The organism is Labrenzia sp. THAF35 (genome assembly GCF_009363595.1).
Taxonomy (GTDB): Bacteria; Pseudomonadota; Alphaproteobacteria; order Rhizobiales; family Stappiaceae; genus Roseibium; species Roseibium algicola.
The window spans coordinates 344,455-402,125 of sequence record NZ_CP045381.1 but is presented as its reverse complement, the minus strand read 5'-3'; the positions used below and the strand labels follow the sequence as shown (position 1 = coordinate 402,125).

The following is a 57,671-nucleotide window of genomic DNA, read 5'->3' as shown; positions in this document are numbered from 1 at the left end:
CCCTGATGCCCAGAGCCGCCGCGATGGTCATGCAGACCGAGCGGGCACGGCAGGACCTGCCGGCGCGAGTACAACCCTGTGCCCAGGTGATCCCGAACCCCTGTGCGCCGATCGACGGTGTGGCCCCTTCACCTGGCGGAAAGAGGCTCGTTGCCGTTGGACGACTGGATCACCAGAAAGGCTTTGATCTGCTCATCGACGCCATGTCTCTGCTGCGCGAAAAACAGCCGGATGCAAGACTGACGATCTATGGAGAAGGCGCCGCCCGTGCTTCCCTGGAAGCGCAGCGTGACCGTCTTGGTCTTCAGGATATTGTTTCCCTGCCGGGCAAGAGCGCAAGGCACGGAGAATGGATCCGGACTTCCGACATTCTGGTTCTATCGTCCCGTTTCGAAGGGTTTCCGAACGTTGTCGCCGAAGCTGTCGTCAGCGGGCTTCCCGTCGTGGCGTTCGACTGCGCCTACGGCCCAAGGGAACTGGTCTTCGATGGCGTGAACGGACTTCTGGTTCAGGACGGCAATGTCGGGGCACTGGCCGACGCGATTGGTCGCCTGATGTCCAACCCGACCCTGAGGGCCGCAATGGCGGATGCGAATGTCCGCCTGCAGCAAAAACTGGCACCTGAGACCATTCTAGCCCTCTGGGACCGGACGATTTCCGACGCGACCCGGAAGGAAGCATTCAACCGCGGCAAACCGGCAGGGGAGGGCTATTCACATGCGAATGCGTGAGCCTTTCAGCTCTGCAAGTGCCGCGATGTCCGTGGCAACGGACCTGGCGCGAACCGATATCGGAGCGCCCGGCAAAATCGACTTCAATACCAGGACAATCCGGCGGAATTCGTCGGCATTTGGGGGATCTTCATGAGCAGTATTGTTGACTCGCAGCAGGAGCAATATGCATTCGCTGAACGTCCGATACAGTTCGGTTTCTTTGCCATTTTCAAGGTGTTGCGAAGGAACTGGATCTGGCTGACCTTGGCCATGTTGCTGGGTCTGGGGGCCGCCTATCTTGCCCTTCAGGTCATTCAGCCAAAATATGCCGCACGGTCGACCATCATTCTGGCGAAGGTCGAAACGAGAATTAATCCGACAGAGACGACAATCGAGAATTCCGACACGTCGCTTATCCACATCGAGACCGAGATCGATTTTCTTCGCTCAGTCGAATTCGCCCGCAAGGTCGCCAGCGAACTGAACCTGATCTCAGACACCTATTTCAATCCGTACCTTTCGGCGACCGAAACACCGGTTCCCACCGATGAACAGCAATTCGAAGCGGTCCTGGTACGCATGCTCAACAGCTACACGGTTGAACGGCGAGGCGAGAGCCTGGCGCTCGATATTCGTGTGCGGCATCCAGATGCCGTCATGGCTGCGCAACTGGCCAATACACTCTCAAGCACCTACATCGATGACTCTCTTCGGGACAAGAAGAAAGCCGTACAGTATTCAATCTCAGAATTGTGGGACCGGATAACGTTACTCGGCGGTCGCCTGAGCGAGATGGAAGCGCGTCTTGCGGAACTCATTCGCGAAAACGAACTGGACGACACCAGCCTCGGCGACGAGTTGAGGGCAGAGCTGAACAGATTGACGTCTATCCTCAATCTGGCGCGCGACCAGAATGCGTCTTCCATCCGGATCAATGAAAGCAAACAGCGTCTTGCCGAGGTGGAAACGAAGCTTGAGGAGCGAACGCGCGCCGAACTGACACAGTCCAAGCTGCAGAGGTCGCTGGATGCGGATCTTGCCAGGTACCAGGCACTTGTAGACCGACGTAACGCACTGGAAACACAGATCGACTTTCTTCAGCCCGATGCCCGGCAGGTGACCGTGGCTTCCGCTCCGCTGAAACCGGCGACACCCAACCGTCCCGTCATTTTTGCGCTTGGGATTGCCGGCGGCCTGATTGTCGGTCTGGCCTTGGTGCTGTTGCGCGAATTGTTCGACCGCCGGGTCTGGACCGGTACCCAGACGATGCAGTACCTGGGCCTGCGAACCATCGGCTACGTTCCGCGGATCCGGTACTGGCGGAAGAGGGACAAGCAGGAACTCTTTCTGAGCAGAACCTCCAGGCAGGAGAATTCACCGTACCAGCTGGCGTTGCGGAGCCTGCTCACACTGCTTTCCAACCAGATCCGGAAAAAGGACAGCATGGTCATGGCCGTAACGTCGGCACTTGCCAACGAAGGCAAGACGACCCTGACGTTCTCACTCGCAGTTTCCGCCGCCCAGGAAGGACACCGGGTGCTGTTGATCGACCTCGACATCCACCGGCATGGCCTGACACGCATGTCAGGTTGCGAAATCCCAAAGGAAACGCCTCAGGAAATCTGGGAGGATCAGAACGTCTTCGACGCGCAGATAGTGCCTTGCACCCGTTTCGGACAGATCAATCTCCTGTCGTTCGCTCAGGATTCCATCATTCCGAGGCGCGTGTTCAATACGCCTCGTGGCAAGGCGATTTTGAGAAAATTGCGCGCGTCCTATGACGTCATCCTGATTGATACGGCCCCCGTTTTGGCAGCCGACGAAGCAAACCGCCTGGCGTCGCTTGCGGACTTCGTGATCCTCATCGCCCGCTGGGGACGCACGTCGGAAGATGCTCTTGGAACGGCGGCAGAAGCCTTGCGGTTCAATCAGATCCCACTCGCTGGCGTGGTGTTGAACGACATCGACATGCGGCGATATTCGCTTCGCGACTACGGAGCTCACCGGGCAGGAGGATACTACGCCTATAACAACGGCTACATCTACAAACCGCCAAGTTGAAACAGCTTCCGTCGCGTTGGCGCGACCCTTTCAGTCGACACGTTTCACCGAAAAAAGCCGTGTCTGACATGCTGTTTTATCTGGAGTTTTTCGACATTTCGCTGCGCACCAGTGTTTCACGCGCAGCTTATTGAAAATTGCATCAAGTGCCGCGGCGCCGCTCAAGTTCTGATCTGGTGTTCCGCAATTTCAAGCGATCGCATGGTTCGGCGCACACGCGCGATACAATGAAGGAGACGATCCCTGTTTTTGATCAACACCAGCTCTCAAACCGCCGGCAAGGTGGCTGATCAGGTGTCAAAACGTGATCGCCATGCCGAAGGTGCTGCCGAGTTCAGACCAGAGAATATTCAGATTCTGACGCTGATCTTCAGAAATGCGGTTCTGATCGTCCTGTGCATATTGGCCTCGGGTGCCCTGATGTGGTTTCGGCTCACCACCGTTGTGCCGACTTACAGTGCGCAGGCCACGCTGGTGCTTGATGACGCGGTCCTGCGTCTCGATCCATTCGGTGCCCGGTTGCGGGCCAGAACCTTGTCGATGCTTCAACTGGCCACCGAAATCGAAGTCATGAAGTCACGGGAATTCGCAGCAAGAGTAGCGGAGGAGGTCGTACCTGATGAGATTTCCGGGACGGGTCAGAACGTCTTGTCCGGAAGGGAAAGCACGGTCGATCGCATTCTGGAGAGCTATCAGATCATCTGGCATCCCACGACCTTCGCCCTGGACATCCTCGCCACGGACGCCAGCCCTCAATTGGCAGCAGACATCGCGAATGCTGTCGCCCGGAACTATGTCGACTACACGCTTGAGATACAGCGCGCCGATGTCGAACGAACCAAGATGTCGATCTTGTCGCGCCAATCCGCGCTGCAAGAGACGTTGAAAGATGCGGAAGCCAATCTTCTGGAATTCACCAGAACCAACAATCTCGACGATCTGACCGAGACGGAAACCCTGACCAACAATCTTCGCCGCCTGCAGGCGCAATTGGCGCTGGCGGAAGAACGCGGAGTACCCTTGCAAGAGTCTGCAGAGCTCAAGGCCGACCTGGATGCGACGCTGGCAAAACTCGACGCACGTTCGGCGGCCGAAGTTGAGAAAACCGGCTTCGAACGGAGACTGGAATCGATGCGAAGACAGGATGATCTTCTGTTCGATCAGCTTGAAGCACTCGCATTGCAGGAAGCGCTACTGACCCCGGTCGCGCGGCAAGTGTCGATCGCTATCCCAACGACCAGACCTGTTTCGCCTTCTCCCAAAACCGAAATGGTGGGCGCGCTGATCAGCGGGCTCACTTTCGGTTTCCTTCTGGCGCTCTTGCGGGAAAACCTTCGCGGACGTCTGCGGTGGCCACAGCAGATAACCGCGTTCCGCGCACCGGTTCTGGGGCAATTGCCTCCCCTATCACGGAAATTCGTAAACCGTATGGCATGGACGACCAGGAGCGGGAACTTGCGGCGGGCGCTGCACAAGATCGCACCCCTGCACACCGCCGTACGAACAAACACCAGGGCGGACAACAGGACCGAGAATGGGACCGGTGCAATGGTTCTGATCACGTCACCGGGGAGCCGCGAGGGCCGGAGTACACTCAGTTTCGCACTTGCCGCATATGCGGCCGCGGGGCGTGAAGATGTTCTGCTGGTCGATCTTGATCCTTCGCCGAGGGACTTGATCTCGACCCTCTCGCGCAAACGCACTGCGAACGGATTTCTCGATCTTCTGAGCAACCCTCTGCGGATCGATGCAGCCGCGTGGCATCTGCCCGGCCATCCGCATCTGTCGATAGTCGCCCCTGCATCGGGGCCCGTACCAGTGCGGTTCAACAACATGTCCAGTGTCGAAGCGTCACTCAGCGTTCTGCGCCGCAAGTACTCGTTAATTGTGGTCGATTGCCCACCGGTACTGAGCGACGACGCGACATGCCGCCTCGGCAGTGTCGCGCAGGCAGTGCTGCTGGTCGCGCGCATGAAGAAGACACGCTTCGAAGACCTTTCGAAAGCCGCTCAGCAACTCGAACTGAACAACGCCTCAAACGTCGGGATCGTGGTGAATGATGGCTAGGAACAGAACACAGGCTGCAGTCCTTATCGTCTTCGGCCTCTTGATGTCGCAAACGCTGGCGGCCGAGGCCGCGCCTCGAGCCTTTCCGGGGGCGGTCGGGTTCGGAGCATCTGCAACCGGCTGGACCGGAGGGGAGGTCATCCCCGTCACAACGCTGGCAGATGCTGGCGCCGGCTCTCTGCGAGCCTGTGTGGAAAAGGGCGAAATGCCTCGGATCTGCGTCTTTCAGGTGAGCGGAACGATCACGCTCGACACCCCCCTCTTTTTTCGCTCAAACCTCTACGTCGCAGGTCAGACTGCACCTGGGCAGGGAATCCAGATCAGACTGGGCAAGTCCCGCGCCACGCCCGTCATCATCAAGAATGCCAACGATGTCGTCGTCAGGTTTCTCAAGGTACGCCCGGGACCGAGCGAACAACCTTCGTCGTCGGTCGATGCGGTGACGCTTGAAAACGCGACGCGCGTTTATCTTGATCATCTGTCCCTGATGTTTTCGACCGACGAGAACCTCGGTATTCACGTTTCCCGCGAACGGTCCAGCGACATTACGGTCGCCAACAGCATTTCCGCCTGGGCTCTGGATCATGCCAACCACCCGAAAGGGCGCCACTCCAAGGGGGCCTTGATCTGCTCTGGAGACGGCCGGGATTTCGATTGCGGACGCGTGAGCCTCTGGCGAAATCTGTTCGCTCACAATCGGGACCGAAATCCCGATATATACGGCCATGATGACGGGCCGGTCGAGGTCGTGAACAGCGTATTCTACAATCCGATCAGTCAATTCGGAGAGTTTCGAAACTACTACGGCAACGCGTTTATCGTCTATGCCGGCAATGTTGCGCTGACCGGCCCGAGCACCGTCGACAGACGGCCCGCAGCAGTTGAAGCAATCATGGCAAGCGACCAGTACAGACTTGAAGTTCAGGTCGATGACATTCTCGCAATCGACCGTGGACGCTGCGACCAAGACCGCCCCTTTCGGCAAGTCGATGCCGATCCCGGAGCGGAGATAATCGAGGGTGTGACCGGCACACTGTCCGTCCCGCGCGTGAAGGCAAGCGAAGTGCTCGACCTTGTGCTTGAAGGGGTCGGCGACCGCCTGCCATCGGGCGAACATCGGGACTCGCTCGACCAGCAACTTGTCGAAACCGTTCGCGATTGCAAAGGCAAGGTGATCGATTCCCCATCCGAAGTCGGCGGTTGGCCAGACCTCCAACCGGAAGAACGGGTCGTGGACAGTGACGGCGACGGGTTTCCTGACGCTTGGGAGCAGTCAACAACGGGGCTTGATGCCGGCCAGCCGGACGATCCCTGGCAGATCGTTGCAGGAACGGACCAGTCCTACATTCAGCTTTGGCTGGCAGAGCTTGCCGGCGACCGGGAGCTGGATGACTGATGGCCCGCCTGATCAACCTCTCTGCTGAAGACAGCCAGACCGCCGGTCGGCTCATGCGCAATTTTTCATGGGTCTTTTCGTCCCAGGCGGTCAGCGGGGTGATCAGCATCGGGACCCTCGCCATCATGGCCCAGTCGCTTGGTCCGGCAGGCCTCGGCCTGTTTGCGATCTTCCAGGCTTATGTTCGCATTGTCGACCGGCTGCTGAGGCTGGAGCCCTGGCAAGCCGTGATCAAATACGGTGTCGACGCTCTGTCAGATGATGACGGCGACAGGTTCATGCGGTTGCTGAAGGGTTCGGTTTACGTGAACCTGGCGGGCAGCACGCTGGCTGCCGGGGTTTCGATCCTTGCCGCTCAGGTGACCGCCCGAATGATGGGCTGGCCGGAGGACAGTGCGGCCTATCTGGCTTTGTTTTCGCTGGCGCTTCTCTTGAACCTCAAGCCGACCGCGGTCGCGGTCCTGAGGATTTTCGACCGGTTTGATGTTCTTGCCAAGGTCGACGTCGGTATCGCCCTGATGCGTCTGGTGCTGTCGGCCGGCGTGTGGTTGATGGGCTACGGCCTTTGGGGGTTTGTCCTCGTTGCGGTGATCGAAGGCCTGGCGAACAGTCTGCTGCCGTTCGTCTATTCGCTCCGATATGTCCATCAGCGTGGCTACGGCAAGTTCATGCGATTGCCGATCAGGGGCATACGCGAAGAGAACCCCGGAATTCTGCGGTTTCTCTGGAATTCGAACTTCAATGTCATCATCCGCCAGACAGTCCAGCGTCTTGACGTAATCCTGCTGTCGGTTCTCGTTGACGAGAAATTCGTCGGATTTTTCCATATTGCCCGCAGGGTTGCCGACAGCGCGCTCAAGCTGGGGCGCCCGCTGAACCAGGCGATCTTTCCGGAACTGGCCCGCAAATGGAGTTCCGGCGAGGAACGCGGGTTTTACAAGCTCGTCAATGGCGTGCTGCTGGCAATCGCTGGCCTTTGCGTGGTCGTGCTGGTTCCTGCCGCTTTCCTGATGCCATACGTCTTGTCGGTCATGTTCGGCGCGGGCTTCAACGAAGCCGCCAACATGGTCAACGTCCAGTTGCTAGCGGTCATACTTCTCCTGGCAACCATGGTGCTCAACCCGGCCATGTTGAGCATGGGGCGCGACCGCGAGCTTCTGTGGGTGACCTTGCTCGGAAGCGTCATGTTCCTGGCCTGTTTCGCTCCACTGGTCGGGATGCTGGGGCCGGTCGGGGCTTCGGTCGCTCATGTTCTGTTTAACGGCACGCTTGTGGCAGGCACCTTGTTTGTCCTTTACTGGTCGCGCCGACAGCCCACCGTGAGGAGGCCGGCTTGACCCCAAGCGCGATACCGATCTCTTCCCACAGCGGTTCCCCTGTCCGGAGCACGACGAGCCAGGAAATCGAACGCCTGCTTGTCATCGCCGCGGTGTTCCTGTCACCAATGACATATCTTCGAACCGACATCGTGTTCTTCACGCTGTCCGATCTCGTCGCCAGCGCCGCTTTCGTCGTGATGATTGCAAACAGGCGCGTGCCGCTTCGCCCGTTCGCGGACATGACGTCTTTCTGGCTGTTCGCGGTATTGCTTCTTTGCAGTGGCCTGATTGCCGGATCGTTGTTGAACGGCGATCCGCTTACGGGTGCGGTTGGCGTCATCCAGTACGTCTTTTCGTTTGTATGCATACCGCTGCTGCTTCTGGGGCGTCCTGCGCGGGAGACGATGTTCCTTTGCAAGGTGATGGCGTTTTCCCTTGTGTTCGTGATGTTGCACGGAGTGCTCTATTCGGTGTTCAGCCCGGACGATGCGCGTTTCTTTTCCAGAAACGGCCGACTGACCGGACTGATCGAACGGGAAAACGGGGTCGGTCTCCTGGCTGGAGTAGGGATCGTCTACGTGATGTGGCTTTACTTCATCTCCCAGATATCCGGCATCGTGTTCCTGGCACTGGTGGCACCCGTTGCCTACGGCCTGTTGTTGTCCGCATCGAATTCAGGGTTCATCGTCGCGGTTGTCGGGATATTTGGAATCTCTTTTTTCCACGGCTCCGCCAAACATATCCTGGCTTTCATCGGGATTGGAGCGCTTGCACTGGCGGCCCTGTTCCTGTTCGGACAGTATTTCCTGCCCGAGGTGTTTCAGGAGCGGGTCTACGGCGCATTGACGACCGGCGATTCCAGTGAGGCGGGAACCTTCGATGGGCGACTGCTTCTCATCCAGGAGGCAATTTACCTGATCGATCGGTCGATCTGGTTAGGGGTCGGAGTGGATCAGCACCGGTTGATCAGCCAGTACGGAGCGCCGGTTCACAATACCTATCTGTTGCTGTTTTCCGAAGGCGGCCTCGTTTCGCTGCTCGGCTTCGTCTGCTTGCTGCTTACACTGGCATTCGTCGGCTGGCGGTCGTTCAGCAATCCCGACACGCGCTGGTCCGGGGTTCTGATGTTCACGATACTGCTCATGTTCGCGGTTGCCCTCAACGGAGTGACCCACGTTTACGGCAGGTTCCTGTCCGTTCCCCTCTTGCTTCCGGCGGCGATCTGTCTGTCGGGTTACCGGGTCCGCCGGCACCGGAAACGGGAGCACAGATGACCCATGAAAAATGTCCTTACCAACGTTCGTCGAGACCATCGAATAAACCGGATGCAACTAAAGCATCCCGAAAGAATCATGAACGCTATTTCGGGAAAAATTTCTTTTTCGTTGTTTTCCGACTTTCGTGATAATCTTGGATATATTGATAATAATTTTGTTTCTTTAAGTTAAAAGATGGGAGATCGCGCATTGAGTATTCGGTTTATAATTGCCGTACTTTCATTATCGACTTTTCTTGTGTCGGGTCTCTCGGCCGAACAGTACAGGCTGTCCGGCGGTGAGACACTGGAGCTGCGTGCTGGCGCCTGGGATGCCAGAAACAAGACCTTTGCCAACTGGGATGGTGTGGCCGGTTCCTACAAGATGGCACCGGACGGCAAAATTCATGTCCCGATTGCGGGAGCCGTGGAAGTTGTCGGCAAGACCCTGGACGAGGTCGCGGATACTATTGCCAGCCGCATGCAGCGCATCGTCGGCTTGACGGAATTACCCGCGGTCTCCGTCGAAGTATCCCGGTATGCCCCGGTGTTCGTGGGCGGAGCGGTTACGGCTCCCGGACAATTCGACTTCATCCCCGGCATGACGGTCGAGAAGGCCCTGGCAATTGCCGGTGGCTATTATCGCCTGCCGAACGAAGAGGGGACACAACAGACCTCGCTCACCCGAGTAACGGGGGAGATCAATCAGCTTCGCGGAACCGCATCCAAACTGTTGCAGCAGGAGACAAGGCTCGAGCAGGAAGTGCAGCTCTTTTCGGCGGAGACATTGCCAGACGCCGTGGAGTCGCAATCATCCGACCCTGTGCAGTCGAAGATCCTTTCCGCCAACATCAAGGTGATCAAGGCCGAGCTCCAGAGCCTCAAGGATCTTCGTGTCCTGCTGAACGAGAAAATCTCTCAACTGTCCGAAGAAATCGTCCTGCGTGACAACCAGATCGAACTGGCCCGCAAGGATCTCGCATCGATGGAGCATCTGAAGGACAAGGGGCTGGCCGTGACGACCCGCGTGTCCTCTGCCAATACGGCGCTCAACGATCTGGAGGCAAAACGTCTGCAGCTCGAAGTCGCCCGTCTCGACGCGCAGCAGCGTCTCAATCTTGCATCGAGAGACGCCGCGACCCTGTTCGACAGGACCCGCGGGGAAAAGCTCTCCGAACTCACGGAGGTGAAATCAAAGCGTTTCGAGGTCGAATCCCGTCTTGAGCTGGCCCGAAAGGTCTACGCCGAGACGCTGTCCGCGAACTCGGTTGATACCACCGCCCAGGACAGCATTGTCACACCTTCCTACAGGATATCGCGGCTCGAGAACGGCGAGATGCAGAGCCTGGACGTCGACCTGAATGCCTTCATGCGTCCGGGCGACAGTCTGACGATCAACCTGACGATTTCTGAACCAGCGTCCAAGTAGGTCCGGAGCAGTGATGAGACGCATTCGAGTATTATTTCCGTTCGTAGGCGGACCTGTCCTGGGCGGCAGCCACATTTCGGCGCTCAGCCTTGCCGCCGCCCTGGATCCGAACCGTTTCGAGGCGCGTGTCCTCGTCCATTTCGAACCAGGCGCCATTGGCCAAAAGGCGCGGGAGCTGGGGCTCGATTACGATGTGCTGGAGGACACGCCACTGATGTCGTCGCCCGGCCTGCCTCTGCCCGGCCGCGTAGGCGGGCTCGGCTATCTGACGCGAACACTGCCGGCCTTGCGACGAACGCTGAAAAAGATCGATCCCGATATCGTGCATACGAACGAAGGACGCATGCACGCCAACTGGATCATCCCGAGCAAACTGTCTGGTTGTCGCCACCTCTGGCATCATCGCCAGGACCCGGCTGCGAAAGGGGCGAACACGCTCGCCCCCTTGCTTGCCGACCATATCGTGAGCGTTTCACATTACGCCATGCCATCACGTCCGATCCGGCCGATTGGCGACCGTGCAAGCGTGATCCGAAGTCCTTTCGATTTTCCAGCCATACGGCCTGATCGCGCAAATTCCCATGACAAGCTTTGCGACGAACTCGGCCTGCCGAGGGACGCGGTGCTGCTCGGGTATTTCGGCTCGATCATCAAACGCAAACGTCCCGACGGCTTTGTTCGGGTGATCGATGCGGTTCGCCGCGCCTTGCCGGGGCGTCAGGTGCACGGACTGCTGTTCGGCGATACCGTCGACGCAACCCGGGGGCTGGACGAAACCTGCAAGGCGCTGGTCAGTAACCTGGGACTGAACGACAATTTTCATTTCATGGGCTTCCGCTCACCGGTTTTCGAGGCAATGAGCGGTGTCGATGTCATGCTTGTTCCGGCTGTCAACGAGCCATTCGGCCGGACCCTGATCGAAAGCATGTATCTGGGGACGCCTGTCGTTGCGACACGGCACGGTGGCAACATCGAAGCCATCTCGGACGGTCTGACGGGGTTCCTTGTTGAGCCGGACGATCCGGAGAGCTTTGTCGAACCTATTTGCAAACTGCTCAGTGACCCTTTGCTGCAAACCCGGATTGCCGACGCGGCGCAGGCAGATGCCGCGGCCAAGTATGGCGCCGAACGCCATGTTTCCGAAATTTCCCGCCTTTACGAACAGCTCGTCGAAGGCACCCAGGTAGCAGGTACCGCATATGCTTGACTCAAACATACGATTTCTGATTTTCGGCGCGGCCAAGTCCGCAACGACCTGGCTGCAAAGATCTCTGGAGCGCAGTCCGACGATATCGATGCCCAGCCCGGAGCTGCATTACTTTTCCGATGAGTATCACCGTGGAGCGGACTGGTACCTGTCTCAATTCGACTTCAGTAAACCGGACGCAATCGTCGGAGAGAAGTCGAATACCTATCTCACGCAACCCGAGGCGGCAGAGCGCATCCGGCGGGACCTTCCCGATGTCCGGCTGATCGTTCAGATGCGGGAACCGTCGGCGCGTGCCTACTCCGATTATTGCATGCTCTTGCGACGCGGGGAGGTGTCTCGAAACATCGAGGATCATCTCGACCCGGCGAAGGCCGCGGGCCAGCGTTTCATCAACGACGGCCGTTATGCCCTGCATCTTCGCCGGTTCTACGATCTGTTCCCGCCGGAGCAGATTCTGCTGCTGCTGTTCGAGGATATCCGGCGCCAGCCTGAAAATCAGCTCGCCCGCCTTGCCACGCATATCGGTCACGAGGCACCGCTGGCTCCTCCGGTGGACAGCAAGGTGAAAGACAAGAACGCCGCCATCGTTCCACTGCCCCTGCGCAAGGTCCTGAAGCCGTTTCGCCCCGTCCTGGACGGCGTTCGGCACACCAGGCCAATGAGGGTGCTTCGCGATGCCGTCGCCCGGCCACAGGAATACCCGCCGTTGAGCCCCGATCTGGAAAAAAGGCTGCAGGACTTTTTCGCTCCGGAAGTCAGCGAACTTGAACAGCGGATCGGCAGACCGCTCGACGTCTGGCAGGGTGCACGAAAGGCGTGACCTGATGGACTACGTTGGCAGCGAAGGTGCTGGACTGGAGGTTGGAACGGACACTGCCGCGCCGGTCATGCATGTGATTACGAATTTCGCCGCCAGCGGCGGAGCGGAAACGATGCTGGCAAGGCTCCTGGCAGCGACATCCGAACCGACAATCGTGGTCCCTTTGATCGGCGTTTCAGAGCGCAACCTGAGTTTGGCCGGACGGCCGGACGTGGAATATCATCCGCTCAACGCACGCGGGGCGGTGCACATGCCGGGTGCAATCATGAAACTGACAGGGCTGATGCGGGAGAAGCGCCCGCGAGCGGTGCTGTGCTGGATGTATCATGCAATGGTTGTCGGCACCTTGTCGGCGCGCCTGGCTGGGGCGCCGCCCGTCTTCTGGACGGTGCGCCAGGCACTTGACGATCCGCGCAGCCTGACGCGAAGCACGCGCCTCGCCGTTGCAGGGGCACGCATGCTATCGTCTCGCGCTGCCGGCATCGTTTACAATTCGGCACGGGCAAGAGAGCAGCACGAACAGTATGGCTATGCCGCGCGGTTCGGAAAGGTTATCCCGAACGGCGTCGTGGTTCCCGAGCAGGCGGACCCCACGCCGCGCAAGGCCCGTGTGTTCGGTATAGCCGCGCGCTTTCATCCTCAAAAGGACCACTTGAACTTCTTCCGGGCCGCAGCGCAGATCGCCGCACAATTTCCCGATGCTCGCTTTGTTGCCGCAGGTTTCGGTCTTGATGACCGCAACAGCGAAGTTATGGCCATGATTGAAGACGCAGGGCTTGATCCGGCACGTCTGAAATTGCTTGGGGAGCTGCGTGACATGGGGGATTTCTATTCGCAGATAGATGTTCTCGTCCTGTCGTCCAGAACGGAAGGGTTCCCGAATGTTGTCGCCGAAGCCATGAGCCATGCCCGTCCGGTGGTCACCACCAATGTCGGCGACGCGGCACTTGTTGTCGCTGATACCGGCAAGGTTGTTTCACCGGGCGATCCGGATGCGCTGTGCGAAGCGATGGCCGAATTTGCCCGAATGCCCCCCGAGCAGGTTGCCGATCTCGGCAAAAGGGCTCGGCAGCGCATCGTGGCGAACTACCAGGTGAAGCACATTCTCGGTGAATACCAGGAGATTCTGTCGCAGCGTGGTCCAGCCTGAAGGCACACTTGCGGCCCACAGTTAGCTATTTCATCGAAACCGTCTGGACCGTCAACGCGCCGTCGAGTTCATCCAGCGACGTTATTTCGACATGGGCCGCGTGTGCATCATCTTTCGCGTGCGGCGGATGCACGGCGCCCGCCCGCCGGATCTGAACGGTGATCCAGCCGCGCGCTTTTGGCGTCACGAAGTCCTTGGCGGGATTGTCGGCGACGTAGACCATCGGCCCGCCGCCTGCCGCAAGTCCTTCCATTTCCTCGTAAGCGCGGGGATGTGGTTTGCCATATCCTTGAGGCCAGTCTCCGGTCTTGCGGATATTCTCAATCCAGCGGTCAAGACCAAGGGCAACGATCTTGGCGTTTTGAGTTTCCGCCGGACCGTCCGTAATCAGACCGAACGGACCGCGGTGACGCTCGAGAAAACGCGCCGCGTCCGGAGCCAGCGAAATCTGCGGCGGGTGGCCACGGTAAGCCGCAACAAGATCAGCGATCAAATGGCTGTCGCCGCAGTGTCCGAGCCTTTCAAGCGCGCGGTTGAAGATCTGACGCCGCTCGCCTTCCTCGAACAACACCCTGCAGGCGTTGCCAAAGCCTTCCAGGCCTTCGCGTTCTTTCACCCAACCGTCGAGAAAACGATAGCCGCTGAACGCAAATTCCCGCTCCAGATAGAGCGTATCGTCCAGATCAAAAACAATCATCGCAATCCGCCAGTTAACGAATGTGGGGTCGACCGGACAACGCTACCGGCCAGGGCTTCTACTGCCAGGACAGAGCCGAGGTGCGGGTCCTGACAAAAGACCATTGCGGCTCCGGCAATCCTGCGACGATCAGCCGTCGTAGATCGCGCTGTCGTATCGGAGCATTTTGACATTTTCTCGCCAGTCGTCGTTTGCGCTGCACGGGAGGCCCGACACTTCCTCAAGAAGCCATTGTGCAAAACGCGCGCCGGCATGGTCGGCCAAGGGATACCCGCCCCCAAATCTTGCATTGATTTCAATGACACGCGGTCCCAGCTCCGGGTCGTCGATCACCTGGAAACAGGCCACGCCGGTCAGGCTTGGCAAGGCCCGGTGCACGCCTTCGGCGATTTGCCGGAAGTCATCCCGTCGCACCGTTCTTCCCTTCTCGACTTCACCCGCGCGGATCTGGATGCGCAGATGAGGAACCACCGTTCGCAGGCTGCCGCCTGAATCGACGAACATGTTGATCGTGTATTCCGGGCCACGCAGAAACTGCTGGAAGACCATTGGTTCCTCAAAACGGCCGGGCAGCTCTTCGATAGCCTGAAAGACCTGCAGTCCCCGGCTGGCGCTACCGCCGCTCGGCTTGGCAAACACCGGCCAGCCGAGTGCATCCGGATCGGACAGCAACGCTTCATGTCCCAGCGATTTCGGCACCGGCACGCCTGCCGCCTCGAGCATCTCCGACGTCAGCCGCTTGTCCCTCACAATTTCGATGACTTCAGTCGAAGCCACATGCACCCGCGCTCCCAGCCGGGTGAACGCGTCGGATACGCAGGCAAGTGCCATCAACTCCGTGTCAATCGTCGGAACCACCAGATCGACCCGGTTGTCACGCACAATGTCGAGAATGGCGTCGGCATAACTCGGGTCGTCGCAACGCGGCACGGCAAACGCCCGATCCGCAGCTGCACATGCTGCACTTAAATCCGGAGCAAGGTCACAGGCGAGGATTTCCAGCTGGATTCCCAGATGGTCGGCAGCAGATCGGAAACATTGAAGCAAACCAACGCGGCGTCCCGCAGAACAAAGCAGCAATCGTAATTTTTTGACCGGCACAACAAATTCTCCGGAAATGTGAGAGGCAATTCAAATGGAATATCAATTCAGTATACGCGGCAATTTCGACCGCAGAGAGAATATAACCAGCCTTGGCTAGTTTGTGAATTCAGTTTCACGAACGTAATGAAGTCAGCGTGATCTTTTTGATTGTTGAAATTCACCTGCGTAACAAATTTGCCAGCATGCTCATCTTGGTGTCGTCACGTTGTTGGAAGCGCTTCAGCCTTTCCACGTTTCTCAACGTCCCCCTGCGGTTCCTTGATCGAGACAAGGCCGGTGAGAAGCAGTGCGATGAGGTCTGCCTGACGATTGGTTCCGGTCTTTTCGAAGAGATTGCGCAAATGAAAAGCGACTGTCGTCGGTGCGATTGAAAGCTCCTGCGCGATGTCTTCCTTTCGCCGCCCCTGCGCCAACGCGCGGGCGACCTCCGATTCAGTCGGCGTCAGATCGAACAGGCCTGCCAGGATCTCGTCCGGCATCCTTGGCCGATGCGCGAGATCCGAAATGAATATCACCGCCTTCGCGTCATCGTTCGGCAATCCCGTACTGTCCGGGAGCGAACAGACCGTAAGCAGAAAATCACGCCGTCCGGACGGTCTTTGCACCGTCAGGCTGGCAAGGTGGTCCTGGCCCTTGCAGGCAGCCTCACAGGCATTCGCCAGCAGTTTCCTGATATCGTTGGCGAGCTGCGATGAACCGGTATGGAGCGTCCGGTCGATCACCAGCCCGTCCCTGGCCATATGTATTTCCCGAGCTGCTTTATTTGCGAAGACAACACCGGACAACGACACCAGCACGATACCGAAGGAAAGCACGTTGAGAACGCTCTCCATGCCGTTCATTCCAAGCGATCGGTCCGATCCGCTGCCTGCCAGGGCCTGCCGAAGCGTTTCCAGTTCGTTTTTTTGCCTGTCATCGATCCGGCTGACCTGGCGCAAGCGGGCCTCGATCGTCGCCAGCAACAGGTCATAGTCTATCGGTTTGACCAGATAATCGTCCGCACCCGCGCGCTTGCCATGAATGATCTCGTCGCGCTGGTTTAGAGCCGTCAGGAAAACGAAAGGAACATCTGCGAGATGCGTGTGCCTGCCTCTGACGGTTTCGAGCAAGCCGTAACCGTCGAGCCGGGGCATGGAGATATCGCACAAGATGAGATGCGGGCGGATCGTTTCCAGCACGTCCAGCGCTTCACGGCCATCAGCTGCACCGACCGCGTCATAGCCTGCAGCGGAAAGTTCATCGATGATGTCCTGGCGAAGATGGCACTGGTCCTCAACACAGAGAACCGTCAGTTTCTGACCGGATTTGGGCATCGATTGCATTAACTGCTCTTTGAACCAGACCACGTTGAAATCTGACCGTGATGAGCCCGATAGTCGGTTCCATGGATGGCGGCGTCAATGGGCGGTCTTTCTTGACGCGATTTCATTCACCTGTCCCCGTTCAAACGCAGGGGGACAGCACTCACGTTCGACAATATTCTCCCGCCATATTGCAACAGAGCGTTCAAGGAGACGCCAAATATGTGGGATTTTTCTATTGGCCGTGCATTAGGCCTGATGTTTCAGACACTGCCTTTCATCATCTTGCGCATGGCGGTCTATTTCGGAGCTGCCGTTGCCTACATTCTTGCAACGGGTGTCGGGGCCGGCGTCGGCTGGGGCATCGGCGGGTTCGGCGATGCCGATTTCCAGGCAACGACCACGACCTGGGGCGGCGTCATCGGGTTCGGTGCAGTCGCTGTCGTGATGTATCTGCTGAGAGAATACGTTCTCTATGTCGTCAAGGCCGGGCACATTGCCGTTCTGGTCAAGCTGCTCGACGGCAAGGAGATGCCGGGCGGGCGGTCTCAGATTTCCTACGCCCGCGAAGAAGTCTCTCAAAGGTTTATGCAGGCCAGTGTGCTTTTCGGCGTCGACCAGCTGATAAAGGGTGTGCTGCGCGCAATCACGGGCTTGGTGCGGGGCGTCTTCACGCTTCTGCCGATCCCCGGTGCCCGGCAACTGATCTCGATTGCCGAGGCCTTCCTGCGCATTGCCGTCGGTTTCATCGACGAAGTCATCCTCGCCTATACGATCCGGACAAATTCGGACAACGTGTGGGCTTCGTCCCGGAGCGGGCTGGTGCTTTACGCCCAGAATTATAAACCGATGCTCAAGAATGCCGCCTGGCTCACTCTTATCGTCTACGGCCTGTCGTTTCTTGTCTTCCTCGTCATGTTGGCTCCGGCCGCCCTGGTCGCATATCTCGTTCCAGGCAGCTGGTCTGCGGGCGGCATCGTGTTTGCAATTTTGTTCGCGTGGTCCGTCAAGTCCGCTTTGCTGGAGCCTTTTGCAGTCACCTGCATCATGGAGGTCTACTTCCGGACAATCGAAGGGCAACAGCCTGATCCGGCCTGGGAAGCCAAGCTCGAACAGCTTTCGACGAAATTTTCCAGTCTAAAGGAAAAGGCGGCGTCCTATCAGCCTCCCCGGATCAACGATCCCGTCAAGGCGGCTGGCTGATCATCACGCACGCAGTCAGGACTGCCTTGTCCTGTCTGCACCGGCATCCGGCATCCGGCGTCCGGCAATTCAGCGCCCTGTTTCTTGTTGTTCGCGTCGCGGGAACTCGGGACAGGGCGAAATACGCAATTTTCGGCGTGCGCAACATCGGAGGTCTGGCATCGGTTGAATGTTTGCAACATCAACAACCGGTGGCATAATGATTTTTTTGACCTTTGCGGGCCCGATCATTGATTGAAGCATTTGAAAAACAAGCGTTACCGGCAACGAGACGAAAAGACATGGCAGCGGCGTTGTGCCGGTGTTGCAGTCACTTTCGCGGCTCCTTCAGGTTCACCAATCTGCTTTTTTCCCTCAAACCGTCAAAGGCATTTGCAGGGACAATGCTCATGCTGATCGGTGTCGGTTTATCCGTTCCGACAGCTCGATCGGAAAACGTGTCATTGACCGCCCCAGCAGGCGAAGTCCGGCTGACAGTGACCGGCAATATCCGCAAGACAAACTCAGCGGGCGCCGCGCATCTTGACGATGCGTTGCTGGAAGCACTGCCCCGTCACACCCTCGAGACCTCAACTGTCGTCACGGACGGCGTAAAACGCTTTGACGGCTTCCTGATGCGCGACCTGCTTGAATTCGTCGGCGCCGACGGCACAACGGTTACCGCCAGTGCGCTCAACGATTATACCATCGACATCCCGATGGAAGACTTCGTGCGGTACGATGTTCTTGTCGCAACCCATATGGATGGCGAACGGCTACAACCCTCGGACAAGGGCCCTTTCTGGATCGTTTATCCCCGGGACGGCCATTCCGACCTTCAGGACATCCGTTACGACTATCGCTGGGTGTGGCAGTTGATCCAACTGAAGATCAAATGACGCGCAGAAGCGATCTTGTCGCCTATATCGTTGCAGGCACTGCGTCTGTTGCCTTCGTCTTGCTGCTCGTTTTTTCCCTCGCACGGCTTCTCGATACCGAAGCGGAATTGCGGCGCAACGAGGGGGACAACATGCTGTGGGCGATCTCACGAACGCAATCCGCGGCGCTCCTGCTGGATGCCGAGGTTTCCCGTCATGTCGGCAGCATCTCCCGCAAGGCGGCTGAACTGGACAAACGATACAACGTGATGCTTAGCCGCCTGAACCTGTTATCGGAGGGGCCTCAACGACGCTACATGCGAGAGCTTGGCCTGGACGGAAAGCTGGAAAAGGTGGCTGGGGCGCTACGAGCGCTTGAGGCAAAAATCCTGGACATGTCATATGGCGACGTCCAGACGGCTTCTGCCGTTCACGACCTTCTCCAGCCCTTGATTGAGGATCTCGGCCGCGCCGGAAACCAGTCCATGGTCCGGCAATGGGAAGCAACGGGTGCGCGGCTCGACAATCAACGTGCCGCAATCGTGCAGGTCATCATTTCCATCGTGGCGATCATTGTTCTCGGCGCCTTTCTGTCCTTCACGATGTTGCGGGCGATGGCCGAACAGCAACGCATCCGGCTGTCGCTCTTGCGTGAACGCGAAACCGCCGAGATCTATCGCAGTTTCGTTGCCCTGGTTTCTCACCAGTTTCGAACCCCGCTCGCCGTCATCGATTCCGCCATGCAGCGCGTCTTGCGGAGCGGGAACCAGATGCCAACCGACGAAATCAGGCAACGGGCAAGCCAGGTGCGCTCCGAGGTCCGGGGTTTGACAAGCCTGCTGGAAGCGACGCTGGATGTCGTTCGGCTCGAAGAAAGACAGGTGACGGCCAGACCCGGAAACTGCCATGTCGAGGATCTCATTCAACGGGTCGTCGCCCGTCAGAGTGAAGAGACACCGGAGCGGGCTTTTTCCCTGGAAATTGGCAACAAGGTTCCCCAAACGATCGAGACGGACCGGTTGCTTGCGGAACAGATCCTCAACAATCTTCTATCGAATGCGGTGAAATATTCGCCGGTTACCGAGCCGGTTTCAGTGAGTGTCCGGGCGCAGAACAGGTCCATTTTCATCTCCGTGCACGATCGAGGCGTTGGTATTCCGCCGGAGGAACAGGAGCGCGTGTTCAGCCGCTTCTTTCGCGGTCATGGCACTGCGGGAATTCCCGGCACAGGTATCGGGCTCAACATCTCTTCCCAGGTTGCCAGGTTGCTCGGGGGAGAGTTGTCTTTTGAAAGTCAGGCGGGAATAGGATCGGCCTTTACTTTGAAACTGCCGGAGAAATGGCCGGGTATTCAATAGATGGCGTTCTTGGCGCCAAAACTGCTATGAGACTGGATTCACGGCTTTTGTTCGCATGTGAAGTGCGAACATTGATCTGAGCACAGACCTGCTTGCGCAGATTTTGCGAAATCAGGTTCTGAGCTCTGGATCCATCAGTTTCCAGGGGAGGGGAAATGAAGCGCAAAAAACCACTTGTAACCCTGCGCGATGTGGCAGAGGCAACCGGTGTCAACGTGTCGACAGTTTCGCGCGTGCTTCAGAACAAGGGACGTGTTTCCCAAAAGACCAGAACCCATATTCTGGAAACGGCCGAACGTCTCGGCTATCACGGCAACCCGGTTGCGAGAGCCCTGAAAACCGCAAAATCCTCGACACTTTTGATGGTTGTCCCGCAGATCGAAAACCCGATCTTTGCTTCGGCGATTGTGGGAGCCGAAATCGAGGCACGCGAGAAAGGTTTTGCCCTTCTGGTCTCCTATGACAAGGGCGATGGGCGCGAGATCATCACGGACATTTCTCGATCAAGCATCATCGAGGGTGTCATCATCGCGAGTTTCGATGAGGATGACCGGTTGCGACAGATGCTGAACAGCACGGGATTGCCGCATGTGATCCTCAACCGACATCTGGCCGGTGACCGGAATTGCGTTGCGATCGATACCCGCGAGGCAGCCCGCATCGGGGTTGAGCACCTCATCGCCATGGGGCATCGCCGGATCGGGCATCTGGCCGGGCGGCTCGGCCGGTTCAATGGCGACATGCGGCGTCAGGGATGGCAACAGGCTCTGGAAGCCGCCGGCCTCGACCACGGCGAGGAATTCGTTGCCCAGGCAGGCTACGATCCTGCAGCCGTACCTGCGGCCGTCGACAAACTGCTGGCCTGCGGCGTGACCGCTATTCACGCCGCGACGCTGCTGACCGCAGCTGCGGCCATTGCCAGATTGCACGAACTCAAGCTCCGTGTGCCGGAAGATGTTTCCGTCGTCACGATGCATGACGACCTGCTTGCCCGGGTCGTTTATCCCCAGGTGACCACAGTGGCTTTACCCTCCCAGGAAATGGGACGCGCGGCAGCCAGCCGGCTCATCGACCTGATCCAGGGAACTGCGCCCGACGAAGGCTCAGCGCTCGAAAGTCTCCTTCTTCCTCCAGGCGATCTCATCGTGCGCGCATCGGTCGCCTCCATCTGAAATTCAGCAAACCGGGCTTGACATCCAGACCAAAGTGCAATTGTTTGTGCTTGAGCAAACGTTTGCCCAACGCGATTTCTACTAATCCGATTGGGCATGGAGGAGGAAAAATCTTTGAGTAATCGTGATCTCGTTTCCGAGCTTTCGGAGCTGGTCGGTGCGGAAAACGTCCTGGTGGACGAAGGTTCGCGCGCCGGCTATGCACACGACCGTCTGCCCTATGCGAACTTCCGTGCAAGGGAAGGCGCCCTGGTCGGTACGCTGCCAGGCCTCGTCGTGCGCCCCGCCACAACGGAGCAGGTCTCGGCAATTGTCGGGAAGGCAAGCAAGGCAGATCACCCCCTCATTCCCTATGGCAGCGGCTCCGGTGTTCTCGGCGGGATCATTCCCCTGGGCGGCGAAGTCATGCTCGACATGCAGCGCATGAACCGCATCCTGAAGATCGACCGGGACAACCATCTGGTAACGGTCGAAGCCGGCATGAACGGCGAAGTGTTCGAAGACGCGCTTAACGCAGAAGGTTTTACATCCGGTCATCTGCCGCAATCGCTGACCATCTCGACGGTCGGCGGGTGGGCCGCCTGCCGCGGCGGTGGTCAGGAATCGAGCCGCTTCGGCAAAATCGAGAACATTGTCGTTGGCCTCAAGGCGGTCATGCCGGATGGGCGCGTGCTGGAAATCAGACCGCTTCCCAAGCGGGCCTCCGGACCATCGGTTCTCGATATCATCGTCGGCAGTGAAGGCACGCTTGCCGTCATAACGGAACTGACCCTGCGCATCTGGACGCTGCCGCCCGCCGAAGAGGCGATCGTGCTGGCACTTCCCGATCGCACAGCTGCCCTCTCGCTTGCCAAGCGCATCATGCAGGCGGGGCTGCATCCGCGCATCGTTCGTCTCTATGACGAAAAGGAAACCGCCTCGCGCACCGAAGGCATCAGTGCTTTTGAAACGCGCCCGGTGATGGCCAACATCGTGGTTTGCGGCGAAGAAGCCATTGTGGCTGCAGAAGCGGCACTGGTACGCGAGTTTGCAAAGAGCGTGGATGCCGTGGAAACGGAAACACGTCCCTTCGACGAATGGCGGGCAAAGCGCTACGTCTCCATTACGAAACAGTGGCTTGATAAAGGCTACTACAACGACACGCTCGAAGTCTCGGTGAACTGGAGCAAGGCTTCTTCGCTTTACGACACGATCGCAGCCCGGATTGCTGCGGAAGTCTCCAAGGACGCCCATTTCAGTGCCCACTGGTCGCATGTCTATCCGGAAGGCGTGTGCCAATACATGACCTTGCGCCTTCCTCCCATGGATCAGTCTGCAGCCTTGCCGCTGCATGAAAATATGTGGGACATCGTCAACGGTGAAACGCTCGCGCATGGCGGCTCGATCGCTCACCACCATGGAAGCGGCCTTTTCCGCGGACCCTGGATGGACGGAGAGCACGGCGTCGGCATGGATATTCTGCGCTGTATCAAGGCCTCCGTTGATCCGCAAAACCTCTTCAATCCCGGCAAACTCGGCTTTCCACCGCGCGCCGGCTCCATCGATCCGTACCGGGACAGGGGTGCAAATGTCTGACGCCCTTTTGCTTGGGATCGACCTCGGAGCAGGATCGCTCAAGTCGACGGTCATCACCACGGACGGGAAGGTCGTGGCTTCGGCCTCCTGTCCGGTCGAAACACTCACACCGAAACCCGGATTCAGCGAACAGGATCCGGAAGGCTGGTGGTCGGCACTCGTCACATCCTTGCAGAAGATCTGGCAGGGCGGCCTGGAGCCGCATCGCATCGTTGCGGTTTCCGTGACAGCCGGAGCGCACACCCACGTGCTCGAAGACGAGTCAGGCAGCACATTGCGGCCCGCGATCATGTGGAATGACCAGCGTTCCGGTTCTCAGGTTGTGCGGGAAAGAGCAGCGCGCGGGGCTCAGATCATTGACCTTTCGGGCAATCGCATCAGCCCCACCTGGACGCTGCCGCAATTGATCTGGTTGCAGGAAGAAGAGCCGGAAACGCACAGCCGCATCCGCCGGCTTCGCCCGGCCAAGGATTGGCTGCGCCGTCGTCTCGACGGCAGCGATGCAACCGACATCACGGATGCCTGGGGGCTCATGCTTGCCGATGCACGTTCAGGGGGCTGGTCGTCTGAACTCTGCGCGATGGGAGGGCTTGAAACCGATGTTCTTCCGGAAATAGTTGCATCGACGGCGACGACGGGGACCGTGACATCAGGGGCCGCTCAGGAAACCGGTTTGCAGGAAGGCACACCGGTCATTTGCGGAACCTCCGATACCAATGCGGAAACCTATGCAGCGGGCATGACGCGCAAAGGCATCGGAGCCCTGAAGCTCGCCACGGCAGGCACGGTCTCTACATTGACGGACGCTCCCCGGTTTTCCGACGATGTCATACATTACCCGCACCTGGTGTCCGATCATCACTACTCGATCCTGGGAACCAACTCGTGCGCCTCGGCCCATCGCTGGCTGCGTGACGCGCTTTTCTCGGACATGGGTTTCGAGGGCATGGATGCCAAAGCTGCCGAAGCCCCTGCAGGGTCGGAAGGTCTGCTCTTTCATCCCTACCTCAACGGCGAGCGGAGCCCCTACTGGGACCCCGACTTGCGCGCCTCTTTCGTAGGGCTAGGGTTCCAGCATGGAGCACCGCATTTCTGCCGGGCTCTCTATGAAGGCGTTGCCTATACGCTGCGCGATTGCCTTTCCGTTCTGCAACAGCGCGGCATGGGCTTCACCACCGCCCGTCTCGTCGGCGGGGGGACACGCAGCGCCTTGTGGCGGCAGATCATTGCGGATGTCACAAGACTGACGATCGAAGTTCCCGCCGAAGGCGATGCGTCCTTCGGTGCAGCGCTTATCGCGGGCATTGGTACGGGCGTTTTCTCGGACACCAATGACGCTGCCCGCGTCATCCGCGTGGCAGAGACCTTGACGCCCAATGCCCGGACCACGGCGACTTACGACGAAGGCTTCGTTCGGTTCCGGGAGGCAAAGGAAGCCCTCACACCGATCAACCACAAAACCGTGCGGGCAACCGGGGAGGCCAAGTAATGGCGGAAGTCAGTCTGCGCAAACTGCGCAAGACCTATGGGGCCGTGGTTGCGGTGGAAGGCGTCGACCTTGAGATCGCCAAGGGCGAACTCATCGTTCTGCTTGGCCCTTCCGGATGCGGGAAATCGACAACCCTGCGCATGGTCGCGGGGTTGGAAACGATCAGCGCCGGGGAACTGCATATCGGTGGCCGGAACGTGACCACCCTGGAGCCCAAGGACCGTGACATCGCCATGGTGTTCCAGAACTACGCGCTTTATCCGCACAAGACCATTCGCGGCAACATGTCGTTTGGTCTCAAGATGCGCGGCATGAAAGGGGGCGAGATCTCCAGGCGGGTCGACGCTGCAGCAGAAATGCTGGACATCACGCACCTGCTCAACCGCAAGCCCGGCCAGCTTTCAGGCGGACAGATGCAGCGTGTCGCACTCGGCCGTGCCCTTGTTCGCGACCCGGCGGTGTTTCTGCTCGATGAACCGCTGTCCAACCTGGATGCGAAGCTTCGCTCCAGGATGCGGGAGGAAATCGCCCTTCTTCAGCGGCGCATCGGCAAGGCAATGCTTTACGTCACGCACGATCAAACGGAGGCAATGACCCTTGCCGACCGGATCGTCATCATGCGCGACGGACATGTGCAGCAGATCGGTTCGCCGCTGGAGGTATACGACCGGCCGGCAAACGCCTTCGTCGCGGGCTTCATCGGCTCGCCTGAAATGAACCTCGTTGAAGCTGACCTCAAGAACGGTTTTCTCAGCCTGTCGGCTGATGTCTCCATTCCTGCCCGCAGCGCTACCGGTGAGCGGGAGGTGATTGCCGGCATTCGGCCGGAAGCCATCACGATTTCCGACGAAGGTCCGGAGTTCGCGGTCCGGGGCATCGAACAGCTCGGCTCGCAAACGCTTTTCATCGGCGAGACGGCTGGTCATCGCCTGCGGGTCATGACCCAGCGCAGGGACGACATCAAGGTTGGTGAGAGCGTTCAACTCGCTCTTCCCGCAGCATCAATCCACCTGTTTGACCGCGCCAGCGGTGAACGCCTCGAGATGCCGGGAGGGGCAGCTTGAACAAAAGGGTTTAGCCGCACCTGAAAGCGGTCAATTGGAGGAGAAACATGACTAAGAGCAAATTCGAGACAGGTCTCTGGACTAGACGCCAGGCCCTCAAGACCATGGGCATCGCCGGCGCCGGGCTGGCAGCCTCGTCCCTTGCGGCCCCGGCGCTCCGCGCCCAGGGCAACAAGCCCATCCGGTTTTTGAACTGCGAAACGGGCAAGGACACGCTCGCCTTTTTCTCGAAGGTGGCCAAGGAATATCAGGAAAAGACCGGCGTCGAGGTCGTCATCGATTCCGTACCGCTTGGCGAAAGCTTCACCAAGATCACCAATGGCATTCGCTCCGGAACCCCTTATGACGTGGCAAACGTCGGTTTCATCGGCCACGTGCTGCTATTGGCCGAGCAGGAACAAATCGTCCCCTTGAACGAGCTGACGGACGAATACCAGTGGGGGAACAACATCCTCTTCCCCATCGACAACAAGGTGTACTGGTACCCGTTCGACTACAACCTTGCGCTGATCTATTACCGCAAGGATCTTTATGAGACGAACGGTCTGTCCCTGCCGAACACGTGGGATGCGTTCGTCCAGAACAGCGAGGCGCTTGTCCAGGGCCGCCAGAAAGGCGCGCTGTTCCCGATCGGATCGAACGGTGCAACCAACTGGATGTCGTTTGCCTTCCTGTGGGCCGAGGGCGTCAAGCTGTTCGACGACCAATGGAACGTGATCCTGGACAACGACGAGATGAAGCCTCGGGTAGCCGCCTACCTCGACTTCATGACCAAGCTCTACGGGACGATGCCTCCGGGTGCTCTTCAGGCCAGCTATTCCGATGTCCTGTCCAACCTGGTTGGTGGTGCCGTGGCCCACGGAGCCTATGCCGGACGTGTTCTGGAAGCTGCAGAGCGGGACAACCCGACCCTGGCCGAGAACCTTGGCGTCATGCCCTACATGGATATGTCCGGAAAGCAAAAGGCGGTCAGCCACGGCTACGACGGCTGGGTGGTCCTGAAGACGGACAACACTGGTCCGGCGATGGATTTCATGCGGTGGCTTACGACCGATCGCATGGTCGACTTCCTGCATACCGCACCGGTTCACTTCCAGCCGACGCGACTTGATATCTATGAAGACCAGCGTTGGCGCGACAATGCAATGATCCAGAAATACTCTGGTGTGGTCGAGCAGATGCGAGAACTTGTGACCGACGAGTCGGTTGTGCTCACCTCCATTGATACGCAAGGCCCGGCGCCTGACGTCAGACCCGGCAAGGTGTTCGAGTCCTTCGTCATGCCTGAAATGCTGCAGAACAAGATCCTTCGCGAGATGGATTCTGCAGAGGCCGTGGATCAGGCCGCAGCCAAAATGCGTGAAGTGATCAAGTGACGAAACGGAGAGGGGAGTGGAAGCTCCCCTCACTTTCACACCATCTGGAGTTCGTGAATGACTCGCTGGTTGTTGCCGGGTTTTCTCGGTATCGGGTTTCTTGCGACCCTTGTCCTGATTGTCGGGCCTGCGCTTTATGCGGTTTCGCTCAGTTTTTATGACATGCCGTCGCTTACGGCCGATCCGGTCTGGGTCGGTTTCGCAAAATACGCCAAGGTTCTTGCAAGCGCAGAGTTCTGGAACGCGCTTTGGAACGGCTTCGTCTATGCCGGGTTGGCGATTGTCCTGCAGGTGGTGCTGGGCATCGGCTTCGCGTTGCTCTTGAACCAGAATTTCATCGGCCGCTCTCTGCTGCGCGGACTGACGTTCCTGCCGTATCTTCTGCCGACGGTGGTCGCGGTGCTGGTCTTCAAGTGGATGGTTGACGGCTCACTCGGCATCATCACCGTTCTGATGGATGACCTGGGCCTGCCGCCGATCTACTGGTTCGAGACCGAGACCGCGTCCATGACGTCGGTCATCCTGATTTCGGTCTGGTTGTGGACCCCGTTCGTCACCACGACCTTTCTCGCCGGGCTGCAGACAGTTCCGACCCAACTCTATGAAGCGGCGCGCGTAGACGGTGCCGGGCCCGTTCGGCGTTTCTTTCACGTGACCCTGCCGTCGCTGCGCCCGATCCTGACGGTCATCATTCTTCTGCGGGGCGTGTGGATGTTCAACAAGTTCGACGTCATCTGGCTGACGACGGGCGGCGGCCCGCTTGGTGCCACGGAACATCTGCCGGTCCTGTCCTACCGGGAGGCATTTGCCCTTTATGACATCGGCAGCGGCGCAGCGATCGCAACGCTTTCCTTTTTCGTCCTGATGGTCGCCGTTGCAATCTATTTCCGGGTGTTCCCGATGGAGGAAGGCAAATGAGTGGACAAATCCAGGCTCGCCGCGTTGCCGGCCGGGCGGGACTTTACTTCGCGGTGATCGTTCTGGCGGTCTACAGCGCCTTTCCCATCTACTGGATGGTCGTTTCTTCCCTGCGTCCCACTCAGGAAATGCTCATGAATCCGTCTCTGGTTCCGCAGCGATGGACGCTTGAGTATTACACCAGCCTGTTGGCGCAGACCGACTATCCGCGGCAGTTCCTCAACAGTCTCATTGTTGCAGTGACCACCGTTGCCCTGACAATGCTTCTGTCCGTCATGATCGCTTATGGGGTTACCCGCCAGCGCATTCGCGGCAAACAGATGATCATCGCCGGCATGCTCTATGCCTACATGTTCCCGCCGCTGCTGCTGGCAATCCCACTTTACGCAATGTTCGCGGCAATCGGCCTCAACGATACGCTGCTGTCACTGGTCATTTCCCACCTGACCATCACGATGCCGCTCGGCGTCTGGTTCCTGTGGGGGTTCTTCAAGACAATGCCCTTCGAGCTTGAGGAAGCAGCCATGGTGGACGGTTGCACGCGCCTGGGGGCTTTCCTGCGTGTTGTGCTGCCGCTGTCGGTCCCCGGGCTGGTAACGGTCGCGATCTTCGCCTTTCTCCTTTCCTGGACCGACTACACCTTTGCCCTGGTCATGATCGGATCGGACGCGAACAAGACGGTGCCCCTGGGTCTGGCTTCGATGATCGGCGCCTTTGACCTGAGATGGGGAGATATCATGGCGGGCTCCACACTGATTGCCATGCCGTTGTTCATAGCGTTCATCACGCTCTCTCGTTACTTCGTCCAGGGCCTGACCGCCGGCGCGGTGAAAGGATAACTCATGACAATGCGCATTCTGGGCGCTCCACTGCGCTATGTGCAGGGACCGGGAGCCATCGACCGCCTGGCCGAGGAAATTGCCATCATTGGCGGTGGCCCTGCGGCGGTGGTCATTGATCCGGTAGCCCGCGACCTGCTTGGTGACCGCATCAGCTCCCAGCTTCCCGACGCCCGCCTCATGGAATTCGGGGGGGAATGTACCGCGGCGGAAATCACCGCCAGGGCAAGGGAAGCCGGCGATGCACGGCTTCTTGTCGGCATCGGCGGGGGCAAGGCGATCGATACCGCCAAGGGAGCTGCAATCGAACGCGGACTGCCGGTTGCCATCGTGCCGACCATCGCCTCCAACGACAGCCCGACCAGCCACATTGCCGTTGTCTATACGCCGGACCATGCGGTTGAGGGCGTCCGTCACATGAAGACCAACCCCTCCCTTGTCCTGGTCGACACGGCAGTCATCGCCGGGGCACCACGTCGCTTTCTGGCAGCCGGTATTGGCGATGCGATGTCAAAGCCGTATGAGCTGGCTGGCGCTCTTGCCGGAGGTGGTCTCAACTTCTTTGCAGGCCGACCAACAGAACTCACCCAGGCCATTGTCGCGCGTGCCAGCGATATTCTTCTTGCCGATAGCGAAGCGGCGATGTCGGCCGAAGGCCCGAACGAAGCTTTCGAGCGCGTGGTGGAGGCCACCGTGCTTCTCAGCGGCCTTGCCTTTGAAAGCGGAGGGTTGTCGATAGCCCACGCGATGGTGCGCGGCCTGTCGGTCACACCGGCGCTCTCAGGGTTGCTGCACGGGGAGATGGTCGCTCTCGGCACCTTGACACAACTGGCAGCCGGGCAGGGGTCCGAGGAGGAAATCCGCACCCTTGCGGCCTTCTTCCGACGGATAAATCTGCCCACATCCTTCGCAGAATTCGGCGTCACCGGCTCAGCGGAACTGAAGCATATTGCCGAGGTTGCGCTCACAGCCCCCTATGCGCCGAACTACTACCGCAAACTCGGCGTCTCCGACCTCGTTCGCGCGATGCAACTGCTCGACGAAGGACATTGATCGATGCCGCCATCAAGAAATGTTGTGGTCACCGGCGGCGGTACAGGTATCGGTCTTGCGACAACGCAGCTTTTGACCGAACGCGGCTGGCAGGTAACGGCCGCAGGCCTGGAACGGGAGGAAGGCTTTCCGCAAGCTGCCCGGTTTGTCGAGGTTGACGTTACTGATGTGGCCGCGCTTGCCCATCTCCTTGAAGAAGTGCAAGAGCTCGGCGGCCTGGTCACCTGTGCGGGCACGATCCAGTACAGCCGGGAATGGGACGCAGCGGTATTCGAGAAGGTGATGGCGGTAAATGTCACCGGCGTGCTCACCTCCTGTGCGGCCGCGCGCGATGCGCTTCAACGCGGCAACGGTTCCGTCGTCAACATCGCCTCCATGTGGAGCTGGTTCGGCAACCCCGTTGCGCCTGCTTACGGCACCAGCAAGGGGGCGGTCGCTGCCCTCACCCGATCCCTTGCCGTTGCCTGGGGAGGAACCGGTATAAGGGTCAACGCGGTCGCGCCGGGTTGGGTGGAAACACGCATTTCCGAAGGCGCGCGATCAGATCCGGCACGGCGCGCACGGATCGACGCCCGCATCCCGATCGGCCGTTGGGCCGCGACTGTGGAGATTGCGCGGGTCGTCGCGTTCCTTCTGTCTGAAGACGCTTCCTACGTTCATGGCGCGATCGTTCCGGTAGACGGTGGTTATCTGGCGGCGTGAACCATGCAAGGTATTGCGTCGCTGCGGCATGCCTAAAACGCCGAAAGGCGTTGCCGGGTTCTGTTCTTCCAAACCCGGCAACGCCTTCTGATTTTAGGGTCACGCGACAGCCGCTTTAGAGTACGCGTTCTTCCCGGAACGCCCGCCCGAAGGATTGCAGCACAGGATCCAGCAGATAGCGCATCGGCGTATGGGCTCCTGTTTGAATGAAGACCTGCGCGGGCATGCCTGGCACCAGCTCAAAACCGCCTCCGGCCTCCCGGATGTCGTCGGACGTAACCCTGACCCGCACCGTGTAGAATTGCTCTCCCGTCTGCTCGTCCGTTTCGGCGTCCGCACCAACCTGGAAGACTTCCCCTGTCAAGGGCTTCATGTGCCGCCCCATGAAGGAGGTGAGCTGAACTTTGGCGTCCATCCCGATCATCACGTTGTCGATGTCGGACGTACGCAGGCGCGTGTCGAGGATGAGTTCCTCGTTCTCGGGCACGATCGTGATGATCGGTTCGCCCGGCCGCACGACACCGCCGACCGTCTTGTAGTTGACCTTGAGCACCCGCCCCTCGATCGGAGAGACGATCTCTGTGCGGTTCAGGATGTCCGAAGTCGCGGAAAGCGCCTCGTCAGCTTGCGCAATCTCCGCGTTGATTTCCGACAACTCCTTGGCCACCTTTTCGCGTTCTTCGCTTAGGGCCGTCAGTTCCGCGATTTTGATTTCCTCGATCTTCTGCCGCGCACGAGCGATCGTTGATCCGATGGCATTGCGCTCCGACCACAGTTCGGCCCGCTTGCGTTGCAGAGCCAGGAGTTCAGGCTGCCGCATCAGGCCTTTGTCCATCAGGACCTTTTTGCTATCCAGCTCCTTGTCAAGCAGCAGGATCTGATCATCCATGCCGTCTATCTGGGCCTTCAGGCTGCTGATCTCGGCTTCAACCTGGCCTGCCTGCACATGATAGGTCGACTGCTGCCTTCCCAGCAGCTCGCGCCGTACCTTGAATTTTGTAATCTCGTTGGCAACGAACTGCGTGTAACTTTTGTCGGCCGACATGACCGACGGCATCTGGACCTCAAAGGTTTCATCGCCACGCTCTTGCGCCAGCAACCGGTCTCTGGTCACCACATAGCGTTGGTGCTTGCGGTAGATCGACAGATAGTTCGCCGTTGCCAATGCCTGGTCAAGAACCATGAGAAGCTGACCGTCCTTGACGACATCGCCCTCCTTGACATTGAGATGGCGTACAATTCCGCCTTCCAGATGCTGCACCACGCGCAAGCTTCCGTCCGGACTGACCTTGCCGGCGGCGATGGCGGCTGACGACAGCTCCGCGAAACTTGCCCAAATTCCCGTGCCGAAGAAACAAACCGCGACGACCAACGAACCCATGATCCAGTGTTGCCGGATGGAGCGACGGAGGGACGACGCCGGGTTATTTTGCTCTTTCATCACTGACCTCCCTGAGTTTCGTTGGCCGGCGAAGCGCCTTTCGCTTGCGCCGGCTGGACCTTGCCAAGTTTCTGCAGGATATCGCTGACCGGGCGGATGGCGTGCTTCATGAACTCCTCGCCGGTTTGCGTCTTTTGAATCGTGCCGTCCGCAAGGGTGATGATCAGATCGACTTTCGAGAGCGCAGAGGGTCTGTGGCTTACAATGATGACCGTGCAGCCTTGTTCCCGAAGGAGCACAAGGCACTCCTGAAGCGAGGCTTCGCCATCACTGTCCAGGTTGGAATTCGGTTCATCGAGGATGATCAGCTTGGGCTTGTTGTAGATCGCCCTGGCCAGACCGACCCTTTGGGCCTGTCCGCCGGACAGACGAAGTCCGCCCGGGCCGATCAGGGTTTCATAGCCGTTCGGCAGAGCGTTGATCATGTCGTGGCAACCGGCAAGGCGCGCGGCAGTCACAACCTTTTCATCGTCCGGCTCGCCCATCCGGGCGATGTTTTCCTTCACAGTGCCGTATAGCAGTTCCACGGACTGCGACAGGTAGCCAATGTTCCGGCCGAGTTGCTGCGGGTCCCAATTGCGCATGGCGACACCGTCAAGACGGACCGAACCGGAACTCGGATCCATTGCGCCAATCAACAATTTGCACAAGGTGCTCTTGCCGGAGCCGGAATGGCCGACGATTGCATTCAGGGTTGCCGGCTTGATATCGATCGTGATGTTGCGCAGCAACGGCCGTTCCTGGCCTGAAACGAGCAGATTGACACCTTTGAGCTGCAGGTGCCCACTGGGTTCCGGCTGCTGGGTCCGGTCGAAGTGGAGTGGAGCTGCCAGAAAAATATCGTTCAGCCGACGATGGGACTGCATCGCACCGACGATGCCTCGCCAGGCGCCGATGGCCTGTTCGGCAGGCGCAAGCGCACGCCCCATGATGATTGACGCTGCAATCATGCCACCTGGGGTGATTTCACCCAGCGTGGCAAAATAGGCCCCGAGACCAAGGACACTAATCTGGGCCGTGAACCGGATGAACTTGGTGATCGCGGCGGTCTTCGCTGAAAAGGCGGCGACGGCGAAAGTAGAATTGGCCACCAGTTCGTTGTCGTTCCGGTAGCGGGCGAGAACGCCAGGCAGCATTCCCATGCTGTAGACGCTTTCCGCGTGTTGCGTCGCGATATCGATCGTCTGCTGTGCCCGCACACGAGCCGCCGCAGCACCCGCCATCCGGCGGCGAGTGACCGTGTCGTTGATGCCTGCGATTATCACCAAGAGCACACCGGCCGCGATGGCGACGAAGCCGAGGGCAGGGTGGATGAGAATAATGGCACCGACAAAGAAGGGCACCCAGGGCCCATCGAAGAAAGGTAGCACGCTCGAACTGCCAACAAATTGCCGGATGGTTGCCAGGTCGTTCATTGCATGAGAGTGGGACTTGCCCGTCGACCTGGCCGTCTGGATGACGGCATGCAGCAGGTCGGCATGTACGGTTTCATCCCACCATTTCGCTATGCTGGCGAGGATGGAGCCGCGGATTGCATCAAGAACCGCAATCACAGCCAGAAAAAAAATCACGATCATCGTCAGGAAGACAAGTGTCTCGAGGTGGCCGCTCTGCATCACCCGGTCGAAGATCTGCTGCATGTAGAGGGGTGAGGCCAGAGTTCCGAGATTGACAAAGATCGAAAAGAAACCAACGGCAAGAAACCCGGCCCAGGAAGAGCGATAAACCTTGAGAGCGGGATAAACGCTTTCCCTTGCGCTGCGTACAGCCATGTAGACTCTCCAAAAAAAAACATAAAAAAGAAGAGAGGAGAGGGCGCGTGCGCCCTCTCCAGAAGTTTCATGATCAGACGACCAGCGGACCGTCGCCGTCTCCGTCAAATGTCGGGATAAGCATTTCAGGGATTTCGCCCGCACCGTCCGCGGTGGTCCAGTCGTCACCGCCGAAGGTGTTGGTCTTGTCCGGATCTACCGACAGTTCGATATCGAACTCGGCGGAGTTGGAGACCGCGTCATTGACATCCACGACAGTCATCGTACCGGAGATGTTGGCGGTTTCGCCCTGATCCATTACCTGGGCCATAATGCGTTCCAGGTTATGGGTGAAGGTTACGCTGCCGTCGGCTTCACCGATGTTCAGAAGCCCTGCGGCTTCCAGATCTGCGATATCCAGCGTCACCTGATGGCCTGCGATGGACAGGCTGAGCGTACCCGAGATCTCATCGATCTGGAGCGTTTCCGTTTCACCATCATCAACGTCGTTGGCAGCCAGAAGCTCAAGAAGATTGAAGCTGCTTTCGTCGTTGTTGGAGTTGCTGTGAACAACAGTGAACGAACCCGTGTAGTCCTCAATAGTCGGGGCATCGTTCGTGCCGTTGATGGTGATGGTCACGTCGGTGGTGACAGTGCCGCCGTTGTTGTCGGATACGGTTACCGTATAGATTTCTTCGACGCTGTCGCCTTCGTTGAGGGCCTGAACATTGGCGTTGAACTGGTCAATGGTATAGGTCCATTCACCGGTATCCTCATCGATGCTGAATTGACCCAGTGCCCCGTCGACGACAGAGGCGGAGTAGGTCAGGACGTCCCGAATATCGACGTCCATTCCGACGATCAGGCCAGTGGCAACGTCTGTACCGTCTTCCCCGACACCGGATTCCGTCACCTCGCCCAGGATATCCGCATCGGAGATCGTGGGATCGTCGTTGGTGCCGGTCACGACGACCGTCACTTCCCGCGTGTCCGTCGCACCGCTATCGTCCGTAACGGTCAAGAGGTACTTGACTTCCAGTTGTTCGCCTTGGGCGAGGAAGTCGAGTGCCGTTGCGGCGATTGCAAAGGTCCAGGTGGCGCCTCCGTTGTTGGCGTTACCGGCCGATTGCTGCACCGTCAGCGCATTCGTGAAGGCAAGCTTTTGCCCCTCCGTCAGCGTGAAACCACTGCCTGCGACTGGTTCGACAGAGGTGAACTGAGCGGTCACTTCCGGCGTGTCGGACAGGTCTAGGTCGGTGAACAAGACCTCACCGGATGTTTCAAGCTGTGCCGGGGTATTGGCTTCCTCGAGAACGCCATCGAAGACACCGCCAGAGAACATCGGTCCATCATTGGTACCGGTGATCGTGATGGTGATCTGGGTGGTGTCAGTGCCTTCCGGGAACCAGTTCCGGTCGCTGACTTTGACGTCGAACGTCAGGTTCAGCGTTTCGCCGTCCGCCAGCCAGTCGAGTGGAGCCGAGCCGTTGTAGGCATAGGTGAATTCAACATTCCCATCTTCGCCCTTCGGCACGGAGAAGATGTTGTCCAGTGCGTCTCCGCTGGTGAAGTTGAAGTTGCTGGATGCCAGAAGGCTGCTGATATCGACACCATCCGGAAGAGCGCCTTCCGAATAGGTCGGCGAACCATCGCCTTCGACCGAGATGTAGAGCGTGTCGCCCAGATCCGGATCGTCGACCACGATGTTGCCGCTCAATTCGCCGATATTCTGCGGATTGGCGTTGAGTTCTTCGTCGACTGCGAAGTCAAGAACGCTCTGCTCGACGAGGATTTCCGGCTGGTCGTTGGTGCCGATGATCGTCACGGTGATCGGACGCTCGACGAAGGAGTCCGGGTCATTCGTGTCCTGAACCCGAAGCGTGTAGTCGATCGTCAGAACATCGCCTTCGGCAAGGAAGTCGATAGCCTTGTCCTGGACCTTGTAGGAATAGGTTACCCGGCCCTGGTCGTCGAACTGGTCGAATGTCCAGAAGAGGAAATTCGTATCCTTGGCTGTCAGCGCAGCGTAGATATCGCCCGGCATTTCCAGAATTTCACCGGCACCGGAGGCCAGGGAAAGGTTCGGTTCGCTGATCTGGACTTCAAAATTGTCCGGATTGACGACCGTGTCGGGATCGTTGATCTCGAAGACACCGCCGCGGGTATGGACGTAGCCTTCGTCTTCCGCACCCGGCCATTCAACGATGGGCAGGAAGTTCAGCGAGAGATCGCCGCCGATCGTCGGAGCATCGTTGGTGCCCGTGATCGTGATGGTGACATCCTGATCCACGACACCGCCGTTGCCGTCATCGACCGTCACGGTGTAGACGACTTCGACCTGCTCACCTGCGGCGAGGAAGTCAAGATGCTCTTCCGCGACGCTGTAGGACCAGTTGATCGTACCGTCGTTCGTGTTGCCCGGATCAGCGGACAGCCCGAAACCGGCCTGGATATTCGCGATCTGGCCGGCGGTGAGGCCGACACCATCAAGACCTTCAACGCTCTTGACTGCGAAGGTCGCCGTTGGCGTATCGGAGAGATCCAGATCGGAGAAGTCAATCGAGCCGCTGTCGGACAGGGTTGACGGATCGCCTTCAACGATGGATCCGCTCACGTCAACTGCAGTCAGTGTCGGAACGTCGTTTGTGCCGGTGATCGTGATGGTGATCTGGGTGGCGTCGGTGCCTTCCGGGAACCAGTTCCGGTCGCTGACTTTGACGTCGAACGTCAGGGTCAGCGTTTCGCCGTCCGCCAGCCAGTCGAGTGGAGCCGAGCCGTTGTAGGCATAGGTGAATTCAACATTCCCATCTTCGCCCTTCGGCACGGAGAAGATGTTGTCCAGTGCGTCTCCGCTGGTGAAGTTGAAGTTGCTGGATGCCAGAAGGCTGCTGATATCGACACCATCCGGAAGAGCGCCTTCCGAATAGGTCGGCGAACCATCGCCTTCGACCGAGATGTAGAGCGTGTCGCCCAGATCCGGATCGTCGACCACGATGTTGCCGCTCAATTCGCCGATATTCTGCGGATTGGCGTTGAGTTCTTCGTCGACCGCGAAGTCGAGAACGCTCTGCTCGACGAGGATTTCCGGCTGGTCGTTGGTGCCGATGATCGTCACGGTGATCGGACGCTCGACGAAGGAGTCCGGGTCATTCTTGTCCTGGACTGTAAGCGTGTAGTCGATCGTCAGAACATCGCCTTCGGCAAGGAAGTCGATAGCCTTGTCCTGGACCTTGTAGGAATAGGTTACCCGGCCCTGGTCGTCGAACTGGTCGAATGTCCAGAAGAGGAAATTCGTATCCTTGGCTGTCAGCGCAGCGTAGATATCGCCCGGCATTTCCAGAATTTCACCGGCACCGGAGGCCAGGGAAAGGTTCGGTTCGCTGATCTGGACTTCAAAATTGTCCGGATTGACGACCGTGTCGGGATCGTTGATCTCGAAGACACCGCCGCGGGTATGGACGTAGCCTTCGTCTTCCGCACCCGGCCATTCAACGATGGGCAGGAAGTTCAGCGAGAGATCGCCGCCGATCGTCGGAGCATCGTTGCTACCGGTAACCGTGACCTTGAATTCGGCCTTGTCGCCACCGACAACCTGATAAACGAAGGTATCGACACCCTCCTGGCCATCGGCAAGGCGGTTCGCTTCTTCGGAATAGACGTAGCTGGCTTCGCCCGTTTCGACGTTCAGCAACAAGGTGCCGTATTTGCCCTCGACCTCCAGCATGCCATCTGAATCAGCGACGGCATCAACGTTTACAATCGAGCCGCCAGCCGTTTTGAAAGCCAGCTGGGTGATGACCTGGCCGCCGGTTTCGCCGATTTCGTCGTCGTTGCCGAGAACGTTGAATGTCGCTGCAACTTCCGCTTCGTCGTCGCCGGTGGTTTCGGTGACGTCGATCGCATCGTTATGAGCGACGAGTGCGCCATCCGTGACACTGAAGAGATGGATGTCACCGACTTCACTGCCTTCGCCGAACTGAACCAGTTCGATGTTGTAAAGGGTGGTCGTGCCGGTGCCGTTGGTGATGCTGACGGAACCGTCTTCGTTGGTCTTGATGTCGTAATCTTCAGCCTTGCCTGCAAACTGGGCAACGTCCTTGGAGCCGCCACGGCCGTCAATGATATCGCTGCCGCCGTTGCCGAAGAAGATGTTGTTCAGGCCGTTGCCGAGCATGACATCGTCATTGACCGTGCCGATGGCATTTTCGATGGACGACAGCAGATCGATATCGCCGCCCTTGCTCACGGCGATACCGCTGCGAAGGTCGATGAAGATGCCGTTTTCTGTGCTGTTCAGGTAAGAATAATCAATTGTATCAACGTCGTCGCTGCCGAGCAGGATGTCGATGCTGCCGTAACCGACAAGCATGTCGTTTCCGCTTCTGGCAAGCACGAGATCAAGACCAGATGTTCCTTCGAGCGGTACATCGGCACCGGTCGTCCCATTCACGAAATTGATGCTGGAGACGTCCGGGGTCGGATCGCTGCCGTCTTCTTCGATGTAAGTACCGACAACGTCAACGTCGCTGATCGTGGAAGTGCTGTTCTTGATGTCCGCCAGAGTGGCGCGGATGGAGTCGAAAAATTCCGACAGATTGATGTTATTAGGCATTAATCCATTCCTGACTAGCTCCACCGGTTGCCCGTGAGGGACAACCGGTGATTAAAGAATGGGTGTAAAAATCACCCTTGCTGAAATGCACGAGCAGACTTGGCAGACTGTTTCAATTTGAGCCATTCCCCAAATGGGGGCTGCGTTAACCAAGAAGTTTGTTAACCTTGCCTTCAGACGAAGCCGCAGAAAATACGCAGCGTAAACAACACTTCGGAGAAAGCTTTAGAGTTTCAATGCGTTGAGGGGTGTTAAAATGACGTGTGGTCAACATTTGCACCCTAATTAACCATTTGTTAATTTTTTTGGCACGCGAGAAAAATAATTCCTCACGGAATACGTTATTGCCTCCCCTTAGAGTTGTGTATACGATTGCATAGTTTTTGTCGTGCCATTCTTCATATTTTTTTACTGTCAGAATGTTGTGTTTTAGCAATGTCCGAGCAACTCGAGAAGCTTATCGCAGAGTTATATGAGAGCGTAGAAACGGAGAGGTTGTTTTCAGAAACTCTTTCAAAAATAGTTACTTACCTTGGTGCGGCTCAATCTCATTTATGTCTTCTTGGGAAGGATAACTCTTCGATTGGAATTAATTTCACCGCCAATATGGATCCGAGTTTTCTCGATGAATACCACCAGCACTATGTCAACATCGATTACCGCTTAAAACTCATAACGAAATCACCTGTGGGGGCTGTCATGACGGACGATCAGTTCAATACACAAGAAGGTTTACGCTCCAGTCCGATCCATCACGATCTGTTTCCGCGATACGATGTGAACAGGATCATGGGCAGTAACATCACCGTTGACGGTCGCCTTGGCTGGTTCGGTGTTACAAGCATGCGCAAAGACGGGACCTTCTCCAAAGAGGTAATGGAGGATTTTTCGAGGCTCGTTGTCCATGCCAGGAAGGCGCTTCAACTTCGGCAGCTGCGCATGGAAACCGGTGAACGGGAACTCGTTCACAGGTCGTCCAACGATGCGCAAACCCATGGCGTCATCATGCTTGCCAATGGCGAGACCGAATACGTCAACCAAATCGCGCAGGATATCCTCGACCTGGGTTTCGTGAGAATACAAAATGGCAGGCTGGTCTGCCGCAATCCAAAGGAACAAAAGAAGCTGGACGCGGTTCACCGGCGCGTTCGAAACGGGGAAGCGCCACTGGTGCGTCTTCTCGATAGCAAAACCAACACGACCTACGCCGTACAGGTGTTCAACCCGCTCCCCCGTTTCGTTGACGGACGACTGGAACCGGCACGCTGGGTGACCTACAAGATCGTGGTGCTCAATCCGCAGGACATTCTCTCTCCGCGTACGCTCGACCGTATCAGCCAGTTTTTTGGACTGAGTGGAAGCGAGAGCGCCGCCATTGCCGCTGTCATAGCGCTGCAGCCGCTTTCAGACTACTCCCGGGTCAAGGGTGTTCAGCAGGATACCGTTCGAAAACAGCTGAAGTCTGCGATGACAAAGATGGCCGTCAATTCACAAAAACAGCTGTTCCAGGTCTACGAGCGGTTCAAGGTCTTCGAATGACAGCCCGGGCTTCCAGGGCACAGGTGAAGATCAACCCTCCACCTGCTCCCTGGCAGTGCACTCTCGTACAAGCAAAAGAGCATGGCCGTCAGAGTAGTGCAGGCTTGGATGCGGTACGATGGCGCGACGATCCATCTCGCGAAAGCCCAGTGACGCATAGAGACGAAGTGCCGGCACATTCCTGTCGAAGCAGATGAGTGAAACTCGCGTGAGACCTTGCGCGGCTGCAAGACGGTCGGCAAGGATCATCAGCTTTCGCGCGTACCCGCGACGGCGAAATTCCGGACGGACAGCCACGCCGGAAACATACAACGAGCCTGGATCTTCCAACTCGGAGTAGGGCCTGAGGACTGGATCGGCCTCGGGTGTCTCGTCACTCTCCATCTTGAAGGCATGCAGCATGGCCACCACCTGGCCGCCAATCTCAACCATGTGGCAATTCTGATAGGAAAACGCCGTGTTTTCCCGCGAATACCGCGATGCCCCAACCTCCAGGAGGTCCGCGCCGGGAACCCCGACGCGAGACCAGATGTAAGAAGCAAGTCCATCTGAGGACATCAGGAAAAGCGAGGCGATTTCATGTGCGTCTGCCTTCGTGGCCGGACGGATCTGTTCGCTCCGTGTTTCGCCTTTCGATTGGACCGACATTTTCACTTCACTTCTCCCGCGTTGACCTCATTGCACATGCCATCCCCCTTCGCCGCATCCAGCACGACAGCTGGAGCGGGCCTCAGGTGATGCAGCGCCCGGGTGTCACCGTTACGGATCACATGGCGCACGCTGTCACGGTTCAATCCGATGTCGCGCAGTTCATGGTCCGACATTCTCTCCAGCGTCTGGATCAGGATGCGGTTCTTCCTGGCTCTGCGCCAACGTTCCAGAATCCCGATCGCGTTCCTGCGACAGGTAATCCTGCCAACCATAGTCGAAACGGTCATTGTAATACTCCCCGTTCCTTACGCCCTGAGGGGCTGGTGGAGGCAGGTCTGCCCGATTGCGTCGACATGCCGGTGGTCGGTACCACAGCAGCCACCGAACACCCGCAGGTTCGGCAGAACCGACAGGAGGTTGGCATAGTCCCTGCCAAGTTCCTGCGGATTGCCGTCGTCCAGTTCTTCAGCTTCATCCAGCTCGGCGTGGCTCAACCGCGAAGCATTCGCGCGCAGACCCCGAATTCGCCGGGTCCAGTCCGTTCCTTCTTCCAGGACATGCCGGAAGTGATCCGGGTGGGCGCAATTGATCATGTAGTAGGCGGGCGGGCAGTCGGCATCGAGCTCGGCGATTGCGTCCTTTAGAAGTTGGCCTGTCGGCAGGTGCCCATCGGTCTCAACGGTGAAGGCAAGAGCCAACGGCACGTCCCGCTTCGCGCAGGCCCGCGCAATGCCCATGGCTTCGCCGGCATGCGTCATGGTGATCGCGCTGATCATATCGACCCCTGCCGCATCCAGTGTGGCGACCTGAATAGCGTGATAGTCCTCGGACTCGGCAGAGGACATCATGGTTTCGGGTGCGTAGCCATCTCCCCGAGGACCCATATTGCCGCTGATGACAAAGGGATGTTCACCTTCGAACTCGGCACGCAGTTCAAAAAGCATTGCAACCGCGTCCTGGTTTGCATGCTTCAATTCTTCGGCCGAATAGCCAAGACGGTCACCCCAGTCACGACTGGCGCGCCAGGTCGCGCTGTCGAGAATGAAGCCCGTGCCCTGCGCATTCGCGATACGGGCGTAGCGTTCGTAGTAACGGCGAAGGGCAGCGCGGCCTTCTGCTTCTTTCAAGGCATGAAAGGAAGCAAACAGTGGCAGGTCGATGCCATCATGAAAAATCAGAGTTGTTTCGAGACCACCATCGGTGAGCAGGCAGGCGTCACCAATCTGCGGCAGTTTATTACGGTACTTGTAAAGTTCCATCTTCGGTATTCTCTTGGCTCAAATGATTTGCGTACTGCGTTGCGTTTTTCCTTCCGCCGCAGAGCAACATTTATTTTGTTGATTTCAGTAATTTTGCCGCGCGATGCTTGGCTACCCAATCAAACGACGACCTGACCTTAGATAGCTGGCCAAGGAACTTTCACGTATGACGGCCGTCACACCGAATGAGGTGGACGTTCATCTTCGAGAACCTGACTTTTTGCGAAGGGGAATTGCCACGAGGGGACAATGGCCAAGAGAAGGCATTGAACCGATCAACGCATCTAACGCGTGACTTTCGGGGTATCGGCCAAAGACACAAGCAACCGGCAAGGGGGGTGCTGGCCGGAACTTGCGGAGGCTGAATAACGAGCCGGCGCTATTTCCAAAAGGCGCAGCCGGCTTGGTCTTGTCCGCAGTCAGGCGGGTTTGACTGACTGCGGCGTTGATTATCGAACGGAACGGAGCCCGTTAGAGGGCCCGGTTCATGACAGGGCAGCCGGGCCGGGCAAATGCGGCGCCGTGCGCAGTTCATCATCAAGCTCCGAGGCAAGGTCGAAGAAACGCCGGCGCACGCCCGAAGCGTAGGGGTTCAGCCCCTCGATCGCATCGAAAAGCTCCGGCGGATCGTGGCGAACCATTTCGATAGCCTCGTTGAGAAGGTCGAAGCTTCGGGTGGTGGTCATCCGGGGAAGCGGCCCCATCTTCACCAGCACCTTGGCAATCAAGTGGGTAAGGCCCTGGGACAGCGCGGCATCGCGATCATGTGCATCCGGTGTTGTTTCGAACACATCCAGCCCAAGGGCCACCTTGAGAAAGGCGGCAACACGTTTGTAGCTTCGGCCTTTCAAAGGGCACAGCGCGATTTTCAGTCCCTGCAATCCGTTGCGAGCGCTTTGCGGTCCGAAAAGCGGATGGGTCGCAAGGATTTCGACATGTGGTGGCAGCAACTCCAGCATCAGACGAGCGGGCTCGACCTTTACCGAACCGACATCCAGCACCAGCGTATTCGGCCTCAGATGCGGCGCTATTGCACGCAGTGTTTCTTCCATGCAAGCCACCGGAACTGCGACCACCACGATCCGGCAGGCGGCGACCTCGGCAAGGTCCGCACTGCCATCATAACGCGGATCATGGATCAGCAGTTCGACATGAGAAGAAAGATGCTCGGCGATCAATCGCCCGAACGCCCCGTAACCGATAAGGCCCAGGGTGAGAGAGCGATGTGGTTTACATATTGCAGCTTGGAAAACAGTCATGGCTTAACTCGGCGAATTGGCTGCAAGGCCAAGAGCTGTATACCGAGTCACAACCGCTGGCGATGCAGCGGTAAACAGACAGCAAAGTCCCTCCGCTAACTTGGCGGATAATAATAGTTCGCAGTGTTGTGCAGGACGTTGCTCATGTTCTTGAGCTAGCAAGCCCGGTGGGACAAGTCAATGCGGCGCGATCATCTCAAAATGGCAACTTGTGTTGACCGTACAGGTAAGTGGCCGATAAAATGACATTTCAAACGACCGTTTCCAGCGCGCCACCCAACGCAGCCGGCCCAGCGAAGCTGAATTCAGCGACCCTTAGTCGAAGTAGTTTACCCAACCGATAACCTTGCCGCTGCCGTCCTTGATTTCGTCATTGAAACGTATGCCATGGAGGGATCCAACGTTTGGCGAGACGGATCGAGGAAACCTGTTCTCAACGACATTTTTCACCTGGGCGCCAAACGAATGCCAGGCCAAGTCACCAAAATTTTTCGGTTTTGCCATCTTGGCACCACTCGCCCCACCTACGACCGATTGCATAAGCTCGTACGTTTGTTTGGCTTCTTCAGCCAGAGCCCTTTTCGCAGCACTGCGCGCCAGCGAGAGGCACACGCCGTTCTTTAATGTTTTTTCGAAAATGATGACGTTCAGGCCGAAATTCATCAACGCAATACCCTTAACGCCGGCGTCGTTCCCTAGGTATGTGATCCAATTGACCTCAAGCTTGTGGTCTTGCCTGATCGTATTGTAATCGAGCGGCTGTTCGGTCCAGTAGTGGATCGAACCGTTTTCGGACACATTGTGGAATTTACAGTGGCTCCTCGGATCATTTGTTTTCCAGACGATAAAAAGCCGTGCCCGGTCACCATCCATCTTGTTACTGACAAAAGCCGCTACCTCACGTTTGTGTTTCGGTGGTCGTGACGCCCAGGCCTTGATGTCGGAACTGATGAAACCAATGCCATCGATGTTCGATTTTTCGTAAGGTCGCCACGAAGTCCTGTCGGAATTGTCACCGGATTTCGGGGCGACGGGACCATATTCCCTGGCAAACAGGTCATAATAGCTCAGCCATTCCTTTGACAGTTCATCGTAGTTGTTCATGCCTTTTTTGATCCCCGAACCGCGCAACTCGGGATGGTGCCAGTAGAAAACCAGGTCAGCGAGATTGGAAGGATCTTTGATCCCTTTTGAAATCGCTTGTGAGATGGTGGCAATTATCGCACTGGGAAAGTCGAATAGATTCATTGTCTTTCCTGTTCAATTATCTATTTAGTTATACTACCTAGAATTTTTCAATACTTGAATTTATACAAATGTAGATCTTTTATACTTATTCATATAAAGCATAGTTGAGCTAATAGTTCTTACGACGGCCCACGCGCTGCGTTGTAGCCATCGATCAGCGCCTTCCTCAGTCCCACGCCTTCATTTGCCGGGCGGGAGTTCGCGATTGCTGCCGCGACAAAGCCATTCGGAAAGACAACCACCTCAGCAGTCGCCTGTCCGCCCCAACGGCTTCCGTTGTGGGATACGGCCCGCCCATCGTTGGTTCTTGGACGGCTTGCAAAAACGAGCCGGTCATCATCTGCGGAAAACATCAGCTCGTGATTGTCGTTGACGACTTCGCGCGTCGAAACGATGCGATGAACGACCTTCGAGAGGGCTCTCGTTGACAGAAACCAGCCTCCGATAGCACACGGCTTGCCGACTTCGGTGCGATCCGTACCGGCCTCATCCATCGGTCCGTTGTAATAGAGGGCGCCTCGCGCCGGATCGGAGAACGTATTGCAGCCGCCCGTCACACCAACCGGCTCGAACAGGGTCTTTTCAACGATATCCCGGTACCGATTGTACGCATGAACCTGAAGATAGCTGTCATATGTTATCTCGCCGGGGGCAAACCCGTCCTCGATCTGCGTCCATTTTGCCGGCACAAGAGAAGCGGCACTGACATTCCAGAGCGCAAAGGACGTATTCGCGTAACAACGTTTCGTCACGGGTTCAGGCACGCAGGCACTCGCGCCTGTTGCGATGTTCTGCGCTCTGACGATGTAGGTTTCAGCACCAAGCTGATAGCGTTCCTGCAACGTGAACGCATGATCCCAGATTGTTTTTCCGGACTTGGCGAACCCCGCGCGATGCTGCAGGAGATTCCGAAGCGTAACGGGTTGCAGGGAGGTGTCTAGCTCGCCCTGCCAACGTCTGGGAAGGTAATCCTGAAACCGGTCGTCTAGCGAAACGCTTTGGAGTGTCTCGGCTCGGTTAATAACCGTTGCCGCCGTCAGAACTTTCGAGACAGAGCCAATCGCGGCCTCGGTGCGGCCGTTGAAGCGCTGCTCGCCACCACTCTCGCAAGGAGTGCGGGCGTAGCCGTGGTTGACCTGGGCAATGATGCGACCGTTTTCGCCGCGCAACGTGACCGCGTACCCCATGTACCGGTCCCCAATCGCTTGAGCGACCAACGCTGCGAACGTCGCGGTATCAAAGTCCGGTTTTTCCTGAACTTCGGTAAAAGAGGGTCTCTCCGCCGGAAGATCACAAGCACTGGCGGCAATCGGCAGGCCCATCGCGATAAGGGATACTAAAAAAGGTTTGAACATGACACGAAATCCGTTTCCTGAGACGCGTTAGCTCACGGAAACACTACGGCCGATGGCCAAACGGATCATGGGTGGGTGCACCTAATTTTCGTGCGACGAATACTCAATTTCCACGTCGGTCTCGTCTTCCGCCACAACGATCCAGGGTTCGCTCTGTGAACGCAAAAGGACCTCCACCCTGTCCTTTGCCTGCAGCTTGGAGAGGATCGATGAAACATGGTTTTCAATGGTTCTGCGAGACCGGCTCAGCGTTTCGGCAATTGCCGCATTGCTGTTTCCCTCGACAAGAAGTCGGAGCACTGTCTGCTCCTTTGCGGTGAGACCGTAAGGATGGTTGCGCGAACTCTTGTAAGGTCCGCGCTGCAGCGGCGGAAGGCCGGATCCCCCTTCACGAGAGCGCAACCAGCGACGGGCCGCCATCGCCCCCATGGACCGGAACAATTCATCGGCCTCCTGAAGCCGTTCAGCCTTCCCGGTGGCGGCAAACGACCAGGCTGCCAGATAATCCGAACTTTCCATCTGAAACGCCAATCCGGCTTCTTCGGCCTTCCCTTCGAGAAGCAGGCGAACAGGCTCCGGAAGAACAGGGGCGGAAGTGGACTTCAGCGGCAATTCCGCAATCCGGGCCCAGAACATCGCTTCGCCCAGCTTTCTCGGGCTCAGGAGCCTGGGATCGAGGCTGCAGAGCCAGTCCCAGGCCTGCGCTGCGGTTTCTGAAGTCCCAGCTAGCACGGACTGCTCGATTTCCGCGATCTTCAGAACCGTCAGGTACTGGGGTTCGCCGATCTTTTCCGCTGAAACGAGTGCCTGCTGCAAAGCCTCTCCGGCGGCCGCATCACCGAGGCGCAGAAGGGAACGGGCGAGGACGATCTGCGCGGGCATCCGCATGAGCAGGGTCTGGTTTTCCTGTCCCAGGACCCCGCGTGCAATCGTGACTGCCTCGTCAAAACGTCCCTGTTCCAGCCGAAGCTGTGCCTTTCGACCAATCAGGTAATAGGTCCAGGCGTCGAGATCGTGAGCACTGTCAAAACGGATCCCGGCATCGATCAGATCTTCAGCCCGGTCGAGGGCACGCATTTCTATGAGGCATTCGGAGAGATTTGTATAAACCCGCGCTGCCTGCTCATCGAACCCGTTTTCCAGCGAGATCCGCAGGCTCTCACGTAACAGCGTCTCCCCTTCCGGATCCCCTCGGAACAGCATGGCTGAACCGACCGTGTTAAGTGCATGCGTGCAGGTTTCAACGTCTTCGACAGCCTGCGCAAAGGTCAAGGCCCGACGCCCCCACGTCACCGCCTCACTCATCTCGTCTTGAAGCATATGATACTGGGCGCGAAGGGCGTATGCCTTCGCCTTCGCCCATTCGGTGGCCGAGGCGTTGTTTTCCAGGACTTCGATTGCTTCCTCGATGTACCTCTTGGCTTCCTCGGCTTCTCCCCTGTACCAGTGGAGCCGGGACAACCATCTCAGGTTTTCTCCCACCCGGTTTTCATTTCCGGCCTTGCGCCAGAGCTCCACCGCCTTGCGGCGGCTGGAAATGACGTCTGCGTCGATGCCAAGCGACAGGCCTGCCTCATAGGCCCAACGTTCGCAGATTTCGGCGGCCTGCTCGAGGTCCAGGCTGTCCGCCAGCGGCAAGACATGTTCAAGAAAGCGGGCGGCCTCGCGATGGGCTCCGAGACTTGCCGCATTGTCTGCGGCAAGCGGTGCATACCGCAGCAATAGCTGCTCATGTTCGGCTCCGCGGGCGTGATGCACGATCATGTCGAGAGGCTGCGCTCCGTCTTCCCGGTTGCAAAGATGATCCAGGAAGCACCTGTGCGCTTCGACCCGCCTTGGATGACTGAGCCTATCGTAGATGGCAATCCGCGCAATCTCATGACGAAAGGAGAGCCTTCCGCCGCTTTCAATCAGCAGACCTTTCTCGATAGCCTGCGTCAGGGTGCCGTAGCCATCGGGCAGTGGCAAAGCCAGGAGAATGCCTGACGGAATTGCACCGGGCCAGCAAGACACATATTCCAGTAGCCGCACGACGTCCTGCGGCAATCCTGCAAGACGCGCATCGACAGCATCCCCGATGGTCTGGGGAACCTTGCTGCCGTCTGCAGACTGAGCCAACAATTCGGTCAGGAAGAAGGGATTACCGCCCGTGATGTCCAGGAGACGGTCGGGAGCCAGGCGGGTTGACCCAACAAGCGTCTGCACCGCGTCCAGAGACAAAGGAGCGAGATTTATCTGCTTCTTTCGGGCCGGTACGATTTCGCCCATGGCTGAGCGAAGCGGATGGTAACCCGCCAACTGGTCATCACGATAACTGCAAACCAGCAGCAACGGCAGCATCGCGATCCTGCGACCAATGAACTTCAACCAGTCCAGTGTGCGATCGTCCGCCCAGTGCAGGTCCTCGATCACCAATACCACCGGTTCTCGCAAAGACGACAAATGCTCCACCAGGCCGCCAAAAAGCATGGCTTCCTCATCGCGGATCTGCGTCGATCCGGAAAGACCTGCTGCAATATCTCGTATCGGCCCGAGCGGGCGCGGCGTGATCAAAGGATCGCAAAGACCGATGACCTTCCTGGTTTCGGGCCCGAGGCTGCTCAGGAAATCCGCAATCAGAGACGACTTTCCTATCCCGGCTTCCCCGGCAACGAATACGATCCGTCCACCCGACCTGGAAATGGAAAGGCGAACCTCATCCAATATTTGCAATTGCTCTTCGCGTTCAAGTAGCAACAAACCAACCAAAAAAAGACGGTTTCGGACCTGGAAACAAATCTATGGAAGAGTGGACGCTACGGCAATTCTCAATAACTGGTTGTGACGCTCTTTCTTGATTTACCGATCGAAACGCCTTCGAAAGGGGCGATTTGCACAGCGTTTCACCAATGCGACCTTCGCAGGAAAATGTTTTCAATCGGAAGAAGCCAGGTTTGCGACGTCCGGCAAATGATTCAGGCAGCGCGCGTCAAAGCCTTCATCGTCGTGCTGATAAAACCGGACGGTCAACCGGCCACCTGCCAGACGGCAGGCCTCGTTCAATGCCTGAAGAGTCGCAACCTTGCAGGCGTCCGGATTGCTGAACTGGACCACAAGTCCGTCAGTCCCCTCGACGGCCCGAGCGAGGTCGGCCGCAACAAGCGCGTCGGGGTCGGTTATCCGGCCGCCATCAACCTGAAACATTCTGAAGCCCTGTGGAATTCTGTCCGGTTTTCGAACAGATTCTGATGGTTGCGATTACTAACCGAAGAGACAGCCAAGTTGTAGCCACCGGCCGTGGTTTTGCGTTTCAGACGTCATCGATCAGAAAAGCGACACGGACAGCCCTCCGCATATCCTGCCAATGGCCCTCCCATCGTCACCTGCGCACAAAACGCGCAACTCGCAACGAGCGTTTTCAGCCTGAAATGCATTCGTATGCAAATTTGCTTGCAATGGATGCTTGGCGGCAGTATTGCAAACGTATGCAGTTGGGAGAGGGCGCGTATCGGCACCGTTGTTCGATCCACGATCGACAAGAGGAATTCCCCGGTCACGATGCGCCAACTCTCACTACCGAGACGCGCTCGCAGCGCTCTACCGGACCGGCTGCCGGGAAACACCGATCACGCTCCCGATCCGGATGTTTCCTGTGATGTTTCAGCTTTTGGCCACGATCTGCGTGGTGTGGCCGGCCTATTGCGCCGCAGGGACCTGAGAGAGACAAATGACGAGACTACCCATCCCGGACACCATCCGTTTTGTGAAATCCCCGGCACGCGATGCGGTTGCCGACAATGCCAGCGTCGAAACACTGGTCGCAGAAGTGCTCAAGCGGGTTGCCGCAGAAGGTGATGCTGCCGTCCGTGACTATTCTGAGAAATTCGACAAGGCGGCGCTCGACCGGTTCGAAGTCACCGCTGAAGAACGTGAGGCAGCAGTCGAAAGGCTGGACCCGCAGACACGCGAAGACACCGAGTTCGCAATCTCCAACGTGCGCATGTTCGCCAGGGCCCAGTTCGGAACCCTGCAGGATCTGGAAGTCGAGATCCGGCCAGGTGTTCACCTCGGGCACCGCAACATTCCGCTCGACCGGGTCGGTTGCTACGTCCCTGGTGGACGCTATCCGCTCCTGTCCGCGCCGATCATGTCGATCGTCCCGGCGAAGGTGGCCGGCGTCGGCGAAATCATCGCCTGCCTTCCACCGAACGCCCATGAAGCGATGATTGCGGGCTGCCACCTTTCCGGCGCCGACCGGATTTTCCGGATCGGTGGGGCGCAGGCAATCGCTGCGATGGCGCTCGGCACGCAGTCCGTTCCACCTGTCGACAAGATTGTCGGCCCAGGCAACGCCTTCGTCAATGAAGCCAAGCGTCAGGTTTTCGGCCCTGTCGGGATCGACCAGCTCGCCGGTCCATCGGAAATCTTCATACTCGCCGATCACACCGGCGACGCTGAGATGATCGCCACCGATCTTCTGGCACAGGCCGAGCACGACACCAGAACCCGGGTGGGCCTCATCACGACAAACGCGGACCTTGCGGAAGCGGTCCTGAGAGAAGTGGACGTTCAGCTGAAGAGCCTGTCGACGGCAGCCACCGCCGGCCAGGCCTGGAAAGACTACGGCGAGATTTCCGTCTGCCCGGACGAGGCGACAATGATCGCCTATTCGGACATCGTCGCCGCCGAACACCTGCAGGTGCACACCGAGGATGCCAAGACCTTCGCCAGGAAGCTGAAGCACTACGGTTCGCTCTTCATCGGTCCGAACGCCAGCGTCGTCTATTCCGACAAGTGCTGCGGCACCAACCACACGCTGCCGACCATGGGCGCCGGACGTTACACTGGCGGGCTTTGGGTAGGGTCATACATCAAGACCGTAACCCATCAGTGGATGGACGAGGACGGCATCCGTGAGGTCGCGCCGCCGGCAGTCCGCCAGTCCGCCTCAGAAGGGCTTGAAGGCCACCGCCGCGCGGCGCAGCTGCGCCTCGACCGACTTCAGGGATAATCCAGCGATACCGGCTCGGCCCCGATCGCGGGCCGGGCCGAATGGTTGCTGGATTGTTCGAGATGGTAGGCGAGCCGGCAAAGCAACGCTTCCTGGCCGAAAGCGCCGACAAGCTGGCAGCCGAGCGGCATGCCGTTCGCGCCGAACCCGCAGGGAAGCGAAATCGCCGGATGCCCTGACATGTTGAACGGCATGGTGCGCATTGCCGTCCAGACCGCGCCGTCGGCAAAGGCGGTGAACTTCGGTGCGGTGCCGAGCGTGGTCGGTAGGAGAAGTGCGCTGTGCTGCGCCAGCAATACGTCAACCTCCTGCCTGAAACGATGCGCAACACCACGGGCATGCACGACGTCCTGTGCGTCCAGAACAGCTCCTGTCAGAAGGTTCCGGCGCGCGTCCTTTCCATAGGCATCGAACCGGTTGCGCAGACCCACCAAATGGTTCTGAAGCGCCTCCGCCTGCAGGATGACAGTGGCCGCGTCCTCGAGCCTTTGATAGGGCGGCAGCGTCACCAGCTCTATTCTGGCACCGAGCAAGGAAAGGAGCGCGGCGGTGTCGTCCATGGCTTGGACAAGGTCGGGATCCGCCGCAGGATCATCAACGAACCAGTCCCGGGCGTAGGCAATGCGAAGTCCCGTAAGCTCCTGTCCGATGTCAGCTGCAGCACGGCTCGCAGGGGCGAGCGCCTCCAGAATGACGGCAGCGTCTTCGACGCAGGCGGCAAGGGGGCCAACGACATCAAGGCTTTGCGACAACGGAAAACACCCGGATGCTGAAACCAGGCCCGTGGTCGGCTTCAACCCAACCACACCGCAATAGGCCGCAGGTGCACGGATCGACCCGCCGGTGTCCGTCCCGAGCGCAACGCGCATAAGCCCGGCCGAAACGGCCGCGGCGGAGCCCGACGAGGAGCCGCCGGTGATCGCGCTGGTGTCCCAGGGATTGCAGGCCGGCGGGTTGGGCTGGTCGAAGGCGGGGCCAGTCAGCGCATATTCATAGGTTGCGAGCTTGGCCAGCGGCACCATGCCGGCCTGCCTGAGCGCCGCGACGCTGGCAGCATCAATGTGCCCGGCCTGACCGGGAGCGTGCGGATGGGCATGCGACCCGCAGCGTGTCGGCTGGCCATGCACATCAATGATGTCCTTCACGCCGAAGCAGAGCCCGGCCAACGGCGGCCGGTCGTCCGGCAGAACATTGTCCCAGCGAGACGCCTCGGCAACAGCATCCGGCGACAGATGCACAACTGAACGAATGGCACCGTCCCGCCGTTCGATGCGGGCAACCAGAGCCGACGCGATCTCGCACGCCGACACCTGGCCGGTCACGATCAACTCCTGTTGACGGCGCAAGGGGCTGTCCAGAACATCATCCATCGTCGCGGTCATCCTTCAGGGCCCGCGCCTGTTCGGCCAGGCGCTGCGCCTGTGCAACGGACGCTTTCAGATCCGCTTCGGGAACAGCCAGCCCCAGATCCGCGAGGCGCTTCTTGTATTCGGCCAGGGTCATCGGCCGCTCTCCTGTCGTCGTCTTCCGGTCGTTCCGGTGCGGCAAGCGCACGTCCTCCGGGAGTGATTTTCAACCATGATAATTTCATTTTGCATAGGTATGCAGATTTTTATTGATCGGACTGAACATGTTTGGCAATATCAAAATGCAAGCGTATGCAAAATTCTGCAAGATGCGCGAAACAGCTTCGCTAAAAGGTACGATGAAATGGGAACGCAGGAAGTCTCCACCCCAAAGGCAAAGGACGTGAAATCCGCTCCACGCGTGAACGACGCGCCGCACAACGGCAATGTCATGCAAGTCGAGCGCGCCGATTTCACCGACCTGGTCCCGGAGGGGCGCGCCCCGGTTCAGGGCATGGAGGGTTTCGACCCCTGTTATTCCGATATCGTCGACTATATTGTCCGCTGCACGCACAAGATCTGGGATGAGCGCGACGTAGGCCTCATCTATTCGCACTACACGCATAACATCGTCCTCTACCTGCCGATGGGCACGATCTACAATCGTGAGGACGTGGTGCGCGACACCATCCAGAGGCTCGTCTCCCTGCCCGAACGCCGCGGCATGGCAACCCATGTCATCTGGAACGGCGACGACAAGGACGGCTATTACACTTCTCACCTGGTAACCGGCTCTGGGCGCTATACGCAGAACGGCCATTACGGTCCGGCCAACGGCCGCTCCTTCGTGTCCCGCACGGTCGCCGACTGCATGATCCATCGCAACAAGATCTACCGCGAATGGGTGGTTTCCGACCAGATGGCGGTCGTTCGCCAACTCGGCCTCGACGTTGACGCTTATGCAGGCAAGATCGCCGAAACGAAACTGAGCCAGGGCCTCACGCAACTCGACATCGGCGAGGTCGGCCTGCTTCAAGGCCAGTATCCACCGGCGGAAAAGGCCGACCTGGACATCGCCAACACAGATCTGGAACGCGAAACGCTTCAGTTCCTGCATGACATCTTCAATCGCAAGATGTTCGGCCGCATCCGCGAACTCTATGCACCGACCGCCATGTACCATGGGCCGCTGATGAAAGAGCTCTACGGCACCGCGTCGGTCTCTCATCAGACGCTCGGCCTCGTGGGCAGCATGCCGGATGCGGTCTACGCTCCGCAGCACATCTGTTCCACGCCCTGCGTCGAAGGCGGCACGAAAGTCGCCGTTCGCTGGATACTCGAGGGTCATCACCTCGGCTACGGCATTCTGGAAAGCCTTGGAGCGCCGACCGGCAAGCATCTGCGTCTGATGGGCATGTCGCACTATCACTACAAGGACGGCAAGATCGTCGACGAATGGACGGTCTATGACGAACTGTCCCTGCTGGTTCAGATCAAGCTCGCGCAGCTTGCTGACAAGGCTTCCGCGGTGGAGGCCGCCGAAGCCTGAAAAAACGTCAAGAACAAAGAGAAATAGCCCGGGTCAATCGGGCATTCTTCCAATGGAGAATGAGATGAGCAAATTGAAGCTAGCCGTGAGTGCGCTTGCACTCGTTCTCGGGGCCGGCACGGCACACGCCGGGTGCGGCATCGAGGGTGGCAACGTCAAGATCCTTGCAAACGACTTCGATGCCCTCGGAACCGTTATCAAGGAAGCGGAAGCCTGCGCGGGAGACGGCGTCACCGTGGAAGCCAACATGACGACCGAGCACAAGGCACTTCAGGTGCCCGCGCTCACGGTCAACCCGGCGCAATACACGGTGGCGATGGTTGCCAACAACTCCATCGTTCCGCTCATGAACGACGGCCTCATCCGCCCGCTGGACGAGCTGGTCGAGAAATACGGCCAGCAGCTTCAGCCAACGCAGCTCATCAAGGTCGATGGAAAGGTCATGGCAATCGCCTTCATGGCCAACGGCCAGAACCTCTACATTCGCGGCGACATCCTGAAGGAAGCCGGCCTCGAACAGCCCACGTCGCTTGAAGAGGTCATCGAGGCTGCCAAGGTGATCCGGGAGAAGGGCATTCTGGAATACCCACTGGCCGCAGCAGACCAGGCCGGATGGTATCTCGGCAACGAGTTCGTCAACACCTACCTGGGCCTTGGCGGCACCTTCTTCGAACCGGGCAGCGCAGAGCCGGCCATAAGCGGCGAGGAGGGTCTGAAGACCCTGGCGCTGATGAAGGAACTTTCCGAATACATGGAACCCGAGTTCCTGACCTTCACGTCCGACGAAATCAAGGCGATGTACCTTTCGGGTGAAGTCGCGATCATCAACCAGTGGGCCTCCATGGTGAACGGTCACATCGACCCCAACGGCCCGGCACCGGAAATCGGGGAAGCCACCATTCTCGCACCGGCTCCGACCGTCGGTGGCGGCACCACACCGGCCGCAGCGCTCTGGTGGGACGGCTTCACCATCGCCAAGAACATCTCCGACGAAGATGCCGCAGCCTCCTTCCAGGCGATGATGCACGGTATCCGGCCTCAGGTTGCCCAGGACAATCCGTCCGCAGCTGCCTGGCTGATTGCGGATTTCTCTCCTCCCGCCTCGGCAAAAGCGATCCTCGAAAACGCGAAGCTCGGGGCGAAAGCCTACCCGATGTCACCCTACATGGGGCTACTGCATACGGCACTCGGTGCGGAGCTTTCAGATTTCCTTCAGGGGCGCGAAAGTGCCGAACAGGCGTTGAACGACGTGGAAGCAGCCTATCGTGCCGCGGCCAAGGAAGCCGGCTTCCTCAACTGATACTGCCCTTTGCCACACCCCTGTCATGTCGATGACAGGGGTGTATCCTTTTCGGGGGAGACTTTATGCGCCACCGTGATTTTGCAGCGTTCATATGGCCATCGGCACTCGCCATGCTCTTGTTCATTGCGTTGCCGATCGTGTCCGTTTTCGTGCAGTCCATGTTCGTCGAGCATGAACAGGTTCTCGTGACCGTGGAAAACTGCGGCCCGTTCGGCTGCACCGACGAAACCAAGGTCGACACCGAGGCAACCCGGGCCCTGCGCGAAGAAGAGCCACTCGGACGCTTCAACGCCTTTGGCACCTATCTCAATCGGTCCCACCTGGCGGTTGAAGAGATCGCCGAGATACTTGAAAGCAGCAACGGTTTTCTCGATGTCGTTACCAGGATCTACAATCTGCCCTTTTACAAGGCGCTGTCCTTCACCCTGGTCTATACCTTCCTGGTGACACCGCTTGCCATGATTGCCGGCTTTGCCGTCGCTCTCGGCGTCAACAGTGTGCCCAGGCTGTTTCGCGGGCCGATCATCTTCCTGTCGCTGCTGCCCTACATCGTGACGCCCCTTCTGGGCTCCCTCATCCTGTTCTGGATGATCAACTCCGACGGCATCATCGGGGCGACGCTACAGTGGCTGTTCAACGATCCGGAACTGTCGCTGAAGGCCAGCCCCGTGCTGTCGTGGCTCACGCTCATCACCTACGGAACGTGGCATATGGCACCCTTCGCCTTCGTGGTCTTCTATGCCGGTCTGCAGACCCTGCCGATGGACACGCTGGAATCCGCCATGATCGACGGCGCCAACCGCTGGGAACGCATCCGATACGTGGTGATGCCACACCTGACGCCGCTGGCGACCTTCGTCGGTCTTGTCTTGCTGATGGATAATTTCCGCGTGTTCGAACCGATCATCGGCTTCTCGTCGGAGGCCAACGCAACCTCGCTCTCCTGGCTGATCTACAACGACCTGACGGGACAGGTGAACCAGCTTTTCGGCTCGGCCGCAGCCACCTCGATCCTGACCATGATCGGCGTGATCATCCTGCTCAGCCCTGTGCTCGTGCGGACCTGGCGCGACTTCAAGAGAAAGGCCCGGTGATGACCAGATCCATCGGCTATTCCCGCCCGCTCGCCATCTTCACCGGGGTCATCCTGGTTGTGTGGCTGATCGTTACGGCCTTCCCCTTCATCTGGACCGTGTGGGGCTCGTTCAAGGTCCAGGCTGACTTCTTCAGCCGGGTCTCCTTCTGGAACGCCATCACGGGGCCTGCGACCGTGCGCCAGACAGGCGAGGCGCTGACACTCGACGGGTATCGTGGCGCCTGGATCGAGCGGGAGTTCTACCACTCGGTCTGGAACACCACGATCGTCACCATCTGCGTGACCTCCATCTCGCTCTTGTTCGGAACACTCGGCGGCTATGCGCTATCCCGCTCAAGCCGCAACTACACCTTCTGGATCCTGATCGCCGCGCTGGTCTTTCGGGCCATGCCGCACATCACGCTGGTTTCCGGCTTCCTGCTGCCGTTCTTCCAGCTCAACATCTGGGGCTATCTGCCGACCGCGATCATCGTCCTGGTGGCCATCAACCAGCCCTTCACGATCTGGATGCTGCACAGCTTCTTCAAGTCGATTCCGAAAGATCTGGACGAAAGCGCGATGGTTGACGGTTGCACCCGCTTCCAGGCGTTCCGGCTGGCGATCATGCCGGTGATGTGGCCGGGCGTAATCACCACCGGCCTGTTCAGTTTCCTTCTGGCCTACAACGATTTCTCGGTGACCGCGCTGCTGCTGTCCCAGGAAAACCAGACCATGGTTCCGAAGATCAATTCGTTCCTTGGAACCATCCAGACCGAAGGCACCATCATGTATGCGGTTGCCGCGACCGTGAGCGCCACCGTACCGCTATTCATCCTCGTGATGTTCTTCCAACGCCAGATTGTCAGCGGTCTGACCGCAGGCGCCGTCAAGGGATAGTCCATGGCCGAGATCCAACTGAAAAATGTCACCAAGCGCTGGGGCAATGTCTACGGCGTCAACAACTTCAACCTGCACATTGCCGACCGCGAGTTCCTGGTTCTGCTGGGTCCGTCCGGCTGCGGCAAGTCCACCACCATGCGCATGATCGCTGGTCTGGAAGACATCTCCGAAGGCGAGGTCATCATCGGCGACCGGGTCGTGAACACTCTGGAACCCAAGGATCGCGACATCGCCATGGTGTTCCAGAGCTATGGCCTTTATCCCAACCTGACGGTCTACGAAAACATCCGCTTCCCGCTGAAGGTTCGCAAGGTGCCAAAGGACCAGCATGATGCCCGGGTGATGAAGGCGGCGGAAATGGTCGATCTGACCGACCTGCTCGACCGACGACCCGCGGAGCTATCCGGTGGCCAGAGGCAGCGCGTCGCTCTGGCACGTGCAATTGTCCGCGAGCCGACGGTTTTTCTCATGGACGAGCCCCTGTCCAACCTGGACGCGAAGCTGCGCGTGTCGACCCGCGCCGAGATCAAGAACCTCCAGCACCGGCTGAAGACGACCACGATCTACGTTACCCACGACCAGATCGAGGCGATGACCCTTGCCGACCGGGTGGTGGTGATGAGCGGTGGCGTCATTCAGCAGGTGGCAACACCGACGGAGATCTATGACAACCCGGCCAACACCTTCGTGGCTTCCTTCATCGGCTCTCCGGCGATGAACCTGGTCAAGGGAGAGATTTCCGCCGGCGTATTTACGGCTCAGAACATCCGCGTGGAAGGTCTGCGCGGTGACATCTCCGGGCCGGTGACCCTGGGTTTCCGGGCCGAGGATGTGACCCTTGTCGACGGGGGAGGCGAGCTGTCGTCGACCGTTTTCGCCCTGGAGCTTCTCGGCGACGCCTCCATGGTGGCCGTCGAGGCGGGTGGGGAACTGGTCAACCTGAAGGCCGCCAAGGATTTCCGCTCCGAGATCGGTGCGCCGATCAGCGCGCGGATCCCGATCGAATGCTGTCATCTGTTTGATGCGCAGGACGGCCGGCGGCTCACCGTGAAGGGGTGACAAGTTCGCGAAGCACGAGTACTCAGAACATGATAAAATCACGGAGGCCCGCTTGAACAGCAAACCGGTTACATCTGTAGACGTTGCGCGCAAGGCCGGCGTTAGCCAGTCCGCAGTCTCCAGATATTTTACCCCGGGCGCCTCCGTTTCCAAGAAGATGGCCGAGAAGATCCGTATCGCCGCGGACGAACTCGATTACCGGCCAA

General features: G+C 58.5%; 46 protein-coding genes (2 of these 46 only partly in view). 30 read left to right on the top strand and 16 right to left on the bottom strand.

Annotated features, from left to right (window positions below; translation table 11 throughout):
- From FIU93_RS30135 to FIU93_RS30090, 10 genes are all read left to right on the top strand, one after another.
- A protein-coding gene (locus tag FIU93_RS30135; RefSeq protein WP_152507983.1) for a glycosyltransferase family 4 protein crosses the window boundary here: on the top strand, positions 1–731 show its 3' portion. The gene continues 397 nt to the left of window position 1, outside the view; only the last 731 of its 1,128 coding nucleotides appear in the window; its start codon lies beyond the left edge, outside the window; the stop codon is at positions 729–731.
- Between the two features lie 132 nt (positions 732–863).
- Positions 864–2,774: a polysaccharide biosynthesis tyrosine autokinase gene (locus FIU93_RS30130; protein WP_022999561.1), complete on the top strand. Its 1,911-nt coding sequence runs from the start codon at positions 864–866 to the stop codon at positions 2,772–2,774.
- Between the two features lie 294 nt (positions 2,775–3,068).
- A complete protein-coding gene (locus FIU93_RS30125; protein ID WP_173017465.1) occupies positions 3,069–4,841 on the top strand; it encodes a hypothetical protein in 1,773 nt (590 codons plus the stop codon).
- On the top strand, positions 4,831–6,237 hold the full coding sequence (locus FIU93_RS30120; RefSeq protein WP_152507981.1) for a hypothetical protein: 1,407 nt from the start codon (positions 4,831–4,833) through the stop codon (positions 6,235–6,237). Before FIU93_RS30125 ends, FIU93_RS30120 begins: the two co-directional genes overlap by 11 nt.
- Positions 6,237–7,574: a lipopolysaccharide biosynthesis protein gene (locus FIU93_RS30115; RefSeq protein WP_152507980.1), complete on the top strand. Its 1,338-nt coding sequence runs from the start codon at positions 6,237–6,239 to the stop codon at positions 7,572–7,574. Before FIU93_RS30120 ends, FIU93_RS30115 begins: the two co-directional genes overlap by 1 nt.
- On the top strand, positions 7,571–8,830 hold the full coding sequence (locus FIU93_RS30110; RefSeq protein WP_152507979.1) for an O-antigen ligase family protein: 1,260 nt from the start codon (positions 7,571–7,573) through the stop codon (positions 8,828–8,830). The genes FIU93_RS30115 and FIU93_RS30110 overlap by 4 nt, the downstream gene beginning before the upstream one ends.
- A gap of 240 nt (positions 8,831–9,070) precedes the next feature.
- Positions 9,071–10,240, top strand: coding sequence for a polysaccharide biosynthesis/export family protein (locus tag FIU93_RS30105; RefSeq protein WP_173017464.1), 1,170 nt, complete (start codon positions 9,071–9,073; stop codon positions 10,238–10,240).
- A gap of 13 nt (positions 10,241–10,253) precedes the next feature.
- On the top strand, positions 10,254–11,447 hold the full coding sequence (locus tag FIU93_RS30100) for a glycosyltransferase family 4 protein (RefSeq protein ID WP_152507977.1): 1,194 nt from the start codon (positions 10,254–10,256) through the stop codon (positions 11,445–11,447).
- Positions 11,440–12,270, top strand: a complete 831-nt coding sequence (locus tag FIU93_RS30095) for a sulfotransferase (protein WP_075283062.1) — start codon at positions 11,440–11,442, stop codon at positions 12,268–12,270. Before FIU93_RS30100 ends, FIU93_RS30095 begins: the two co-directional genes overlap by 8 nt.
- Before the next feature lie 4 nt (positions 12,271–12,274).
- Positions 12,275–13,420: a glycosyltransferase gene (locus tag FIU93_RS30090; RefSeq protein WP_152507976.1), complete on the top strand. Its 1,146-nt coding sequence runs from the start codon at positions 12,275–12,277 to the stop codon at positions 13,418–13,420.
- 25 nt (positions 13,421–13,445) lie between these two features.
- Here the strand turns inward: FIU93_RS30090 and FIU93_RS30085 are convergent, their stop codons facing one another.
- The 3 genes from FIU93_RS30085 to FIU93_RS30075 form a co-directional block, all read right to left on the bottom strand.
- Positions 13,446–14,117, bottom strand: a complete 672-nt coding sequence (locus tag FIU93_RS30085; protein WP_152507975.1) for an HAD family hydrolase — start codon at positions 14,115–14,117, stop codon at positions 13,446–13,448.
- Between the two features lie 129 nt (positions 14,118–14,246).
- Positions 14,247–15,164, bottom strand: coding sequence for an ATP-grasp domain-containing protein (locus tag FIU93_RS30080; RefSeq protein WP_286202458.1), 918 nt, complete (start codon positions 15,162–15,164; stop codon positions 14,247–14,249).
- A 257-nt stretch (positions 15,165–15,421) separates the two neighbouring features.
- Positions 15,422–16,543 (bottom strand): response regulator, encoded by a 1,122-nt coding sequence (locus FIU93_RS30075; protein WP_152507974.1) that lies wholly within the window; start codon positions 16,541–16,543, stop codon positions 15,422–15,424.
- A 201-nt stretch (positions 16,544–16,744) separates the two neighbouring features.
- Between FIU93_RS30075 and FIU93_RS30070 the strand changes: the two genes are divergently transcribed.
- The 12 genes from FIU93_RS30070 (at position 16,745) to FIU93_RS30015 (ending at position 30,128) form a co-directional block, all read left to right on the top strand.
- The gene (locus tag FIU93_RS30070) at positions 16,745–17,725 is read left to right on the top strand and encodes a hypothetical protein (RefSeq protein WP_031268848.1); all 981 of its coding nucleotides are present in this window, start codon (positions 16,745–16,747) and stop codon (positions 17,723–17,725) included.
- A 389-nt stretch (positions 17,726–18,114) separates the two neighbouring features.
- Positions 18,115–18,603: a molybdopterin-dependent oxidoreductase gene (locus FIU93_RS30065; protein WP_353621968.1), complete on the top strand. Its 489-nt coding sequence runs from the start codon at positions 18,115–18,117 to the stop codon at positions 18,601–18,603.
- Positions 18,600–19,940 (top strand): HAMP domain-containing sensor histidine kinase, encoded by a 1,341-nt coding sequence (locus FIU93_RS30060; RefSeq protein ID WP_152507972.1) that lies wholly within the window; start codon positions 18,600–18,602, stop codon positions 19,938–19,940. Before FIU93_RS30065 ends, FIU93_RS30060 begins: the two co-directional genes overlap by 4 nt.
- A gap of 155 nt (positions 19,941–20,095) precedes the next feature.
- Positions 20,096–21,112 carry a LacI family DNA-binding transcriptional regulator gene (locus FIU93_RS30055; protein ID WP_022999577.1) on the top strand — a complete coding sequence of 339 codons (1,017 nt, stop codon included), beginning with the start codon at positions 20,096–20,098 and terminating at the stop codon, positions 21,110–21,112.
- Positions 21,113–21,226: 114 nt separating this feature from the next.
- Complete coding sequence (locus FIU93_RS30050; RefSeq protein ID WP_173017463.1) at positions 21,227–22,687, top strand: FAD-binding oxidoreductase; 1,461 nt, start codon at positions 21,227–21,229, stop codon at positions 22,685–22,687.
- Positions 22,680–24,176 carry a xylulokinase gene (locus tag FIU93_RS30045; RefSeq protein WP_286202456.1) on the top strand — a complete coding sequence of 499 codons (1,497 nt, stop codon included), beginning with the start codon at positions 22,680–22,682 and terminating at the stop codon, positions 24,174–24,176. The genes FIU93_RS30050 and FIU93_RS30045 overlap by 8 nt, the downstream gene beginning before the upstream one ends.
- The gene (gene ugpC / locus FIU93_RS30040; protein WP_152507969.1) at positions 24,176–25,240 is read left to right on the top strand and encodes a sn-glycerol-3-phosphate ABC transporter ATP-binding protein UgpC; all 1,065 of its coding nucleotides are present in this window, start codon (positions 24,176–24,178) and stop codon (positions 25,238–25,240) included. Before FIU93_RS30045 ends, ugpC (FIU93_RS30040) begins: the two co-directional genes overlap by 1 nt.
- A gap of 47 nt (positions 25,241–25,287) precedes the next feature.
- Positions 25,288–26,616, top strand: coding sequence for an extracellular solute-binding protein (locus FIU93_RS30035; protein ID WP_077293872.1), 1,329 nt, complete (start codon positions 25,288–25,290; stop codon positions 26,614–26,616).
- Positions 26,617–26,673: 57 nt separating this feature from the next.
- Entirely contained in the window at positions 26,674–27,534 is an 861-nt protein-coding gene (locus FIU93_RS30030; protein ID WP_022999582.1) for a sugar ABC transporter permease, read from the top strand.
- Complete coding sequence (locus FIU93_RS30025; RefSeq protein ID WP_022999583.1) at positions 27,531–28,373, top strand: carbohydrate ABC transporter permease; 843 nt, start codon at positions 27,531–27,533, stop codon at positions 28,371–28,373. The genes FIU93_RS30030 and FIU93_RS30025 overlap by 4 nt, the downstream gene beginning before the upstream one ends.
- 3 nt (positions 28,374–28,376) lie before the next feature.
- The gene (locus tag FIU93_RS30020) at positions 28,377–29,426 is read left to right on the top strand and encodes a glycerol dehydrogenase (protein WP_152507968.1); all 1,050 of its coding nucleotides are present in this window, start codon (positions 28,377–28,379) and stop codon (positions 29,424–29,426) included.
- 3 nt (positions 29,427–29,429) lie between these two features.
- A complete protein-coding gene (locus FIU93_RS30015) occupies positions 29,430–30,128 on the top strand; it encodes an SDR family oxidoreductase (protein ID WP_152507967.1) in 699 nt (232 codons plus the stop codon).
- Between the two features lie 115 nt (positions 30,129–30,243).
- Here the strand turns inward: FIU93_RS30015 and FIU93_RS30010 are convergent, their stop codons facing one another.
- The 3 genes from FIU93_RS30010 to FIU93_RS30000 all read right to left on the bottom strand — a co-directional run bounded on the left by FIU93_RS30010 (position 30,244) and on the right by FIU93_RS30000 (position 37,932).
- Positions 30,244–31,569, bottom strand: a complete 1,326-nt coding sequence (locus FIU93_RS30010) for an HlyD family type I secretion periplasmic adaptor subunit (RefSeq protein WP_022999586.1) — start codon at positions 31,567–31,569, stop codon at positions 30,244–30,246.
- Complete coding sequence (locus FIU93_RS30005; protein ID WP_152507966.1) at positions 31,569–33,341, bottom strand: type I secretion system permease/ATPase; 1,773 nt, start codon at positions 33,339–33,341, stop codon at positions 31,569–31,571. Before FIU93_RS30005 ends, FIU93_RS30010 begins: the two co-directional genes overlap by 1 nt.
- Positions 33,342–33,414: 73 nt before the next feature.
- Positions 33,415–37,932: a VCBS domain-containing protein gene (locus FIU93_RS30000; protein ID WP_152507965.1), complete on the bottom strand. Its 4,518-nt coding sequence runs from the start codon at positions 37,930–37,932 to the stop codon at positions 33,415–33,417.
- A gap of 435 nt (positions 37,933–38,367) precedes the next feature.
- Here FIU93_RS30000 and FIU93_RS29995 point away from each other — a divergent pair, with 435 nt between their 5' ends.
- Positions 38,368–39,471, top strand: coding sequence for a hypothetical protein (locus tag FIU93_RS29995; RefSeq protein WP_152507964.1), 1,104 nt, complete (start codon positions 38,368–38,370; stop codon positions 39,469–39,471).
- A gap of 30 nt (positions 39,472–39,501) precedes the next feature.
- Here FIU93_RS29995 and FIU93_RS29990 read toward each other — a convergent pair whose 3' ends face one another.
- The 8 genes from FIU93_RS29990 to FIU93_RS29955 form a co-directional block, all read right to left on the bottom strand.
- The gene (locus tag FIU93_RS29990) at positions 39,502–40,119 is read right to left on the bottom strand and encodes a GNAT family N-acetyltransferase (protein ID WP_152508009.1); all 618 of its coding nucleotides are present in this window, start codon (positions 40,117–40,119) and stop codon (positions 39,502–39,504) included.
- A 2-nt stretch (positions 40,120–40,121) separates the two neighbouring features.
- On the bottom strand, positions 40,122–40,409 hold the full coding sequence (locus FIU93_RS29985; protein ID WP_077293849.1) for a DUF1127 domain-containing protein: 288 nt from the start codon (positions 40,407–40,409) through the stop codon (positions 40,122–40,124).
- Between the two features lie 18 nt (positions 40,410–40,427).
- Positions 40,428–41,381: a homocysteine S-methyltransferase family protein gene (locus tag FIU93_RS29980; RefSeq protein WP_152507963.1), complete on the bottom strand. Its 954-nt coding sequence runs from the start codon at positions 41,379–41,381 to the stop codon at positions 40,428–40,430.
- 485 nt (positions 41,382–41,866) lie between these two features.
- The gene (locus FIU93_RS29975; RefSeq protein WP_152507962.1) at positions 41,867–42,640 is read right to left on the bottom strand and encodes a prephenate dehydrogenase; all 774 of its coding nucleotides are present in this window, start codon (positions 42,638–42,640) and stop codon (positions 41,867–41,869) included.
- Positions 42,641–42,955: 315 nt separating this feature from the next.
- Positions 42,956–43,888 (bottom strand): hypothetical protein, encoded by a 933-nt coding sequence (locus tag FIU93_RS29970; protein WP_152507961.1) that lies wholly within the window; start codon positions 43,886–43,888, stop codon positions 42,956–42,958.
- Between the two features lie 119 nt (positions 43,889–44,007).
- Entirely contained in the window at positions 44,008–45,243 is a 1,236-nt protein-coding gene (locus tag FIU93_RS29965) for a serine hydrolase (RefSeq protein WP_152507960.1), read from the bottom strand.
- Positions 45,244–45,324: 81 nt separating this feature from the next.
- Positions 45,325–47,955 carry an AAA family ATPase gene (locus tag FIU93_RS29960; RefSeq protein ID WP_152507959.1) on the bottom strand — a complete coding sequence of 877 codons (2,631 nt, stop codon included), beginning with the start codon at positions 47,953–47,955 and terminating at the stop codon, positions 45,325–45,327.
- Positions 47,956–48,156: 201 nt separating this feature from the next.
- A complete protein-coding gene (locus FIU93_RS29955) occupies positions 48,157–48,426 on the bottom strand; it encodes a hypothetical protein (RefSeq protein WP_152507958.1) in 270 nt (89 codons plus the stop codon).
- A gap of 523 nt (positions 48,427–48,949) precedes the next feature.
- Between FIU93_RS29955 and hisD the strand changes: the two genes are divergently transcribed.
- A complete protein-coding gene (hisD, locus tag FIU93_RS29950; RefSeq protein ID WP_023001268.1) occupies positions 48,950–50,233 on the top strand; it encodes a histidinol dehydrogenase in 1,284 nt (427 codons plus the stop codon).
- On the opposite strand, the gene FIU93_RS29945 is transcribed toward hisD, so the two are convergent.
- On the bottom strand, positions 50,224–51,603 hold the full coding sequence (locus FIU93_RS29945; RefSeq protein ID WP_173017462.1) for an amidase: 1,380 nt from the start codon (positions 51,601–51,603) through the stop codon (positions 50,224–50,226). The genes hisD and FIU93_RS29945 overlap by 10 nt on opposite strands.
- On the bottom strand, positions 51,596–51,736 hold the full coding sequence (locus FIU93_RS31530) for a hypothetical protein (RefSeq protein WP_168693734.1): 141 nt from the start codon (positions 51,734–51,736) through the stop codon (positions 51,596–51,598). The genes FIU93_RS29945 and FIU93_RS31530 overlap by 8 nt, the downstream gene beginning before the upstream one ends.
- Before the next feature lie 207 nt (positions 51,737–51,943).
- Here FIU93_RS31530 and FIU93_RS29940 point away from each other — a divergent pair, with 207 nt between their 5' ends.
- From FIU93_RS29940 to FIU93_RS29915, 6 genes are all read left to right on the top strand, one after another.
- Positions 51,944–53,128, top strand: coding sequence for an ester cyclase (locus tag FIU93_RS29940; protein WP_152507956.1), 1,185 nt, complete (start codon positions 51,944–51,946; stop codon positions 53,126–53,128).
- A gap of 64 nt (positions 53,129–53,192) precedes the next feature.
- Positions 53,193–54,428 carry an extracellular solute-binding protein gene (locus FIU93_RS29935; protein ID WP_152507955.1) on the top strand — a complete coding sequence of 412 codons (1,236 nt, stop codon included), beginning with the start codon at positions 53,193–53,195 and terminating at the stop codon, positions 54,426–54,428.
- Positions 54,429–54,493: 65 nt separating this feature from the next.
- On the top strand, positions 54,494–55,525 hold the full coding sequence (locus FIU93_RS29930; protein ID WP_152507954.1) for a sugar ABC transporter permease: 1,032 nt from the start codon (positions 54,494–54,496) through the stop codon (positions 55,523–55,525).
- Complete coding sequence (locus FIU93_RS29925; RefSeq protein WP_152507953.1) at positions 55,525–56,403, top strand: carbohydrate ABC transporter permease; 879 nt, start codon at positions 55,525–55,527, stop codon at positions 56,401–56,403. The genes FIU93_RS29930 and FIU93_RS29925 overlap by 1 nt, the downstream gene beginning before the upstream one ends.
- 3 nt (positions 56,404–56,406) lie before the next feature.
- Positions 56,407–57,465 (top strand): sn-glycerol-3-phosphate ABC transporter ATP-binding protein UgpC, encoded by a 1,059-nt coding sequence (ugpC, locus tag FIU93_RS29920; protein WP_152507952.1) that lies wholly within the window; start codon positions 56,407–56,409, stop codon positions 57,463–57,465.
- A gap of 52 nt (positions 57,466–57,517) precedes the next feature.
- Positions 57,518–57,671, top strand: the beginning of a protein-coding gene (locus FIU93_RS29915; RefSeq protein WP_075283500.1) for a LacI family DNA-binding transcriptional regulator. 851 nt of this gene lie beyond the right edge of the window; only the first 154 of its 1,005 coding nucleotides appear in the window; the start codon lies at positions 57,518–57,520; its stop codon lies off the right edge, out of view.

Excerpts from the sequence above, each read along its gene's own strand:
- FIU93_RS30130 (WP_022999561.1), top strand. The coding sequence starts at position 864 with ATGAGCAGTATTGTTGACTCGCAGCAGGAGCAATATGCATTCGCTGAA.
- FIU93_RS30120 (WP_152507981.1), top strand. The coding sequence starts at position 4,831 with ATGATGGCTAGGAACAGAACACAGGCTGCAGTCCTTATCGTCTTCGGC.
- FIU93_RS30115 (WP_152507980.1), top strand. The coding sequence starts at position 6,237 with ATGGCCCGCCTGATCAACCTCTCTGCTGAAGACAGCCAGACCGCCGGT.
- FIU93_RS30100 (WP_152507977.1), top strand. The coding sequence starts at position 10,254 with ATGAGACGCATTCGAGTATTATTTCCGTTCGTAGGCGGACCTGTCCTG.
- FIU93_RS30095 (WP_075283062.1), top strand. The coding sequence starts at position 11,440 with ATGCTTGACTCAAACATACGATTTCTGATTTTCGGCGCGGCCAAGTCC.
- FIU93_RS30090 (WP_152507976.1), top strand. The coding sequence starts at position 12,275 with ATGGACTACGTTGGCAGCGAAGGTGCTGGACTGGAGGTTGGAACGGAC.
- FIU93_RS30085 (WP_152507975.1), bottom strand. The coding sequence starts at position 14,117 with ATGATTGTTTTTGATCTGGACGATACGCTCTATCTGGAGCGGGAATTT.
- FIU93_RS30075 (WP_152507974.1), bottom strand. The coding sequence starts at position 16,543 with ATGCAATCGATGCCCAAATCCGGTCAGAAACTGACGGTTCTCTGTGTT.
- FIU93_RS30070 (WP_031268848.1), top strand. The coding sequence starts at position 16,745 with ATGTGGGATTTTTCTATTGGCCGTGCATTAGGCCTGATGTTTCAGACA.
- FIU93_RS30065 (WP_353621968.1), top strand. The coding sequence starts at position 18,115 with ATGCTGATCGGTGTCGGTTTATCCGTTCCGACAGCTCGATCGGAAAAC.
- FIU93_RS30060 (WP_152507972.1), top strand. The coding sequence starts at position 18,600 with ATGACGCGCAGAAGCGATCTTGTCGCCTATATCGTTGCAGGCACTGCG.
- FIU93_RS30055 (WP_022999577.1), top strand. The coding sequence starts at position 20,096 with ATGAAGCGCAAAAAACCACTTGTAACCCTGCGCGATGTGGCAGAGGCA.
- FIU93_RS30045 (WP_286202456.1), top strand. The coding sequence starts at position 22,680 with ATGTCTGACGCCCTTTTGCTTGGGATCGACCTCGGAGCAGGATCGCTC.
- ugpC (WP_152507969.1), top strand. The coding sequence starts at position 24,176 with ATGGCGGAAGTCAGTCTGCGCAAACTGCGCAAGACCTATGGGGCCGTG.
- FIU93_RS30035 (WP_077293872.1), top strand. The coding sequence starts at position 25,288 with ATGACTAAGAGCAAATTCGAGACAGGTCTCTGGACTAGACGCCAGGCC.
- FIU93_RS30030 (WP_022999582.1), top strand. The coding sequence starts at position 26,674 with ATGACTCGCTGGTTGTTGCCGGGTTTTCTCGGTATCGGGTTTCTTGCG.
- FIU93_RS30025 (WP_022999583.1), top strand. The coding sequence starts at position 27,531 with ATGAGTGGACAAATCCAGGCTCGCCGCGTTGCCGGCCGGGCGGGACTT.
- FIU93_RS30020 (WP_152507968.1), top strand. The coding sequence starts at position 28,377 with ATGACAATGCGCATTCTGGGCGCTCCACTGCGCTATGTGCAGGGACCG.
- FIU93_RS30015 (WP_152507967.1), top strand. The coding sequence starts at position 29,430 with ATGCCGCCATCAAGAAATGTTGTGGTCACCGGCGGCGGTACAGGTATC.
- FIU93_RS30010 (WP_022999586.1), bottom strand. The coding sequence starts at position 31,569 with ATGAAAGAGCAAAATAACCCGGCGTCGTCCCTCCGTCGCTCCATCCGG.
- FIU93_RS30005 (WP_152507966.1), bottom strand. The coding sequence starts at position 33,341 with ATGGCTGTACGCAGCGCAAGGGAAAGCGTTTATCCCGCTCTCAAGGTT.
- FIU93_RS30000 (WP_152507965.1), bottom strand. The coding sequence starts at position 37,932 with ATGCCTAATAACATCAATCTGTCGGAATTTTTCGACTCCATCCGCGCC.
- FIU93_RS29995 (WP_152507964.1), top strand. The coding sequence starts at position 38,368 with ATGTCCGAGCAACTCGAGAAGCTTATCGCAGAGTTATATGAGAGCGTA.
- FIU93_RS29990 (WP_152508009.1), bottom strand. The coding sequence starts at position 40,119 with ATGTCGGTCCAATCGAAAGGCGAAACACGGAGCGAACAGATCCGTCCG.
- FIU93_RS29985 (WP_077293849.1), bottom strand. The coding sequence starts at position 40,409 with ATGACCGTTTCGACTATGGTTGGCAGGATTACCTGTCGCAGGAACGCG.
- FIU93_RS29980 (WP_152507963.1), bottom strand. The coding sequence starts at position 41,381 with ATGGAACTTTACAAGTACCGTAATAAACTGCCGCAGATTGGTGACGCC.
- FIU93_RS29975 (WP_152507962.1), bottom strand. The coding sequence starts at position 42,640 with ATGACTGTTTTCCAAGCTGCAATATGTAAACCACATCGCTCTCTCACC.
- FIU93_RS29970 (WP_152507961.1), bottom strand. The coding sequence starts at position 43,888 with ATGAATCTATTCGACTTTCCCAGTGCGATAATTGCCACCATCTCACAA.
- FIU93_RS29965 (WP_152507960.1), bottom strand. The coding sequence starts at position 45,243 with ATGTTCAAACCTTTTTTAGTATCCCTTATCGCGATGGGCCTGCCGATT.
- FIU93_RS29955 (WP_152507958.1), bottom strand. The coding sequence starts at position 48,426 with ATGTTTCAGGTTGATGGCGGCCGGATAACCGACCCCGACGCGCTTGTT.
- hisD (WP_023001268.1), top strand. The coding sequence starts at position 48,950 with ATGACGAGACTACCCATCCCGGACACCATCCGTTTTGTGAAATCCCCG.
- FIU93_RS29945 (WP_173017462.1), bottom strand. The coding sequence starts at position 51,603 with ATGGATGATGTTCTGGACAGCCCCTTGCGCCGTCAACAGGAGTTGATC.
- FIU93_RS31530 (WP_168693734.1), bottom strand. The coding sequence starts at position 51,736 with ATGACCCTGGCCGAATACAAGAAGCGCCTCGCGGATCTGGGGCTGGCT.
- FIU93_RS29940 (WP_152507956.1), top strand. The coding sequence starts at position 51,944 with ATGGGAACGCAGGAAGTCTCCACCCCAAAGGCAAAGGACGTGAAATCC.
- FIU93_RS29935 (WP_152507955.1), top strand. The coding sequence starts at position 53,193 with ATGAGCAAATTGAAGCTAGCCGTGAGTGCGCTTGCACTCGTTCTCGGG.
- FIU93_RS29930 (WP_152507954.1), top strand. The coding sequence starts at position 54,494 with ATGCGCCACCGTGATTTTGCAGCGTTCATATGGCCATCGGCACTCGCC.
- FIU93_RS29925 (WP_152507953.1), top strand. The coding sequence starts at position 55,525 with ATGACCAGATCCATCGGCTATTCCCGCCCGCTCGCCATCTTCACCGGG.
- ugpC (WP_152507952.1), top strand. The coding sequence starts at position 56,407 with ATGGCCGAGATCCAACTGAAAAATGTCACCAAGCGCTGGGGCAATGTC.